Source organism: Roseitranquillus sediminis (assembly GCF_016918935.1).
GTDB lineage: Bacteria > Pseudomonadota > Alphaproteobacteria > Rhodobacterales > Rhodobacteraceae > Roseitranquillus > Roseitranquillus sediminis.
This window is the reverse complement of record NZ_JAFFOB010000005.1, coordinates 383,228-423,609: the sequence shown is the minus strand read 5'-3', so window position 1 is coordinate 423,609 and position 40,382 is coordinate 383,228. Positions and strand designations below refer to the sequence as shown.

The window sequence follows — 40,382 nt, the reverse complement described above, 5'->3', positions numbered from 1 at the left end:
GATGCGCTCGCCTCGCGAGTTCATCGCAGCTCAAACCGCAACCGCCTGAGTGTCCGGCGAAACGGGGGCAAGATCAGAGACGGGGAACGGTGCGAGACGCCAACCTCGGCGGGAGCCTGTGTGATCGTTGTCCAAAAGAGGAGGGCGCAGCGCTCTACGATGCTCGTGGCAGCAGCAGGCCGCATGGTAGTCTGGTAAGATCAAGGTAAGGAATTCCGAGCCATAGAACTCGCAGGAAGTGCGACGTGCACGCCGGCGCCGCGAACGACGACCTCGGGAGCGGCCGCAACAGAACGTTGGAGGACACCGTGAACTGGTTTGCCGAACTTCTGGACGATCTGATCGAGCAGAACGGGCGCCTGGAATCCGATACCGTCGCGGAACTGCGCCGGGCTCGGGACAGGATCACAAAGGAGGGCGGATTTCCGCCCCGGAAGGCAGAAACGGAGCGCCTGCTGAGCCAGCTCGAGGACGCGGAGACGCTCGACCAGGCGGCAAGCATCTTCGGCGACATGCCGCGCGAGTTCGGTTTCGACGAGGCAACGCTCATTGTCCTGAACGAAGGCGGCCGGTATCTTTCGCGCCGGGTCCTCTCGACCCTGCCGGACGATTGGTGGGGCGACTACAACGCGCTGCGGCTCTTCGACGGCGATCCGATCATCGAAGGCATCCTGGCCCGCGAGCACGAGCTCTTCCTCGATGAATTGATCCCGGTCCACGACGCACCAATGCGCTACCTGAAAGCGGCTCAGGCGCGTGGCATCGGCTGCAACGGCGTCATCTTCAAGATCGCTTATCCCACAGGTCTCGTCGCCGCGGTGATCCTCAACACGGTTCGCACCCCGGATTTCGCGCGAACGCAGTACCGCAAGTATCGGGATGACCTGCATGCGCTCGCCTTTGCCACCTGCGACGCCCTCAGCTACTTCAGCCAGGTCGGCGTCTCGACGATGACGCCGCTCAGCGCCGAGGAGGTGCATTTCCTCCGCCTCGTCGCGCTCAGCGAGGATCCGGCGCGCGCCCTGTCGATGCCCTGCCGCTACGGCTCCGCCCTGAACGTGCAGACCCAGATCGTCCGCAAGCTGGGGGTCAAGTCGATCTTCCAGGCGGTGCTGATCGCGGCGCGCCGCGGTCTGCTGGACGTTGCCATCTTCCATCCCGACGAGGTGGTCCCGACGCGGCCCCGCATCAGCGGCTGGGACGTCCTGCAGGCGCTGCCCCTCGCGACGCATCCGGAGGACGAGGCTGTGCACCGCCTCTCGGCCTGATCGGCCGGCCGCGATCACAAGCAGACGCTGTGCCGACCTTGACATCCACCGCTTTTCGGCGGCCGATACGTCGCAACCGCAGGTTGACCATCCCATTGGGACGAAGAGCACATGAACCAGCGTCAGGAAGAGCACATCCGGCTTGGGCAACTGGAAGACAGCGTCCTGCGGCTGGAGGCCTCTCTCGCCGAACTCCGATCCGAGGTTGAGGCGCTGGGTGACGCCTTCGTCATGACTGCCGCCAGCCTTGATGCCCAATCGCGTGGCACGTTTCTCGACACTCTGTCTCGGGCGGCGGAGGCACAGCGCGAGCTTGATAATGAGCGGACAGCACGGGCGATCGAGACACTCGTCGTGTCAGCCAGAGAAGCGACCTGAGGCCGACGACGGCCGAAATGGCCCTGTCGCCCGGAAGAAGGGTGCGGCCCCTCGCGAACCACACCCTTCCCTCCCACCAGATGCCGTAGCGCAAGCAGTTCCGACGCACTCGCAATTCCGCGTTGCTGCCGGAAACTGAGAAGCATTCGGCTAAGCGATCAATCCGCGTTTCCGCCGTAACCGCCCGCACGATCAAGAGAGATCGTAGTTCAGCCTGAACAATCCGATCAGCCGCCGGCGGCGCCCATTTCGGGAGGGCTGTCGGGCCTGAATGCGCCGAGGATGGCGGCGATCAGGAGAGCCAAGAGCGCCCTGAGGTGGGCGAGGATCTTGCGGAGGTTGTGGTCGCAGGCGCAGAGGACGGCGAAGAGCGCGTCGCCAGTGGTTCCCTTGAGCGGGCTGCGCGTCAGCCGGCCGTCGGTCTTCATGTGGCCGGTCGCCAATGAATGCGCCAATGATTCGAGCATCATTGGCGACGGCTCGATGGCGCTGCGGCGGCGCAGGAGCCTGGCCAGTGACGGCGTGATGCCCCTGCGGGTGCCGCTGATCAGCACGCGTGTGGTCTCGACGCCGTGCCCGCGGTAGCCGCGGTCGACGACAGCGAGAACGGGGCGGCGATCGGTCAGCACCTCGACCTGGTGCTGCTGCGCACCGCTATCGCCGGGGGCGGCTTCGGTCCCTCGGACGTCCCGTCAACGCGACGGCGGAACCCGTTAGCCCGACTGAACCGTTGAGGCGACGAGCGAGTCCCAGGCGGTTTCTGTTTCAACGTCCGGGGCCGTGTACGTGGGCGCAGCGACACGAGAAAGGAACTTGCAGTGGAAGGGATCTATTGCGGCCCGCCACCTGTTCCCCATGCCATTTGGGCGAGCTGGAACTTCGACCCGTATCTGCTCGGAGGCCTGCTGCTGCTCGCTGCAGTCGCAGGCCGTGACCGGACGGGCGCAGCAGCGGTTGGCGTTCTGGTCGTCGCCTTCGTCTCGCCACTCTGTGCGCTCTCGTCGGCGCTCTTTTCGGCCCGGGTCGTGCATCACCTGCTGCTGGTTGCCGTGGCGGCGCCGCTCTTCGCATGGTCGATGCCCGCGTGGCGGACGAGGAACCCGGGGCTGTCGTTCACCGTCTCGACGGCGGTCCTCTGGGTCTGGCACGTACCGTCGGCCTATGACCTGGCCCTGTCGCACATGGGTGTCTACTGGCTGATGCAGGTCTCGCTCGTTACGAGCGCGCTCTGGTATTGGCGCGACGTCTTCGCCGCCGATCGATCGCCCGTGGAGGCGCTGGCCCTCGTGGTCGCAGGGTTTACGCAGATGGGAATGCTGGGCGCGATCCTGACTTTCGCGCCCCAGCAGCTTTACGCCGCGCACGCAGTTGCGCCGCTGGCGTGGAGTTTGACGCCGCTCGCGGACCAGCAGCTCGGTGGGCTGCTCATGTGGGTGCCGGCCGGGCTGCCCTACGCGGTGGCGGCGGGCGCGGCGGCGCGGCGTGGCTGGTCGGACCTGAAGGGTCGGGGCGCGTGATCGACTGGCTCCGCGACACCATACCGATCTTCAAGGCCTTCCACATCGCGGCGCTCTGCATCTGGTGCGGCGGGTTGCTGGCGCTGCCGCTGATGCTGTCACGGCACGATCCGGCGGTGGCGCAGGACGACTATCGGCGCATCCGCCGCGCCACGCACCTGACATACACGACCTGCGTCACGCCCGCGGCGGTAGTCGCGGTGGTCGCGGGCACTTGGCTCATCTTCCTGCGCGAGGCGTTCGTGCCTTGGCTTTACGCCAAGCTCTTGTTCGTTGCGCTGCTGGTGGCCGCTCATGCCTGGATCGGTCACATCATGGTCGAGGTGGCCGAGACACCAGGGCGCGATACTCCGCCCCGGCCGCTCCTGCCCGTGGTCGCGATCCTCCTGCCGGTCCTCGCGATCCTCGTCCTGGTGCTCGGCAAGCCCGACCTCGACTGGATCGAGTTGCCCCAGTGGCTGCGCGAGCCCCACGGCGGTCACTTTCCCTTTGACGTACCGAGACGATAGTCGAAGACGAGTTTGCCGCCATGCCAGCCAGTGAACGACACCATCAGCACGCAGAGGCCCGACAGCAGGATGCCGTAGGGCAGCACCGCCGTCTCGTAGCCATAGAGCCTGTGGCCCCAGTTCGCCCCGAGCAGCGCGAGCAGCGTCACCGCGATGATGAAGTGCGTCCAGGCGGCGGCACGGGCGCGGATGCCGCTCACCAGCAGGATCTCGGCGGTGCCGGAGAAGCCGGCAAGCATGCCGAAGAGAAACCCCGTCCCTGCCGCCCAAATCCCGGCCCTCGCCCAGAAGATGTCGCCCGTCCACCAGTAGAGCAGGTCGGCGCCGAATACGCAGAAGGTCAGCGCGACCGGGAACGATACGCTCATCGCATGGATCGGGTGGCCAAGGATGGCAATCTGCGACTCGGTCTCGTCGTAGCCCGGCCGTTCCGAGATCGGGTCGATCAACTGCTCGTCCTCGCCCTGAAATCTCTCTTCGGCCATCGCCGGCGCCTCCGTTGCGGTCTAATTGCTGGAATAACGCCGCTCGTCCTTGCTGGTTGCGAGGGGGCGCTCTCCACTCTCGACCCGGCGGGGCCGGCGGCGCGGGCGATCGGCACGCTCTGGTGGGTGATGTTCGCCGGCGCGACGCTGATCTTGGCATTCGTCCTGGTGCTGTTGGCGCTGGCTTTCCGGCCCCGGTCCGTTCCCCCGGACGAGCGCGGGCAGACGCGCTTCTGGATCATCGGCCTCGGCCTCGGCTTCTCGATGACGATCCTGGCGGCACTGCTGGCCTACGGCTTGACTGTCGGCGAACGGCTGCTGCCGCGCGACTCGGCCGAGACGGTGGCCGTCCGGGCAGTCGCGGAGCGGTGGAGCTGGAGCTTCGGCTACGAGGAACTTCCCGGGCACGTCACCGAGAACGTGCTGCACATCCCGGCGGGCCGCCCCGTCGACGTGGCGATCACCAGCGTCGATGTCGTCCACAGCTTCTGGGTGCCGCGGCTTGCCGGCAAGCTCGACGCCATTCCCGGCCACGTCAACGTCCTGCGGATCGAGGCCGACGCGCCCGGCACCTACGATGGACTTACGGCCGAGTTTAACGGCGAGGGATACGAGGAGCACGAGTTTCTGGTGATCGCACACGACGAGGCGGACTGGCAGGCCTTCCTGCGTGGAGAGGCGCCGTGAGCGCGCTCCGCCGGCACCGCAGGCTGACGGCGATCTGGGCGTCCGAGCCCGGCTGGAAGGGCTGGTTCAGTACCGTCAACCATACCGACGTCGGCCGGATGTTCCTCGCCACGTCGTTCTTCTTCTTCCTCGTGGGCGGCATCCTCGCGATGCTGATCCGGGCGCAGCTCGCGACGCCGCACTCCGCCTTCGCCGGCCCCGAAGTCTACAACCAGCTCTTCACGATGCACGGGACCATCATGATGTTCCTGTTCGCGATCCCCACCTTCGAGGGGCTGGCGATCTACCTGCTGCCCAAGATGCTGGGGACGCGCGACCTCGCCTATCCGCGGCTCACAGCCTACGGCTACTGGTGCTACTTCTTCGGCGGCGGGATGCTGCTCTTCTCGCTGCTTGCCGGGATCGCTCCCGATGGCGGCTGGTTCATGTACCCGCCGTTGACCGGACCGATCTACTCGCCCGGCATCAACACCGACTTCTGGCTGATCGGGATCACCTTCGTTGAGATTTCGGCGATATGCGCCGCGGTCGAGTTCTGTGTCTCGATCCTGCGCTATCGCGCTCCCGGCATGTCGCTGGACAAGATGCCGATCTTCGCCTGGTACGCGCTCGTCACCTCGCTGATGATCCTGACGGGTTTTCCGCCGCTGATCCTCGGCTCCGTCCTGCTCGAGGTCGAACGGGCATTCGGCCTGCCGTTCTTCCAAGCCGAACTCGGCGGCGACAGTCTGCTCTGGCAGCACCTCTTCTGGCTCTTCGGCCACCCCGAGGTCTACATCATCTTCCTGCCCGCCGCGGGCGTGATATCGACCGTGATTCCGGTGATGTGCCGCACGACACTACTCGGCTACGGCTGGGTCGTCGCGGCGGCGGTGGCGCTGGCGTTCCTGAGCTTCGGGCTCTGGGTCCACCACATGTTCACCACCGGCATCCCGCACATGGGCCTGGCGTTCTTCTCCGCCGCCTCGACGCTGGTGGCGGTGCCGACGGGGGTGCAGGTCTTCGCCTGGATCGGCACGATGTGGAAGGGCCGGCCGGAGCTGCACCTGCCGATGCTGCACATCCTGGGGTTCTTCGTCACCTTCGTGATGGGCGGGCTGACCGGCGTGATGGTGGCGATCGTGCCCTTCGACTGGCAGGCGCACGACACCGCCTTCGTCACCGCGCACCTGCACTACGTACTCTTCGGCGGTTTCGTCTTCCCGATCCTCGCAGCGATCTACTACTGGCTGCCGCTCTTCACCGGGCGCACGCGGTTCTTCAAGCTGGGAGAGCTCGCATTCGGCCTGATCTTCGTGGGCTTCCACGGCACATTCCTGGCGATGCACTGGGTCGGATTGCTGGGGCAGCGGCGGCGCATCGAGACCTACGACGCCGAGGCGGGATGGACGACGATCAACCTTGTCTCCTCTGTGTCGAGCTTCGTCCTCGCCATCGGCCTCGCCATGGTCCTGCTCGACGTGCTGCTGCACTTCGTGGTCGCCGTCCGGGGTAGGCGTAATCCGTGGCACGCCGGCAGCCTCGAATGGGCAATGCCGGCGCCGCCGCCCGCCTACAACTTCGCGAGCCTGCCGGTGGTCGAGACGCGCGATCCGGTCTCGAGCGACCCCCACCTCGCCGTCCGGCTGGCGAGGGGTGAGGGCTGGCTCGCCGACCCCGCCCTCGACCGGCGCGAGACGCTGACGGTCGAGCCGAGCAGCGGAACCCCAGAGTACATGGTGATCTACCCCGGCAACACGCGCCTGCCGATCGTCTTCGCGGCAATTACAGGCCTCTTCTTCCTGTCGCTTCTCATCAAGGTCTACTGGCTGACCCCCATCGCCCTTGCCGGGATCGCGACAGTTGGCTGGCGGTGGGTCTGGAGCCTCGCGCAGCCCGTTGATCTCGGCCCGCAGGAGGCTGGCCGCGGCGAGCGGCTGCCGGTTTCGGGAGAGACGGACCGAGCTCCCGGCTGGTGGGGGTCGGCGTTCCTGCTGGCGGCCGACGCCACCTTCTTCGGCTCCCTCCTCTTCGGCTACGCCTTCCTCTGGACCGTCGCGCCGGGCTGGCCTCCGCCGGAGCTGCTGGAGCCATCGCTCCTGGAGCTGGGGGTGGGTCTGGCCGGAGCGCTCGTCGCTTCGATCGGCATGCGGATCGCCATCCGCGGCAACCGATCTCGTGGTACCGGCGTCGCGGGCCTCGCGGTCGCGCTGACCGGAACGGCGGCGGCCGCGCTGGCGGTGGCCTCGCTGATGATACGCGTCCCTGCGCCGGCGGGTCATGCCTACGACGCCACGCTCTTCGTGCTCGGCGGCTACGCGCTCTTTCACGCCGCGCTTGCGGGCCTTATGCAGACCTTCCTCATCGTGCGGGTGCGCCGCGGGTTCACCTCGCCGGCGCGCCGGGCGGAGTTCCCAATCGTCTGCCTCTGGGCGGACTACCTGGCGCTGGTCACAATCCTGGTGCTGGTCGTCGCGCACCTACCCGGCTGGCTGGCGTGACGGACGTCCTGCGCATCCTGGTAGCGCCGCTCGTCTGGCTCGCGGCGTTCAGTGGCGTCTACGGCCTGCACGGCGTCGGCTGCGCGTTCGGCTGGGCCGATGTCGAGCTCCTGTCGATCTCGCTCTTCCGGGTCGCTCTGCTCGCCGCTTGGGGCGCGGCGGTTCTCCTCCAGCTCAGCCTGATCCCGACGCTCGGTTCAAATCGCTTCGGCTCTGCCGCGCCCTTCGTCCGGCGGACCAGCGTCGCGCTGGCCTGGGTCGGGCTCGTCGCGACGCTCTGGACGTTGCTCCCCGTCGCCGTGATGTCCGCTTGCGACTGATCCGGCCCGCTTTCCCTCGCGGCTTCGTCTTCGGCGGCCGATCCGCTCACTCCTTCCTGATCTCGTGACCTCGGGAGGTCTCGGCCTGCGGCTCGCACCCGCCGCGGCCATCCGCGGCAATGAACGCGGCGCCGGAAGTTTGCGGTTGTCCTTTCTGAAGATGACCTAGAACCTCGAATGTGCCGAACAGCGAGGGACCATTCATGAAGAGCATCTTTTCAGCCGCCCTTCTGGGCGCGGCATTGGCGTTTAGCGCGGGTAGTGCCTCCGCTCAGGTCGTTGTCGGATCGAAGATCGACACCGAGGGCAACCTTCTCGGAAACATGATCAAGCTGGTGCTCGAGGATGCGGGCCTCGACGTCACCGACCGCGTCAGCCTCGGGGCGACGCCGATCGTGCGGCAGGCGATCACCAGCGGCGAGATCGACATCTATCCCGAATACACCGGCAATGCGGCCTTCTTCTTCGACGAGGCCGGCTCCGACGTCTGGCGCAACGCCGAGGAGGGGTATGCAGAGGCGAAACGGCTCGATGCCGAAGCCAACAACATCGTCTGGCTGACGCCTGCTCCGGCCAACAACACCTGGGCCATCGCGGTCCGTCAGGACGTCGCCGCGGAGCACGACCTCGACACCATGTCGGACCTCGGTGCGTACATCGCGGAGGGTGGCGAGATCAAGCTCGCGGCCTCGTCGGAGTTCGTGAACTCCGAGGCAGCCCTGCCGGCGTTTCAGGAGGCCTACGGGTTCGAGATGACGTCGGACCAGCTGCTGATTCTCTCGGGCGGGGACACGGCGGCGACGATCCGCGCCGCCGCCGAACAGACCGACGGCGCCAACGCGGCGATGGTCTACGGCACGGACGGCGCGATCTCGGAGGTCGGGCTCAAAGTGATGGAGGACGACAAGTCGGTGCAGCCGGTCTATGCGCCGACGCCCATCATCCGCGAGGAGGCGCTGGAGGCGAACCCGCAGATCGAGGAACTGTTGGCGCCGGTCTTCGAGAGCCTCGACCTTGAGACGCTGCAGCAGCTCAACGCACGGATCCAGCTCGGCGGCGAGAGCGCGCAGGCCGTCGCGCGAGACCATCTCCAGTCGCAGGGCTTCGTTCAGTAGGGTTCGGCGGATGAGCGCGGGCGCGGCGGCAGCGCCTTTCCGCGGCATCGAGGGCGCCGCCCTCGTCTTCGCCGTGCCGGCGGTGGCGGGACTGATGGCGCTGCCGTTCCTTACCGTGCGTCCGAACCGGATCGTAAGCGGTGACCCGCTCTATCTGTGGGAGGCGGCGGGCGGTTTAGCCGTGGCGGCGCTGCTCGCGGCGGCGCTGGTGCCGCTCATCAGCGGCCCGGCCTTGCGGGGCGGGCTGTCGGTCGCGGGAGTGGCGCTGGCGCTCTTCCTCGTCGGCCGCGAGGCGGACGCCAGACTTGCCGAGGCGGGCGATCTGGCACGAATTTCGCTCGGCGGCGGCTTCTGGCTGATGGTGGCGTCCTTCGCGCTCGCGGCAGCGGAGGGTCTTTCGCGGCTCGAGCCGCCGCCGCTCCTTCGGCTGGGACTGACGGCGCTCATGGCCGCCGCATTCGGAACGGCGCTCGTTAGCGGCTGGTTCGACGGGCTCTCCATCATGCAGGAGTACCGTGCGAACGCGGGCGCGTTCCGTTCCGCCTTCTGGGGGCACCTGCTGCTGGTCGGCGGCAGCCTCCTGCCCGCGCTTGCGATCGGCTTGCCGCTGGGTCGGGCCTGCTTCGCGTCGCCGCGCTGGCGGCGGGCCGCGATCCCCATCCTCAACATCCTGCAGACGACTCCCAGCATCGCGATGTTTGGGCTGCTCATGGTGCCGCTCGCGGCCCTCGTCGCGGCGGTGCCGGACCTGCGGCGGCTGGGCGTCGCCGGCGTGGGCGCGACGCCGGCGCTCATCGCGCTGACGCTCTACTCGCTGCTGCCGATCGTGACGAATACCGTTGCCGGATTCGCCGCCATCCCGGCGCAGAGCCGCGAGGCCGGGCGCGCCATGGGAATGACCCGGCGCGGCCTGCTGATTCAGGTCGAGTTGCCGCTGGCCGCGCCGATCATCCTGACCGGCGTGCGGATCGTGGTCGTGCAGAACATCGGGCTGGCGGCCATCGCGGCGCTGATCGGCGGCGGCGGGTTCGGCACGCTCATCTTCCGCGGCATGGGCCAGACGGCGATGGACCTCGTGCTGCTCGGCACGCTGCCCATCGTGGCGCTCGCCATCGTCGCGACGATCGTATTGGACGCCGTGATCGACCTGCTGAAGGGACGACGGAGATGATCGAGGTCGAGGGCCTGACGAAGCGCTTCGGCGCGACAACCGCGGTCGACGACGTGAGCTTTCGCGTGGAGGACGGAGAAGTGCTGGCGCTCGTCGGCACATCGGGCTGCGGCAAGTCCACCACGCTCAGGATGCTCAACCGGCTGATCGACCCGACGGAGGGGACGGTCCGTATTGACGGGCGCGACATCATGCAGGTTCCGCTCGAGGAGCTGCGCCTCGGGATCGGCTACGTCATCCAGGGGGTGGGGCTCTTCCCGCACTGGACGGTCGCGCGCAACATCGCCACCGTCCCCCGTCTGATGCGTTGGGACCGGGCGCGGATCGACGCGCGGGTGCGCGAGCTTCTGGAGCTCTTCCAGCTCGACCCGGCCGAGTTCGGCGACAAGTACCCCGCGCAGCTCTCCGGCGGTCAGCAGCAGAGGGTGGGTGTGGCGCGGGCGATGGCGGCCGAACCCTCGGTCCTCCTGATGGACGAGCCGTTCGGGGCGCTCGATCCGGTGACGCGGGCGCATCTGCAGGACGAGTTCGAGGCGATCCAGCGCCGACTCGGGACGACCGTGATCCTCGTCACGCACGACATGGATGAGGCGTTCAAGCTCGCCGACCGGATCGCCGTGATGGATACCGGAAGAATTCTGCAGATCGGCCGGTCCGAGCTCCTGCTCCGCGAGCCGCAGGAGGGCTTCGTGCGGCAGTTCGTGGGCCTCGACGATCGCGCGCTGCGCATCCTGTCGCTGCACGGGGTGGCGGAGATCGCGACGCCCCACAAGGTGGAAGGATGGGAGGTTCTGGACGGCGCCGTGGTGGATCAGGCGTCAGGCCGGAGGATCCTGCCGCTCGCGCCCTCGGATACGCTCCGCGAGGCGGCGTCGCGGATTATCTGGGAGGGTGCGGACAGCCTGCCGCTGGTGGAAGCGGGCATGCTCGTGGGTGCAGTGCGCGCCGAGGATGTCTGGCGCGTGGGGCGGCGCGCTTGAGGCGGGGCCGGGCGATCGGGCTGCTGATCGCCGCCGTGCTGTTCCTGGCGCTGGCGCTGCAGCCGCAGCTCTTCGCGCCGCTGCTCGCGCTTCTGAACGATCCGGGCCAGCAGATCATCTACGACCGCCAGCCGCTCGCGATGCTCGTGCTGTGGCATGTCGCGGTCGTTGCGGCGGCCGAGACCGCCGCCGTCATCACCGCCGTCGCGCTGGGCATCCTCGTGACCCGCAACCGAGGCGGCGACCTGATGACGCTGGCGCGGACGATCTCCAACCTCGGACAGACCTTCCCACCGATCGCCGTGCTCGCCGTGACGGTGCCGATCGTGGGCTTCGGGTTTGAGCCCACTTTCATCGCGCTCTACGCCTACGGCCTCCTGCCGGTCTTCGAAAATACGGTCGCCGGGCTGCGCGGCCTGCCACCCGCGACGCTGGAGGCCGCGCGCGGGATGGGTATGTCGAAGCCCGCGATCCTGCGGCAGGTCGAGCTGCCGCTCGCTGCGCCGGTCATCCTGGCGGGTATCCGCATCTCGACGATCATCAACATCGGCACGGCGACCATCGGCAGCACCGTCGGTGCCAAGGGTCTGGGCGAGGTCATCATCGCCGGCCTGCAGGCGGGCAATCAGGCGTTCATCGCGCAGGGCGCCATACTCGTGGCGCTGCTCGCCATCATCGTCGACGGGGCCTTCCGCCTTTTCGAGCGGTAGGACGCCGGCACCGGAACTCGCGCCACCCTGCGCTGTTCCCCTTCTTGGAGAACGAGGCGACGGAGGTCGCACGGCACTCGACGAGCAGATCAGGCACGACGCCCGGACCGACGGCAAGCGCGCCGTCCTCTACCGGATGGTGATGGAGGAGCATCTCTGCCCCTTCGGGCTCAAGTCGAAGGCTCTGCTCGAGCGCAAGGGCTTCACGGTCGACGACAATTGGCTCACGACGCGGGAAGAGACGGAGCGGTTCCAGAGTGAGCACGACGTGGACACGACTCCGCAGGCCTTCATCGGCGGCGAGCGAATCGGCGGCTACGAGGACCTTCGCAAGCACTTCGGCGAGGAACTCAAGGGTGAGGGCGAGACGAGCTTTCAGCCGGTCATCGCCATATTCGCGGTCTCTGCGCTCATGGCGCTCGCGGTCAGCAGGTACACCTTCGGCTCGCTGCTGACGCTCCGGGCGTTCGAGTGGTTCATCGCCTTCGCCATGACGCTGCTAGCGGTGCAGAAGCTGCAGGACGTCGAGAGCTTCTCGACGATGTTCCTGAATTACGACCTGCTTGCGCAGCGGTGGGTGCGGTACGGATACCTTTACCCGTTCGGCGAGGCGCTGGCGGGTATCCTGATGATCGCCGGGGTGCTGATCTGGATCGCCTCTCCGGTGGCGATCTTCATTGGCGCAGTCGGAGCCGTCTCTGTCTTCAAGGCCGTCTACGTCGACAAGCGCGAGTTGAAGTGTGCCTGCGTCGGCGGGTCCAGCAATGTGCGGCTGGGGTTCGTGTCGCTAACGGAGAACGTCATGATGCTCTTCATGGGCGTTTGGATGGCAGTCAAGGCCCTCGCCTAGAGGGCGCAGTGACCAAGTCACTGACGGAGCAAGAGAACTTCTCGGGACGACCTTACGCTTCGACTTGCCGCCCGAGGAAATGCTGCGCTGCAGCGAAAGAGGGTTGAAATGCTGCGACGCAGCATGCATATCAGTGTGGTCCGCCGCAAACGCACACACATGCCGGAGATGACCAGATGACCAACCCGCAAGACTTCACCGAACTCTTCGCAAAGCTGAACCCGGGCTTCGCCAACGGCCCTGCCGCCGACGTCTGGAAGACCTGGGCGACCTTCGGCGAGCGCTTCTCGAACATCGCGATCGAAGCCGCCTCGAAATCGAACGAGATTGCCAGCGCCTCGACCAACGAGACCATCGCCCGCCTGCGCGACGTGACCACGGTCCGTGACGAGCCCGCCGACTACGCCCAAGCCGTCGCCGCCTTCTCGCAGGCCCAGATCGAGCTGTCGCGCCGCACCGCCGAAGCGTTCGGCGGCGTCGTGAAGCAGGCCCAGACCGACACGGCCGAACTCTTCACCGCCACCGGCGAGCGCGTCGCGCAGAGCGTCGCCGCCAACACCGACGCGGCCGTCAGCAAGACCGCCGCGAAGGGCACGCGGGTGGCCAAGGCCGCGCGCTGATCGCACTACGCGTTCTTTGACGAGTGCAGAGAGGCGGACCTTCGGGTCCGCCTCTTTTCGTTGGACGTTCGCGCCGACACACCATCGGACTCGCAGTAGAGAAAACCACCAGCGACTGCGACCTGCTGGCGGCCAGTGATCGCGACGGCTACCGTCGGCCGATGATGATCCGCTCCGCAATCCTGGTGCTCTCGCTGCTGCCCGCGATCGCCTTGCCCGCCCTCGCACAGGAAGAGACGGCGCCGCCCCAGCCGCCCATCGCGATCGAGGACGTGCGGCCCGACGCCGCCATTGCCGCACGGCTGCGTCAGATCCTGCAGGCGCTCGACCGCGACGGGATCGCGGCGGAGGTCGAGGCCGGCGTCGTCACCCTGACGGGTGAGGTGGCGGACCCCTCCATCAGCGAGGAGGTGGGCGCCATCGCCGCGCGCCTTGAGGGCGTGGTTGCCGTCCGAAACGACCTGATCGAGACAAGCGCGCTGGCCGAGCAGCTGGATCCTGCTGTCGGCCGGTTCCAGACGCGGGTCGCGCAGGTGATCGCGCGCCTTCCCCTGCTGCTGCTCGCCGGAGCGATCTTCGCGGCCGTCGTGGCCTTGGGCTGGCTCGCGGCGCGGGCGCGGCTGTGGGACCGGCTCGCGCCCAACGCCTTCATCGCCGGCATCTACCGTCAGGCGGTGCGGATCGTCTTCGCTCTCGCGGGTCTCGTCATGGCGCTCGACCTCGCGGGAGCGACGGCGCTCCTCGGCACGATCCTGGGCGCGGCCGGCATCGTCGGCCTCGCCATCGGCTTTGCGGTGCGCGACACGGTCGAGAACTTCGTCGCCTCGGTCATGCTGAGCTTGCGCCAGCCGTTCAGGCCGAACGACCTGGTGGAGATCGAGGGCGACTCGGGGCGCGTCATCCGCCTGACCTCGCGCGCGACGATACTGCTGTCGCTCGACGGCAACCACATCCGCATCCCGAACGCGACCGTCTTCAAGAGCCGGCTCGTCAACTACACGCGGAATCCCGAGCGCCGCTTTGTCTTCGACATCGGGATCGATCCCGAGGCGGACCTGGAGGGCACACGCTTGCTGGTGCAGCGGGCGCTGGGCGAGATGCCCTTCGTGCTGGCCCGGCCCGAGGCGCTCGTATGGATCGAGAACCTCAACGAGTCAGGCGCAATCCTGCGCGTGACGGGCTGGATCGACCAGGAGGCGACCGGCTTCGCCACCGCCCGGAGCGACGCGATTCGGCTGGTCAAGGCGGCGATCGAGGCCGCCGGCGTCTCGATCCCCGACACCACGTATCGCATCCGCCTTGAAGGCGTGGGCGCGCCCATGGAGGCGCCCGCACCGGCGCCGCGCCAGCGCCCGGCCATTGAGGCGCCGCCGCAGGCCTTCCAGCAGTCCGAGGAGAAGGCGCTCATCGCGCTGGTCTCGGCCGAGCGCCGGGACGAAGAGGACCTGCTCAGACGCGACGCGCCGCAGGAATAGCGGGACGACCGCGTCAGAACGCGCCAGTCCCCAGGAAGCCGTCTTCGGGGAAGGTGTCGTAGACCCGCTTGCCGACCAGGTCCTTCAGCGTCTCGGTCGTGCCGCCACCGAGGGTGCCGTAGCGGGCGCCGCGGTAGAAGTGCGAGACGGGGTACTCGTCGGTGAAGCCATAGCCGCCATGGACCTGAAGCGCGGTATTCGTGACCCGCAGCGCCATCTCGTTGCAATGCATCTTGGCGATCGCGGCAAGGTAGGGGTCTGGAAACGGATCGGCGGTGGCACAGGCGCGGTAGAGGATCGAGCGGGCGACCTCGATCTCGCGGTACATCTCGGCCAGCATCCAGCGCATCCCCTGCTTCGTGCCGATCGGGCGCCCGAACGCTTCGCGGTCGCGGGCGTAGCGTACGGCCTCACCGAACGCCCCCTCGGCAAGCCCGAGCGAAATCGCCGGGTTCATGCAGCGCTGCGTGTTGAAGGCGCTGAGCAGCTTGCGGAACCCGTCTTCGCGGATGATCAGCTGCTCGAGCGGCATCTCGCAGTCGGTGAACTGGATCTCGGCCAGGTTCTCGCCGCCCATCGTATGATAGCGGCCCGTGACCTCGAAGCCCGGCGCGTCGCGGTTGACGAGGACGCAGCCGATCCCCTCGCGCCCCGGCTGGCCATCGATCCGGGTGAAGACCACGAACCACTCCGCCTCGTCCGCGCGGCTGATGAGCGTCTTGGTGCCGTTCATCACCAGCCGGTCGTTCATCACGCGGGTATTCGTCCTGTAGTTCGCGACGTCGGTCCCGGCATGCGGCTCGGTCATGCAGATGGCGAGGATGACGTCGCCGGTGCAGACGCCGGGCAGGATGCTCTGGCGGATCTCTTCCGGGGCGTAGCGGGCGATGATGCGGTTCTGCACGCCCATCATGCCGAGCGCGGCCATCGCGGTCACGTAGCAAACCTTGGCGATCTCCTCGAGCACGATGGCGCAGTCGAGCACCGGCAGGCCGAGGCCGCCGTACTCCTCCGGCACCGCCATTCCCAGCACGCCCAGATCGGCCAGATCCTTGACGTTCTCCCACGGGAACGTGCCGTCCTGATATCGCGGCACCCGCGCGCGGAACTTGTCGTTCGCAAGCTGGCGAACGCTCTCTGCCATGGCGCGCTGTTCGTCGGTGAGCTCGAGCTTCATGTATCTTCCCCTTCGCGGCTGGCGCCGGTGCATCCGCCGGCGTACAAGCGTATCCATAAACCCGGCGCGCGGCGAGGGCGATGCACTCCGGCTTCAGCAACGCGCATCGCGATCGCAGCGGCCGCCGGGCTGCACAAGGTTCGAGACGCGGCAATAACCGGAGGGAGACGATGGATCATCTGGGCAGGGAGGCGGCGCCGCTGCCGCTGGCTGGCGTGACGGTGATCGACCTGTCGCACATCTATAACGGTCCCTACGCCACGCTCCTGCTGGCACTGGCCGGCGCGGAGGTGATCAAGGTCGAGCCGAAGGGCGGCGAGCATCTCAGGAGCCGCGGCAACGCCGGACCCGCGGCGATGGCCTATGCGATGCTGAACTCGAACAAGGAGAGCATGACGCTGGACCTCAAGAGCACGCGGGGCAAGGCGATCCTGCTCGACCTCGTGACGCGCGCGGACGTCGTGGTCGAGAATTTCTCGCCAGGCACCACCGACCGGCTCGGCATTGGTCCCGCCGTCCTGCGGGAGATCAATCCGAGGCTGATCTACGGCTCGAGCTCGGGCTACGGCAAGGACGGGCCCTACCGGAGCTATCCGGCCATGGACCTGGTGATGCAGGCGATGACCGGCGTCATCAGCATCACCGGCCATCCCGACCAGCCGCCGGTCAAGGCGGGGCCGGCGCTCTGCGACTTCAGTGCCGGCGTCCACCTCTACGCGGCCATCGTCACGGCGCTCTACGAGCGCGAGCGGACGGGTCATGGCCGCGTGGTGGAGGTGTCGATGCAGGACGCGACCTACGCGACGATGACCTCGAACCTCGGGATGCTGATGGCGATGGGGGACGCGGCGCCGTCGCGCACCGGCAACCGCCACGGCGGCCTCGGCATCTCGCCCTACAACAGCTATCGCGCGTCGGACGGCTTCGTGGTGCTGAACGCGCCCGGCGACGCGGACTTCCGCGCGATGCTGCGCGTGATCGGTCGCGAGGATCTCGAGGACGATCCGCGCTTCGTCAGCCGAACCTCGCGGGTTGAGAACATGGCGGCGGTGGACGAGCTGCTGGAGGGCTGGACCGCAGGGCGCCCGCGGGACGAGATCGCCCGCCTGATGCTTGTCGCGGGCGTGCCCTGCGCTCCGGTGCGTGAGCTCGCCGAGGTGATCGAGGATGAGAACATGCACGCCCGCGGCAGCCTGCAGCGCGTCGACCACCCCGAGCTCGGCCGGATCGTCCTGCCGCACAGCCCGCTCCGCTTCGAGGGCAGTCCGCTGAAGCCGCTGGACCCGAGCCACCCGGTCGGCGCCGACACGGCCGCCATCCTGGGGCGGCGGCTCGGCTACAGCGAGGACGAGGTCGACGCGCTGCGGCAGGAGGGGGTGGTGTGACCGTTCCCTTCGACTTTCCCGCCCATGGATATCGCCCGCACGAGGACGAGGGCTTCCTCGGCCATGTCGGACCGATCTGGGAAAAGGTGGAGAACGGGGACCTGACGCTGGCTTTCCAGGCGGAGGGAAAGCACGCGAACCTGCTCGGAGTCGTGCAGGGTGGCATGCTCATGACCATGGCCGACCGTCTCCTCGGCTTGTTCGGCCGGATGCACAACGAGCACCGGCCCCAGGCGACAGTGCAGCTCGACGTGCACTTCCTGGGCTCGGTGAAGATGGGCGACGTGGTGATCGGCCGGCCCCGGCTGGTGCGTAACACGCGCACGCTCTTCTTCCTGGAGGGCACGCTCTATGTCGACGAGACGGAGGTGCTGTCCGCGCGCGGCGTCTGGAAGAAGCTCGGCACCTGACCACGGCGCCCCTGCCCGTGGAACCCGCTGCGCTCGGCGCGGCTTGTTCATCGGGTGCAGCGTGACGAGGGCCCGGTGCCGCACATCTCCGGCTACATCACCGTCGTGCAGGAGAGCCGCTTCCGGCTCTCGACACTGGACGGGCGGTCAATCCTCTTCCTGCTCGACCGCCGCGCGTCGATAGAGCCGCAGGACCTTCCTGCGCTACTCTCGCCTCGGCGCGTGCGGGTGGATTTCGCGGAGGCACCGAAGCGCAAGGCTCTCGCGGCGCTCGACGTCCGGGCGGAGGCGGCGGCGTGACGGCGGGGCGCACCCGCGGACGCGCCCGCCACTTCCTGCGGAACTGGTCGCTGCCGAAGCAGATGCGCGGCGCGGACCATCGCACCGACGCCGCGCGAAGCGATGTGTCGGACCGCCTGCGCCCGCGCCTCGACCAGGCCGATGACGTCGGCGTCAGCGTCTGCCCCTACTGCGCCGTCGGCTGCTCGACGCTGATGTACGCCAAGGAGGGCCGGCTGATCCACGTCGAGGGCAACCCCGAGAGCCCGATCAACGAAGGCACCCTCTGCCCCAAGGGCGCGACGCTCTTCAGCCTGCACGCGAGCCCGACGCGGCTGACCAAGGTGAAGTACCGGGCGCCATACTCCACCCAATGGCAGGAGGTGCCGCTCGACTGGGCGATGGAGCGCATCGCGCAGCGGGTGAAGCAGACGCGCGACGAGACCTTCGTCGAGGCGCTGCCGGACGGAACCAAGGTGAACCACACGCTGGGGATCGCCTCGCTCGGCGGCGCGACGCTGGACAACGAGGAGAACTACCTCATCAAGAAGGTGCTGGGCGCCGGCCTCGGCATGGTCTTCATCGAGAACCAGGCGCGGGTCTGCCACTCGAACTCCGTGCCCGGCCTCGGCGCATCGTTCGGGCGGGGGGCGGCGACGATGGCGCAGTGGGACCTCGCCAACTCGGACTGCGTGCTGATCATGGGCTCGAACATGGCCGAGGCGCATCCGATCGCCTTCCGCTTCGTGATGCAGGCCAAGGAGCGCGGCGCCAAGGTCATCCACGTCGACCCGCGCTTCACCCGCACCTCGGCGCTGGCCGACATCCATGCCTCCATCCGCACCGGCACCGATATCGCCTTCCTCGGCGGCGTGATCCGGCACCTCCTCGAGAACGACCTCTGGTGGCGCGACTGGGCGCTGCCCTACACCAACCTCGCCACCATCATCGACGAGCGGTTCCAGAGCCCGTCCGAGCGCGAGGACGGCCGGTTCTCCGGCTGGAACGACAAGAAGAACGCCTTCGACTACGACAGCTGGCAGTACGAGGGGATGGTCGTGCCCTCGGCCCTCTCCGAGCACTACCTCAACACCGCCGAGTCCTTCTCGGAGATGACGACCCGGCTGACCGACGCGCCTCCCAAGCAGGACCCGACGCTGCAGCACCCGATGTGCGTCTACCAAATCCTGCGCCGGCACTACGCGCCCTACACGCCGGAGATGGTCGAGGAGGTCACGGGCTGCCCCAAGGACCTGTTCCTGAAGATCGCCGACACCATTGCCGACGCCTCGGGACCGGAGAGGACCGGCGCCATCGCCTATGCGGTCGGCTGGAACCACCACACGGTCGGCGTGCAGATGATCCGCTCGGCGGGCCTGGTGCAGTCGCTCCTCGGCAACGTCGGCCGGCCTGGAGCCGGGATCATCGCGCTCCGCGGCCACTGCTCGATCCAGGGCTCGACCGACATCCCGACGCTCTACAACATGCTGCCCTCCTACCTGCCGCAGCCCAACGCCTTCAAGCCGCAGGCCAGGCATTACGACCAGTTCCTCGACGACGAGACGATGCCGACCGGCTGGTGGAACAACTTCCCGAAGTACATGACCAGCCTGCTGCGCGCCTATTACGGCGACGCGGTCGGCCCGCATAACGAGTGGGGCTACCAGTGGCTGCCGAAGATCGTCGGCGACCACAGCCAGCTCGCGCTCACGCTGGCGATGAACGACGGCGTCGTGAAGGGCCTGTTCCTCATGGGCCAGAACGTCGTCATGGGCGGGTCCAACAGCCAGATGATCCAGCGCGGCCTCGCCAAGCTCGACTGGCTGGTGGTGCGCGACACCGACATGGTCGAGGCGGCAAACTTCTGGGAGAAGGGCCACCCCGTCCGCAACGGCGAGATCCGTCCCGAGGAGATCGGGACGGAGGTCTTCCTGATGCCCGCCGAGCTCGCCGGCGAAAAGGGCGGCACCTTCACCAACACCCACCGCCTGGTGCAGTGGCACGACAAGGTGGTCGACGGCCCCGGCGACAGCCGCTCCGAGCTCTGGTTCACCTACCACCTCGCCCGGCGGATGAAGGCGCTCTACGAGGGCAGCGACCGCGAGCGCGACCGGCCGATCCAGGCGCTGACGCTGGACTACGACGTGGTGAACGCCCGCGGCGACATCGACGGCGAGGACGTGCTGAAGGAGATCAGCGGCTACACCTGGCCGGAGAAGCGGCAGCTCGGCGGGTTCAAGGAGCTGAAGGACGACGGCTCCACCGCCTGCGGCTCGTGGCTCTACTCGGGCTGCTATCCCGGCTTCAACAAGACCCGCGAGCGCAAGGCCGACGGGCCGGACGGCCCCGGCAGCCATCTCGGCTGGGCCTTCGCTTGGCCCGACAACCGCCGCAACCTCTACAACCGCGCCTCCGCCGACCCGGAGGGGCGGCCCTGGTCGGAGCGGAAGCGCCTCGTCTGGTGGGACGAGGCGAAGGGCGAATGGCAGGGCACCGACGCCATCGACTTCGAGCCCGAGAAGCGCCCCGACTACCGGCCGAACTGGGAGGAGGGCGCGACCGGCATGGACGCGATCAGCGGCGCCGAGCCCTTCATCATGATGCCGGACGGCCGCGCCGCGATCTACTCTCCCTCGGGCCTCAAGGACGGGCCGCTGCCGACGCACTACGAGCCGGTGGAGAGCCCGGGGCGCAACCCGCTCTACGCCCAGCGGCAGAGCCCTGTTGCCAAGATGTTCGCCCGCGACGACAACCCGCTGCACGACTCCCCGGACCCGCGCTTCCCGCACGTCCTCACCACCTACCGCCTGACCGAGCATCATTGCGGCGGCACCCCCACCCGCGGCGTCCCCCACACCGCCGAGCTGCAGCCCGAGGGCTTCGCCGAACTGCCGCCGGAGCTCGCGGCCGAGCTCGGGGTCGAGACGCTGGACTGGATCGTCATTTCGACCGCCCGCGGCGCCATCGAGACCCGCGCGATGGTGACGGAGCGGCTGCGCCCGCTGCGCTTCGACGGCCGCTGGATCTACCAGGTCGGCATGCCCTGGCACTTCGGCTGGGAGGGGGAGGCCACGGGCGACATCGCCAACGTGCTGACCGCCGCCGTCGGCGACCCCAACACCTCGATGCACGAGAACAAGTCGCTCACCTGCGCGGTCCGCGCCGGCCGCCTGCACCGGAGGATCGCCGCCGAATGAGCTTCGACCTGCCGCACGAGGCCCGCAAGACGGCCGGCACCGAGATCGAGCCCGGCCGCGCCTACGGCTTCTTCACCGACACCTCCGTCTGCATCGGCTGCAAGGCCTGCGAGGTCGCCTGCAAGGAGTGGAACCAGCTGCCGGCCGAAGAGGACGGCCTCTCCGGCCTCAGCTACGACAACACCGTCGACCTCTCCGCCACCACCTGGCGCCACGTCGCCTTCATCGAGCAGATGGACCACCGCCCCGACGGCGAGACGCCGGAGTTCCAGAGCCGCTGGCTCATGTCGTCCGACGTCTGCAAGCACTGCGACCCCGCCCCCTGCCTCGAGGCCTGCCCGACCGGCGCCATCTTCCGCACCGAGTTCGACACGGTCGTGGTGCAGCAGGACATCTGCAACGGCTGCGGCTACTGCGTCCCCGCCTGCCCCTTCGGCGTCGTCGACCTCGACGACGTGGACGGCAAGGCGCACAAGTGCACCATGTGCTACGACCGCCTGAAGGGCGGGATGGCGCCCGCCTGCTCCAAGGTCTGCCCCACCGACTCGATCCAGTTCGGCCCGCTCGACGAGCTGATCCCCCGCGCCGAGGACCGCGTGGCGGAGCTGCACGAGCGCGGCACCACCGACGCCTACCTCTACGGCGCGCCCGGCCACCCCGGCGCGACCGGCGGCATCGAGAAGCTGAACGCCTTCTTCCTCCTCCTCGACCGCCCGGAGGTCTACAACTTCCCCGCCGCGCCGACCCGCCCGGCCAACCGCATCGCCCCCGCCCTCGGCACCGGCCTCGCCGCCTTCGCCGGCCTCGCCCTCGTCGCCGCGACCCTGCTCGGACCCCGCCGATGACCGTGCCTTCCTTGCTCCCGAAATATCCCCGCCGGAGGCACGGCCCGCAGGGCCGTCTCGACCTCTCCGACGCCTGGCACGGCCAGAGCTATTATGGCCAGCCTGCGCTCAAGAACCCGCAATGGGACTGGAAGGTCAGCGGCTACATCGCGGTCGCCGGGGCGGCCGGAGCGGCGCAGGCGCTGTCGTTTCTCGGTTCCCTCCGCGACCGAGAAGTGTTTCGCGGCGCCCGCCGCAACGCCAACCTCATCGGCCTAGCCGGTGCGGCCGCGGGCTCCGCGCTGCTGATCGCCGACCTCAAGACCCCGAAGCGATTCTACAACATGCTCCGCATCCTGCGACCGACCTCGCCCATGTCGCTCGGCACCTACATCCTGGGCGCCTTCGGCGTCACGACTGCCGTCTCGGCCTTGGGTGATCTTGCCCCAATGCGCCGTCGGCCGGCGCTCCGGCGTGTGGCTGACGTGGCGCAGGCCGGCGCGGCACTCAGCGGAGCGGGGGCGGCAACCTACACCGCCGCGCTGATGTCCGCCACATCCAACCCCTACTGGGCTGCGGCGCCGCGTGGGCTCGGCGCCCAGTTCGCCACCTCCGCCGTCGCCGCCGGCGCGGCCGCCCTGGCGCTGGGCGAGCGAGCCGGTGGCCGCAGCGGGAGCGCGCGGCGCCTCGAGGACGTCGCGGCGTGTGCTGCCGCCAGCCATGTCGTGGCGAGCCTCGCAGCGTCCGCGGGCCGTCGCGCGTCCGGTGTCGGTCCGGGTCCGGGCGAAGGCGGTCAGCCATCCGGATCGACCAAGGCGGTCGTCATGGGCGCGCTGCCGCTCGCCGCCTATGCCATGGGCCGCGCCAGTCGCAGTCCCCCGCTTGCCGTGAGTGCATCGCTGGCGCTCATCGCCGGCAGTTTCCTCCTCCGGCATCACATGCTCGAGCAGGGCAAGCGGGCGGCGCGACGGCCCGCGACAGGCTTCCGCTTCGCGCAGCCTCACAATCTGCCGCGGCGGCGGCGCCTTGACCGGAGCGGCTGATGGATGCGGATCTGGCAAGCCTCGCCCGTGAGGCAGTCGCGCGGCTGGAGCACGTGCTCGCGCGTGGTTCGGACGTGACGCATCGGGATGCCCGCGCCGCGACCTTGTCGGTGATCGACGTACGCGACCGCGTCCTCTCATATCACCGCGATGGCAGAGCGACGGACGGCTGTCTCGACCGCGCCAACTCCATGCTCAGCATGGCCTACGGTGCGGAGTTCCCGCTGAGCGGACTGCACCGGCGACGCTTCGAGCAGGTGCGGGACGGGATGCGCGCCCTGATTGACGAATAGCGGTCGCTCAGTTTGTGCGGCCGAGGGGGTTTACGGGGCCGCCGCCCTCGTCCTCATCGGCGCCGCTGCCGAAGCGCCCGTCCTCGGAATAGACATCCTCGCCCGCGGGAATCGATCGAGCGCTCTCGCTGATGTTCGCGTTGTCGCGCCGATCGTCCATCTGCACGTCGAGCGGGACATCCGTCAGCTCCAGCAGCCACGCCTCGACCTGGTCGCCGGCGTCGGCGCGCGAGGTGTCGGAGATCCGTGCCACATAGTCGGTGAACCGCCCACGATCGCCATCGATCTCGATCAGGTCCGCCTCGTCCGCATCCGGCCAGCGATCCTCGATCGCCGGAAAGAACGAGGGCCAGTTCCGCGCAAGCGCTTGCCACTCCATGCTGTCCTCCAGGTGGTGTTCGGGGGACCAATGCCGGCTGCGCGCGCAGGTTCCTTGTCGTGACCCGCCGGCAGATCAGCCGGCCGTGAGGACGAGGTCCGCCGACGTACGCGAGCGGAGCACGAGCCGAGCGTTGCGCATGTCGTTTTCTTCGGCCCGGCGTCGCGCGGCGTCTGGCGCCAGCCCGTGATCGAGCCACCGCTGCACCAGGCGCTGGAGCAGGACGGCCTCGGACACGTCGAGGAATATCGACAGGTCCCACACCTCCGACAGCGTCCGCCAAGGCTCGGCATCGAAGCAAAGGTAGTTGCCCTCGAAGACCACCACCTCGTGCCGCGGCTCGACGACCACGCGACCCGCCACGGCGATATCGCGCGCCCGGTCGAAGGCGGGCAGCACGACCTCCGCCTCGGTACGGATGCGCCGGACCGACGCGGCGAAACCGTCCGCGTCGAAGGTCTCGGGTGCGCCCTTGCGCGCGAGGAGGCCGCGGCGCTCGAGCACGATATTGTCGAGGTGAAAGCCATCCATCGGCACGAGGATGGCGCGCTCGCCCAGCCGATCCACCAGTCGTTCGGCCAGAGTCGACTTGCCTGACGCCGGTGGCCCGGCAACGGCGACGAGCGTGCGGCCCGCTGTCCGGTCGAGTGCACCGATGCGGCGTACGATCTCGTCCAGATGATCCATGGCGGGCTGGGGCTCAGGCCGCACGGATCGAGGTTCCGGCGACAGCCGTCTCGGGCGATCTGAAAAACCTGCGGCGCATCGCGACTCCAGCGTCCCTGCCTCGCTGCATCGGCGTCACCATAATCGACACGCGGACGAATCGCGAGGCGTCAGCGCTCGGCGGCGCCCTCAGTCTGCTCGGCAGAACGCGCCCAGAGGTTGATCGCCTCCTCGTCCGCGTAACGGTCGATTTCCGCCAGCTCCGTGTCCGTGAACTCCAGGTTCCGGATCGCGCCGACACAATCGACGATCTGCTCCGGACGCGAGGCGCCGATCAAGGCGCTGGTCATGCCGCCGTCGCGCAGCACCCAGGCAATCGCCATCTGCGCCAGCGTCTGGCCCCGCGCCTGCGCAACTTCATTCAGCTTGCGGATGTTGGCGATGGCGCGCTCGCTCAGCATCTCCTGCCGGAGCGAGCCGCGTGTCCTGGCCCGGCTATCTTCCGGCACGCCGTCGAGGTATTTCGAGGTCAGCATCCCCTGCGCCAGCGGCGTGAAGGCGATCGAGCCGACGCCGAGTTCGGCCAGCGTCTGCTTCAGCCCGTCCCGCTCCAACCAGCGGTTCAGCATGTTGTAGCTCGGCTGGTGGATCAGGCAGGGCGTGCCGAGGTCGCGCAGGATCGCCACGGCCTCGCGCGTGCGCGCGGAATTGTAGCTGCTGATCCCCGCATAAAGCGCACGTCCCGAGCGCACGATGTGGTCGAGCGCGCCCATCGTCTCCTCGAGCGGGGTCTCGGGGTCGAAGCGGTGCGAGTAGAAGATATCGACATAGTCGAGGCCGAGCCGCTTCAGCGACTGATCACACGAAGCGATCAGGTACTTGCGGCTGCCCCATTCGCCATAAGGCCCCGGCCACATGTCGTAGCCGGCCTTCGACGAGACGATCAGCTCGTCGCGATAACCCGCGAGGTCGGTCCTCAGGATCTCGCCGAATGCCTCCTCTGCGCTGCCGCGCGGGGGGCCGTAGTTGTTGGCGAGGTCGAAGTGGGTGATGCCGTGATCAAAGGCGGTGCGGACGATCGCCTGCTTGCGCTCGTGCGCCGTGTCAGCGCCGAAATTGTACCACAGGCCGAGCGAGATCGCCGGGAGCTTCAGCCCCGAATTGCCGCAACGGCGGTAGACCATCCGCTTGTAGCGATCGGGATCGGGTTCGTAGCGCATCTGTCCTCTCTCGCCTGGGCGGCCGCCTCAGCGCGTCGAGACGCTTAGGCGGTCCGAAGCGCTGCGCCCGGCGCGACGGCAAAGATGGACCTCGGGCTCGGGCGTCTCGAGAATGTCGAAGCCCGCGCTGCGCAGCATCGCCTGCGTACACGCCGCATTGGGAACCCACCAGTTCGTCGGGTCGCCTGCATAGCGGTGTTCCACGAAATGCATCTTGGGATAATCCGGCGCGTCGAAGTGGCCGACTTTGTCGAAGTCATAGTCCTCCGCGACCGGCGCGACGCTATCGGGGCCGCGCTGCATCGTCTGGAACAGCATCAGGTCGTCCGCGACGTGGTCGTGGATCAGGTCCAGCGCAAGCAACGGGTGGCGGAGGTGGTAGAGCACGCCCATGAAGATCACGAGGTCGAAACGCTCCCCGAGCTGGCCCACGTCGTAGACGGTCATCTGCCGGAACTCAATCTCGGTCCCGGTCCGTTCGGCGACGAATCGCGCCTGCCGCAGGTAGTGCGGGTCGGGCTCAAGCGCGACGACGCGGCCGGCCCCGCGCCGCTTCATCTCTAGCGAGTAGAAGCCGGCGTTGCAGCCGATGTCGAGCACGCTCGCCCCGTTGAGGTCGTCAGGCAGGACATGGCGGAACCCCTCCCACTTGAAGGCGGGATAGTCGCCGAGAAAGTGGTCGGGCGCGGTCGCGACGCCGCCGATGTCGAGGTTGTGGAACCACGGCCCCAGCTCGCGGATCTGCTCCTTGAGTCGAGGGTCCGCCATCACTTGCCCGCCGTGGCGGCCATGCGCTGCTCGGGCGCAGGATCATGCGGGTGCGAAGCGACCTCGGTTGACCGGAACCACTCGATCGTCTCGCGCAGACCGTCCCGCAGCGAAACCGTGGGCTCCCATCCCAGCAGCTCGCGCGCGAGCGAGATGTCAGGGCAACGGCGGCGGGGGTCGTCGGTCGGCAGGGCCTCGTGGCGCACCGCATTTCGTGCTCCGACGAGGTCGGCCACAATTCGGGCGAACTCCAGGACGCGGTGCTCGTCCGGGTTGCCGAGGTTCACCGGCCCCTCGTGCGGCAGCCGCGCCTCCATCAGCGCCATCAGGCCGCGCACGAGGTCGGAGACGTAGCAGAATGAGCGCGTCTGTTCGCCAGTGCCGTAGATCGTCATCGGCTTCCCAGAGAGCGCCTGCACGATGAAGTTCGACACGATGCGGCCGTCGTCCGGCTGCATCCGCGGCCCGTAGGTGTTGAAGATGCGCGCGACGCGCACGTCTACGCGTCCGAGCCGCAGGAAGTCGAAGCAGAGCGCCTCGGCCGCGCGCTTGCCCTCGTCGTAGCAGGCGCGCGGGCCGGTGCAATTGACATGACCGGAATAGCTCTCGGACTGCGGATGCTGTTCCGGGTCGCCGTAGACCTCGCTGGTCGAGGCCTGCAGGTAGCGCGCCCCGCGCGCTTCGGCGAGGCGCAGGAGGTTGAGGCTGCCGACGACGCTGGTCGTCATCGTGTGGATCGGATCCGCCTGGTAGCGCGGCGGCGAGGCGGCGCAGGCCAGGTTGTAGACCCGGTCGACGCGACCGCGGAGGCCCAGCGGCTCGCAGACATCCGCCTCGAAGAGCCGGAAGTCCGGCGATGATTCGAGGCTACGGATGTTGCGCCGCGAGCTGCTGACGAAGCTGTCGACGCAGATGACCTGATGTCCCGACGCGATCAGCGCCTCGCAGAGGTGCGAGCCGAGAAAGCCCGCGCCTCCGGCCACGACCGAAACGTACGGCGCACCGTTGCCGTTCGAGATGACCGTGCCATTCTGCATCCTAGCCATTCATCTTCCTTCCGCTCGTCTGCCGCCGGGGACGGCTTCTGCCGCGTGCCGGTGTTCCGTGTTCGTCGCGCCGACCTTCAGGAGGTCGAGCAACTCGCGCGCGCGGGCGTGGCCGGTGTGATGCTCCAGCACGCGCTCTCGCGCTGCCTGGGACATCGCGTGCCGCGCCGCCTCCGGGGTCCGGGTCAGCGCCGCGACCACGTCTTCGGGCCCATGTGCGAGGGCGAGCGCCTCGCCGTCGGGCAGGAGCGAGTCGAGCCCCTCCCACCAGTCGCTGACGATCGGTGTGCCGCAGGCCGCTGCCTCGAAGAGCCGCACGCTCGGCGACCATCCGGCGGCGATCATGTCCGCGCGCGTCACGTTGAGCGTGAAGCGCTGCCGGCAATAGAAGGCGGCATGCTCCTCGGGCGGCACGTGATCCAGCCGCTCCACGTTTTCCGGCCAGTCGATGTCGCCCGGATATTGCGGCCCCGCCACGACGAAGCTGAGGTCGGGCAGGCGACGTGCCGGCTCGATCAGGAGCCGCTCCAGCGTCGGCTGCCGGTCGGGGCTGTAGGTGCCGAGGTAGCCAAGATCCCAGCGCATCTCGCCGCCTGTCGGGCGGTATCGCGTCTCGTCGACCGAGCAGTAGAGTGCGGCGGCGCGGCGCGCGCCGAACGCGCGCTCGAGCCGGTCGAGAATCGGTCCGCCGGTGAAGGAGAGGTAGACGTCGAAGCCCGGGATCTGCCGCCGTGCCAGATACTCCTCGTCGCCCCTCCCGAGCTTCGCCAGCGTGACCGGCGTGTCGATGTCGTAGAATGCGCTGCGCCGGGCCAGGCGCTGGACGAGGTCGATCACCGCCGGACCATCCGGCACATAGGAGCCAACGATGACGGCATCGGCGGCCGCAATGTCGCTACCGTGGTCGCGCTCGAGTTCCTCAAGGTCGCCGTAGTAGGCGAGGCGACAGAACTCGGGCGCCGCAAGATCGCGGTGCGCCGCGTACCACGGCACGTCGCGCTCCAGGAAAAGCACCTCGACCCCGAGGCGATCGAGCCCGCGCAGGAGGGCGCGGTAGGTGGTCGCGTGGCCGTTGCCCCACGACGAGGACAGCGACAGGCCGAGGATGACGAGCCGGGTCATACCATCGCCTCCCGTCGGGCGCGGAGGTCGCGGAAGACGGCCGCCGCCTGCTCGGCGCGGCGGGCGTAGGTGTGGTCGCGCAGCACGCGCTGGCGCGCCCGCTCGCCGATCCCGGCCGCGCGCTCGCGCGTGAGACCTCTCATGATCTCCACCACGTCGTCGCCGTCACGTGCGACAAGCACCTCTTCCCCCTCGTCGAGGAACTGCCCGAGCCCGGTCCAGGCGTCGGTGATGAGGCAGGCGGCCGCGCCCGCCGCCTCGAAGATACGGGTGGGAGGGGAGAAGCCGGTCTCGGCCATGCTGGCACGGTTGACATTCAGCACCGCCTTGGCGCTGGAATTGAACGCGTTGTGGCTGATGGTTGGAACGTGGCCGATATAGCTGACGTTGCCCGGCATGGGCTTGTCCTGCCAGCCCGACCCGCCGAGCAGGAAATGCGCGCCGGGCAGCCGCAAGGCCGGTTCGAAAAAGAAGCGCTCGACCCGCTCTTCGCGGTCCGGCAGGCGGTTGCCGAGGAAGTTGAGATCGGCGGCGAACTCCGGCTCGGGCGGCACCGGGTGGTGCGTCGCGGGGTCGAGCGCGTTGTAGATCGGCACGCAGGCACGCGCGCCGAGGGCAATGTAGGCGTCCACCACAGGCGCGCCGCCCCCGTAGGTCATCACCGCGTCGAGGTCCGGCAGCGCCCGTCGCAGCGGGTGCGCCGCGTCGCCCCGCATCTCCGCCAGGGTCGCGGGCGCGTCGACATCCCAGAAGATGCGCGTGGCGCCGGGGCGCGCCGCCGCCATCACCGCATCAAGCAGCGCCTCATCCTCGAAGCCCACGCCGCTCGTCTTTACGACGATGTCGGCATCGGCGGCGCGTGCGGCCGCGGCGTGCAGCGCGGCCATCGTGCCGTCGTAGACGACGACCTCGCACCAGTCGGGCGGCTCGATGTCGCGGTTCTTCTGCCGGTCGTAGACGTCGGGTTCGTAGAAGGTGATCCGGTGCCCTTGTTCGGCCAGCGCCTGCAGCAGACCGCGGTAATAGGTCGCCGCACCGTTCCAGTAGGAGGAGAGAAGGCTGGAGCCGTAGAACGCGATTCTCATGCCGTCGCCTCCGCGATGGCCAGCGCCTCGCGCACATGCGCGGTCCCGTGCCGCGCGAGGATCTCCAGCAACTCATCGACACGGTGGCGGCAGGTGTGCCGCGCGCGGATCGTCTCGAGACCTGATGCCGCCAGCGCGGCGGCGAGATCTCGATCCTGCAGCACGTCCCGGAGGCGGCGCGTCATCTCCTCGCCGTCCCGTGCCACGAGATAGTCGCGCCCCTCGCGGAACAGACCCTCGCTGTCGCTCCACGGTGCCGAGATCAGCGGGATGCCGCAGGCCATCGCCTCGAAGGGCCGGATCGTGGGGATGCCCGGCAGAGAGCGCACATAGGGCCGCCGCGGGATGTGCACAGTGACGCGGTGGCGGGCAAAGGCGGCGGGAACGTCGGCATTGGCGATCCAGCCGCCGTAGGCGAGCCGTGTTCCGGCCAGCGCGTCGAGCGCCTCGGGCGGGTATCTCACACCGCGCACGGCGCCGGTGAGGTCGAGCTTTCGGGCGGGATCGATCAGGAACGCACCGATCTCGCCGCTGCGCTCGCCGTCGCCCCAGTTGCCGATCCAGATGAGGTCGCCCGTGCGCTCCGCCTTGGGATCGGGCCGGAATAACCGGTCGTCTGCAGCCTCGTGCCAGGTGAAGACGCGTTCGCCCCAGCCCGAGGCGAGGTAGCGCTGCCGCAGCGTCTCGCCGAAGGCCAGAATCCCGTCGTAGTCCTGCAGCATCAGGTCTGCGATCGAACGCTCGGCCGACACAGCCCGGTGATGGGTGTCGTGGAAGAGTAGGGTGAAGCGGCTGCCGCTCCGCCGCGCCCGGCCCAGCCGCTCGACCAGCCCAGGGTCGGTCCATTCGTGCACGACGACGACGTCCGACTCGCTCGCTGCCGCCTCATGGTCGAAGGCGTCGTCGTAGGTCTCCGACCGCAGCCCGGGAAAGTTGTGTCGGAAGCGAGACAGCGCAGCATCGCCCTGGTCGGCGACGAGGTTGCGGCGGCTCCATCCGTCCTCCGGCTCAAGCGCGCGCGCCTCATGGCCGCGCGCGATGAGGTCGCGCATCACGCCGCGCAGGAAGTGCGCGTTGCCGTGGTTCCAGTCGGAGACGAGGGAATGGGTGTAGAAGAGGAACTTCATGTGGCTCACATGCTGACCGCAAGAGGGTGTATGGCGCCGGCCGCGGCATAGGCGTCCAGCACCTGCGCCACCTGCAGGTCCGGTCGGAACCGCGCGGCGCGTTCGAGGGCGCGGCGGGACAGGTCCGCGCGCAGAGCGCCGTCGGTCGCCACGCGCGAGACCGCGGCGGCGAAGGCTTGGGCGTCGCGAGGCGGCGCGAGGACCGCGGCCTCCGACCAGAGTTCGCGGTAGGTCGGTATGTCGGAGAGGATCAGGGCCGCCCCGCGGCTCGCCGCTTCCAGCGCGACCAGGCCGAATGGCTCGTAGAGCGACGGCGAGACCAGTATCGCCGCCTCCGCCAGAAGCCGCGTCGCCTCCGCGTGCGGCACCTCGCCGAGCGTCTCGACGTGCGGCATTCGGACCCGCTGGCCCTGGCCCTCTTCGATCGCTCCCGCCGCGACGACAGGCCACTCGACCCGCCGAGCCACCTCGTTGAGCAGGGCCGCGTTCTTGCCCTCGTCCCACCACCGCGCGGCGGCCATGACGAAAGGCCGCTTTTCGGCCGGCGCCGCGGGTGACGTAGCGTTGTGAACGACGCGGAGCCGGCCGATCCGTCCGTAAATGCGCGTGAGCGCCTCGCCGTGGCTCCGGCTCGGAACGAGCACGGCATCGGCGGCAGCGAGGCCCCTGCGCTCGCGCTCTCGGTGCCATTGCCACGCTTCCGGAAGGGAGGTGCCCTTCACGGCCTCCCACCAGGTGGCGAGGCAGGAATGGGAGGCCACCACCAATCCCGTCCCTTCGGGCAAAAGGGGACGCAGTTGCGCCGCATGGGACGGCAGGTTCAGGTGGACAAGGTCGACCTGCCGCTCACGCGCCAGCCGGGCGAGCGCCTCGGGCACCGCCGCAAGCGCCTGCTCATCCTCCGCCATCCAGTCGAGCGGCTGGTCCAGCCAAACCAGCGTCGTCCGTTGGATCGCCGCCACCTCGGCCCGCTGCGCGTCGGACGGCGCCGGGCCCAGCCCCGCCAGCACGACCTCGCTTCCGTGTGCCGAGAGTGCCCGAGCGAGGTCTACGGCATGGCGCCAGACTCCGCCGACGGCGTCGAGCGTCATCAGCATCCGGCGCGGCGCCGTCATGCCAGTGACCTCGCATCCTCCCGCGTGATGCGGCGCCGCGGCTCCAGCCATTTCGCGAGGTCGCGTATGCCGTCGCGCCAGGCGACCTGCGGTGACCAGCCGGTGGCTTCCCTCAGCCGCCGCGTGTCGGCGACGAAGTAGAGCTGATCCCCGGCGCGCCAGTCGCCGTGGGCAACATGGGGCTCATGCCCGAGGATGCGACCAATCTCGCGCAGCACCATCTGCAGGCTGACCGCGTTGTGCGTCCCGCCGCCGAGATTGAAGGCGCGCCCATTCACTGACCCGATCTTGTCGAGCACCGCGCGGTAGGCGGCCACCGCGTCACGCACGTGCAGCACGTCGCGCACCTGCTTCCCGTTGCCGAAGACGTCGATCCGCCGTCCGTGCATCGCGCTGATGAGGAAGTGGGCGACCCAGCCTTGATCCTCGGTTCCGAACTGCCGTGGGCCGTAGACGCAACTCATGCGGAGCACAGCCGCCGGGACGCGGTAGGACTTGGCGTAATCCAGCACATACTGGTCGGCGACGCCCTTCGAGCAGCCGTAGGGTGTGCAGAAGTCCAGCGGCCGGCGTTCATCGACTCCGTGCGCGCGCAGCGCCTTGTCCTCGGGGATGTAGCGGTCGTCCATCTCGATCATGGCGAGATCATCCAGCGCGCCGTAGACCTTGTTCGTGCTCGACAGGATCACCGGAACCCGCCGGTTGAGGGCACGCACGACCTCCAGCACGTTGAGCGTGCCGCGGGCGTTGGTTTCGAAGTCGTCCACCGGGTCGGCAAGGCTGGTCGTCACCGCTGTCTGCGCCGCTAGGTGGAATACGGCGCTGGCGTCCGACAGGGCAGGGGCCAGCGCGTGCCGGTCGCGTATGTCGACCAGCGCGGGATGCACCCGTGTTCCGTGCCGCTCGATCAGCCATTCGAGGTTTTCCTCGACGCCTGGCCGCCGCAGCGCGTCCGCCACGACAACCTCGTGCCCGTCCGACAGGAGGGCATCGGCAAGATTTGAACCAATGAAGCCTGCGCCGCCGGTGATCGCGACGGGATGGGTCCGCTGTCCCAGCGCCGGCGCGGCGACGGTGGCAAGCCCGCGGAGCTTGGCGATGCCACCGTCCGCGAGGAGGCGCCCCAGCAGCTTTGGCCGGCCAGAGGACTCTACCGCTCCGAGGTGATAGTGCCTCGGGTCGAACCAGAAACCTTCCTGAACCGCCACGTCATGGGGCACGTCGCGCCAGCTATACCAGTAGAGGCGGTCCGCAGGCGCATCGAGCGCCGCGAGGAAGTGGCGCACCTGCTCCACCTCGTCGTTGCGCCAGGTGGAATAGCCCGCCTCGGTGATCCAGATCTCCGTCTCGGGCTTGTAGCGATCGAGGATCTCGCGCATCTCCGCGATATGGGGACCCCAGCCGCTCCACGAGCCCTCGTCGCTCTCCCACGTGCCGGGAAAGCCGTGCAGCCCCACCGCGTCCATGACGTCGAGTAGCCCGCGCTCGCCCATCAGGTTGAGCCAGTAGGGGTCGAACGGGCTCGGCCCGCCCAGGACGGTGCGCCAGCCGCGTTCGCGCGCCCAGTGCGCCGCCGCGCCCACCATCTCGCAGAAGGCGTAGTATTCAGTGTCCGCCCGCCAGTCCCAGTCGAGCAGGTTGTTCGGCTCGTTCCAGAGCTCGACCTCGCGAAAATGCTCGCCGTAGCGCGTCAGCACGATGTCGATGAAGTCGGCGTAGTCCTGGAGGCGTCGCGGCGCGCCGCTGGTGCGGCCGTTCCGCGACAGCGAGGGCGGCGTGTAATGCACGCATGGCAGAAGCTGCAGGTCCCGCCCGACCTTGGGCAGCAGCCAGTCGTACCAGTCCTGACCTCCGGCGGCATGGAACTCGGCCCACGACAGGTGGGTGCGCAGGTAGGTCGTCCCGGAGGCGACGAGGCCCTCCAGAACCTGCTCGGTGCGCTCGTACTCGCCCGGACGGAACCAGTCGACGAAACCGAATGCGGGCTCCTTGGCGGGAGCGCTTTTCATGAAACGAGGCCCCGCGCCTCGAGGTGGCGCCGCATGTCGGCGCTACGGTCGGTCGCGCCCTCGCCGGCGACCCAGTCGGCCAGCTCGCCCAGCGTGTCCTGCAGTCGGAAGCGCGGCTCGAAATAAAGCAGATCTCGCGCCTTGCCGATGTCTGCGTAGCAGTTGCGGATGTCGCCGGCGCGGGCCTTGTTCATGATCTCGGGCTCGATCCCCAGGTCCATCGCCGCGGCCAGCAGACGGGCCACCTCGGCGATGCTGTAGGCGTTGCCGCTTCCCACGTTGATGACCTCGCCGGCCGCGCGTGGCCGCTCGAGCGCGAGGCGAAAGGCAAGGGCGACATCGCGGACATGCACGAAGTCCCGACGCTGCGCACCATCCTCGAAAATCAGCGGCGGCTGTCCGTTAGCGAGGCGCGAGGCGAAATTCGCGAGGACGCCGGTATAGGGGTTGGAGAGCGCCTGACCTGGCCCGAAGACGTTAAAGAGGCGCAGCGCAGCGGCGTTCATCCCATAGGCCTCGCCCACCAGCAGGCACGCTCGCTCCTGTGCGAACTTGTTGAGCGCGTAGATGGAGGCGAGGTCGACCGGCTTGGTCTCATCCGTCGGAACAGGCGTCAGGCGCGCATCTTCCGGACCGACCGGGTCCCAGAGCCCGAGCTTGACCTGCGCCGCCTTGCGCCGGGCATTGCCGACGCGGGTGCCGTCCGCCGTCTCGTAGAGGCCCTCGCCATAGACGCTCATGGACGAGGCGACGACGAGCGTCTCGACCGGATTGTCGATCAGCGCCTGCAGCAGGTTGGCGGTGCCAAGCTCATTGACGCCGACATATCGCTCGATCTCGTACATGCTCTGGCCGACACCGACCTCGGCCGCCAGATGGATGACGGCGTCGACGCCACGCACCGCCTTTGCGACGGCATCGGCATCGCGAATGTCAGCATGGATGAAGTCGACCTCGCCGCCGTCCTTGCGCGCGCCTGGCCCGTGGACCTGTTCGATCAGGGCGTCGAGAACGCGGACGTCATAGCCGTTTTCCCGAAGTTCCCTGATGACATAGCGGCCGATGAACCCATAGCCGCCCGTCACGAGCACCGTCTTCATCCCCACCCCTCTCGCACACAATTATCGCTTCCGCATCCGAGCGTTGCGGTTGGAGCAACAACGATGATGCTCCTGAATGGTTCCTGCTCCAGCCATTTCCCCCGGGCGCGGCCCGGAACGGCGACACGTCCAGCGCGTTCGAGTGAAAATCGCGATCAGGAGGAAACGATGTCCGAAGCAGTGACCACGACCGACCATGACCAGATCCGCAAATGGACGGAGGCGCGCGGCGGCTATCCGGCCCACGTCAAGGGCACCGGGGAGGGCGGGATCCTCAGGATCGAGTTTGACGAGTCCGACGAGGACCTGGAGAAGATCGAGTGGGACCGCTTCTTCGATCTGTTCGAGGAGAACAAGCTCGCCTTCCTCTATCAGGAGGAGACGAAGGGCGGCGGCACCAGCCGGTTCAACAAGTTCGTTTCCCGCGACTGACCGCGTCCGCATAGATCGCGTCGATGGCGTGGGCCACGTCGATCAGGCGCTCCGCCTCCGCGTCGTGGCCCTCGCCTGCTGCCAGCCGCCGCGCCCAGTCGGCGGCCGCACGCCCGCCCCAATCGTCCGGCGGCGTGCAAAGCGTCTCGACTGCGGTGCCGCGGTAGCGCGCCGTCTTGAAATCGTAGAACGACCCGCCGACGTTGCCGAGGCGGACGCCACCCGCAGTGCCGTGGAAGGCTGCCGATATCTCGGCATCGCGGCCGATGGGCAGGTTCCACGAGCAGGCGAGCCGCACGACGCACCCGCCACGAAGGCGGAGCGTGGCGACCGCATAGTCCTCGACCTGTGCCGCCGGATCAGCCAGCGGCGCGCCCTGCGCCATCAGGTCCGACTGCACGTCCTCGACGGCCGGAAAGTCGAGCAGCCAGAGCGCGAGGTCGACGAGGTGGATTCCGAGGTCCATGACGCAACCGCCGCCGGAAAGGCGCGGGTCTCGGAACCACGGCTTGTCCGGCCCATAGGCGTTGTGGAAGACGAGATCGGCAGCATAGACGCGCCCGATCTCGCCGCCGCGGACGATCTCGGCGATCCGGCGCATGCCGTCCGTGAAACGGTAGGAGAAATCGACGCCCAGCAGGCGGTCCCGGTGGCGCGCCAGGTCGACCGCGGCGCGCGTCTCGTCCTCCGTCCGGCCGAGCGGCTTTTGACAGAATACGGCGGCGCCGGAGTGCAGCGCCTGCAGCGTCTGGTCCGCATGCAGGGCGCTCGGCGTCGCGATGACCACGCCGTCGACGCCGAGGTCCAGCACCTCGTCGAGTGACGCCAGCACGTGTGCGTCGGGCGCGAGCGCCTGCGCCGCGCTCGCCGCCTCCGGGTCCGCATCCACGATCGCGACGGCCTCGACGGCGCCCGTGGCGAGCATCGCTTCCATCCGGTGCCGGCCGATCCAGCCGACGCCGACGAAGCCCAGCCGCGGACGCGTGCTCACAGCGCCACCCAGGCCTTGAGAAAGCCGTCGGGCCGGTCGCGCGTATCGTTCAGCGCATCGCCCAGCCTCTCCAGCGGATAGCGCCGCATCGGCAGCGCGCTCAGGTCGAGCCGGCCGGCCCTGACCGCCTCCACCGCCCGCCGCACGCCATCGACATAGATCGCCGGGTCCCGCTCGTGCGCGTTCACCACGTCGAGCCCGCGCCAGTTCCAGAGCTGCATGTTCACCTGCCGCGTTTCCTGGTGATAGCCGGCGATGACGAGGCGCCCGCGCTCGCGTGTGATCTCGCCGGCGAGATCGAGCGGCCACTGCAGGCCGGTCGCCTCGATGACCCGGTCGCAGAAGTCGCCGCCTGTCAGATCGCGCACCCGCTCGATGATCTGCCAGTGATCGTCGAGCGCGAGCGTCTCGACCGCGCCCATCTCGCCAGCGATCCGCAGCGCCGAGGGCCGGCGCGTGATCGCGATGACCCGCGCACCGGCCTCGGCGGCGAGCCGGGTGAGCAGGGCGCCGAGAAAGCCCACTCCGACGACCGCCACCGTCTGGCCCGCGCGGATGTCGCTCCGCGCGAAGACGTTCATCGCGCAGCCGAGTGGCTCGCCGGGGAACGGCATGGTGCCGAGTTCGTCGGTCAGCGGCACCACGGCACCGGCGGCGGCGATGTCGTATTCGGCGTAGGCATTGTAGCTGAGCGCCGCCACGGGCTCGCCGACAGCAAGCCCGCTTACGCCCTCGCCGAGCGCGTCGATGACGCCCCATCCCTCGTGTCCCAGCGCGCCGGGGGCGGTGGGAAACTCCATCCAGTCCGGCCCCGCCCAAGGCCCGAGGTTCGAGGCGCAGACGCCACAGCCATTCAGACGCACCCGCACCTGGCCGGGGTTCGGCTGCGGGACCGGCACCGTCCGAACCTCCACCTCGCCCGGACCCGTCACCACGGCGGCCCGCATTGTGGCGCTGGCGTCGCTCATCGTCCCTCCGCTCCTCCTTTATCCGCGGCGGATGTGACGCATGGCGCGCCGAATGGCCAGACCCGCTTGCCGTGTCGGTGGACATTCGATGCCGGGGCGGTCTCAAATGCGCTGCGGACCCGCCGGGGAGGGCACATGGCCAGCAGCAGGACCGACGTGATCAGGGATCTCTACGAAGGGCATTCGGAGCGCAGCCACCGGTTCCGCTACGCGCTGATCGCCTTCGACGTCCTGACGATCGTGTTCGTCGTCGCCACGTCCTTTACGCCAAGAGGGCCGGTCCTCCTGGTCCTCGACATCCTGTTCGGTCTCGTGATCCTTGCCGACCTCGTCGCGCGCTTCGCCATCGACAGGCGAAAAGGGCGATTCCTGCTGCATCCGGTGACGCTTGCCGACCTTGCGGCCACGGTGTCGTTCCTCGCCCCGATGCTGGGCGAGGGGGTGGGCTTCCTGCGTGTCCTCCGCACGCTGAGGCTGCTGCACAGCTACGCATTGCTGTCGCGCCTCAGGCGTGACTTCGGATTCTTCCGCCGCATGGAGGAGGTGTTTCTGGCAACGGTCAACCTCCTCGTCTTCCTCTTCGTGATGACCGGAATGATCTATGCGACGCAGCACCAGACAAACCCGGACATCGCGAACTATGCCGACGCGCTCTACTTCACGGTCACGACGCTGACCACGACCGGGTTCGGCGACATCACCTTGGACGGAACTGGCGGGCGTCTCCTGTCGGTCGCGGTGATGATCTTTGGCGTCACGCTCTTCCTGCGGCTGGCGCAGGTTCTTTTTCGCCCGAGCAAGGTGCGGCACGAATGCCCCCGCTGCGGTCTGATGGTGCATGACATCGACGCCGTTCACTGCAAGCATTGCGGCGTGACGCTGCACATCGAGACGGATGGCGTCTTCTAGGCGCGGCGGGTGAAACCTTGCGGCGCCGACGCGGGTTCCTGCGCCACGCCGGCATGCGGAACGGGCGCAACGGGACTGAGGGGAGCATCGGGTGAGCACAGGACTTCTTGCGCTGCTGGACGACGTGGCGGGCCTGGCCAAGGTGGCCGCTGCCTCGGTGGACGACGTTGCCGGACAGGCGGCCAGGGCGGGCGTGAAGTCGGCGGGCGTGCTGATCGACGACGCGGCCGTTGCGCCGCGCTACGTCGTGGGCTTCGCCGCCGCCCGCGAACTGCCCATTGTTCGCAAGATCGCGGTCGGCTCGCTCAAGAACAAGATCTTTTTCCTGCTGCCCGCGGCGCTGGCGCTGAGCGTGCTTGCGCCCTGGGCGATCACGCCGCTGCTCATGCTGGGGGGCGCGTACCTCAGCTATGAGGGTACCGAGAAGATCTATGAGGCACTCTTCCCGCACGAGGCGCACGAGCATGAGGCCAAGGTCGTGCCGAAGCCGGCCGACCCTTCGGTGCTGGAGGACCGGAAGGTCGCGGGCGCCATCAAGACCGACTTCATCCTTTCGGCCGAGATCATGGCGATCACGCTCTCCGCGATTCCGGAGGGCGGATTCTGGAGCCGTGCGGCCGTCCTGGCGATTGTCGGCGTCGGGGTCACCTTCGTCGTCTACGGCGCGGTCGCGCTGATCGTGAAGGCCGACGACATCGGCGTCGCGATGGCCGCCAGCCGCGCAAAAAATCTGCTGGGCCGGATCTCCCGCGGGATCGGACGCGGCCTCGTCGTGGGCATGCCCCACTTCCTCAAGCTGTTGGCCGCGGTCGGAACGGCAGCGATGGTCTGGGTCGGCGGCGGCATCGTCGTCCACGGTCTGGAGGAGTTCGGAGTGGACGGCATCGAGCACGTCCTGCACGATGCATCGGAATGGGTGGCGCACCGCGCGCCGGTGGTCCCCGGTTTCGTCGGCTGGCTGGTGACGGCGGCAGGCTCGGGCGTGGTGGGGCTGATCCTCGGCGCGTTGCTGATCCCGGTCGTCGGGCGCATCGTCGCGCCGCTCTGGAACCGCCTGTCGCCGGCGAGGGCGTCGGGCGGCGCGCACTGAGTTCGCGTCAGCTCGGGCTCATCCCGCGCAGGCGCTCGGACCGGCGGCGCAGCACCTCGACTGTGGCGAGCAAGAGGATCGACACCGCCACGAGGATCGTCGCGACGGCTAGGATCGTCGGACTGATCTGCTCGCGCAGGCCGATGAACATCTGCCAGGGCAGCGTCTTCTGCCCCGCCGAGCCGACGAAGAGCACGATCACCACCTCGTCGAACGAGGTGATGAAGGCGAAGAGGCCGCCCGAGATCACGCCCGGCAGGATCAGCGGCATCTGCACCTTGAAGAAGGTCCGCACCGGGTCCGCCCCCAGCGACGCCGCCGCGCGTGTCAGCGAGCGGTCGAACCCGACCAGTGTCGCCGTCACCGTGATGATGACGAAGGGGATGCCCAGCGCCGCATGCGCCAGCACCACGCCGAGGTAGGTGCCCTGCAGGCCGACCCGGCTGTAGAAGAAGTACATTCCCGCTGCCGAGATGATGAGCGGCACGATCATCGGCGAGATCAGGATCGCCATGATCGCCCGCCGCCCTGGCACGTGCGGCTGGCTGAGCCCAATGGCGGCGAGGGTGCCGAAGGTCACCGCGAGGAGCGTCGCCGCCGGCGCGATCAGTACCGAGTTTCTGAGCGCCTGCTGCCAGTCGGAGTTGGTGAAGAAGTCGCGGTAGTGCTCGAGCGAATAGCCTTCGGGGTCGAGGCGCAGCATCTCGGGCGTGAAGGTGAAGAAGTCCTGTTCGTTGAAGCTGAGCGGAATGATGACGAGGATCGGCGCGATCAGGAAGAAGAAGATCAGTCCGCAGATAACGCGGAAGGCGTAGTGCCAGATCCGTTGGCCGGTCGAGGCGTATGGCGGCAGCGCGCTCATCCGCCGAGCTTCACGTTGTCGATGCCGACCATGCGGTCGTAGGCCCAGTAGAGGATCAGCACCGCGAAGAGCAGGATCGACCCCAGCGCGGCCGCCAGCCCCCAGTTCAGCGACGACGAGATGTGATAGGCGATCCGGTTCGAGATGAACACGCCAGACGTGCCGCCCACCAGCTCCGGCGTGATGTAGTAGCCGATGGCGAGGATGAAGACGAGGATCGAGCCTGCGCCGATGCCGGGCACCGACTGGGGAAAGTAGACGCGCCAGAAGGCGGTCCAGTCGGTGGCGCCCAGCGACTTTGCCGCGCGCAGGTACGATGG

The 40,382-nt window shown here is 68.4% G+C and carries 40 protein-coding genes and 2 pseudogenes (1 of these 42 cut by a window edge); 24 read left to right on the top strand and 18 right to left on the bottom strand.

Translation table 11 applies throughout. From position 1 onward, the window contains the following. Nucleotides 1–308 precede the first annotated feature (308 nt). Together JM664_RS02655 and JM664_RS02650 are read left to right on the top strand one after the other, a co-directional pair. A complete protein-coding gene (locus JM664_RS02655) occupies nt 309–1,268 on the top strand; it encodes an autoinducer binding domain-containing protein (RefSeq protein ID WP_227418338.1) in 960 nt (319 codons plus the stop codon). 111 nt (nt 1,269–1,379) lie between these two features. Then, nucleotides 1,380–1,646 carry a hypothetical protein gene (locus tag JM664_RS02650; RefSeq protein ID WP_227418337.1) on the top strand — a complete coding sequence of 89 codons (267 nt, stop codon included), beginning with the start codon at nt 1,380–1,382 and terminating at the stop codon, nt 1,644–1,646. 227 nt (nt 1,647–1,873) lie between these two features. On the opposite strand, the pseudogene JM664_RS02645 reads toward JM664_RS02650, so the two are convergent. Continuing rightward, nucleotides 1,874–2,284 (bottom strand): annotated as a pseudogene (locus JM664_RS02645) (IS5/IS1182 family transposase); the annotation flags it as partial. Nucleotides 2,285–2,464: 180 nt separating this feature from the next. Between JM664_RS02645 and JM664_RS02640 the strand changes: the two are divergent. Both JM664_RS02640 and JM664_RS02635 read left to right on the top strand, forming a co-directional pair. Then, nucleotides 2,465–3,163, top strand: coding sequence for a cytochrome c oxidase assembly protein (locus JM664_RS02640; protein WP_227418336.1), 699 nt, complete (start codon nt 2,465–2,467; stop codon nt 3,161–3,163). Continuing rightward, nucleotides 3,160–3,672, top strand: coding sequence for a CopD family protein (locus tag JM664_RS02635; RefSeq protein ID WP_227418335.1), 513 nt, complete (start codon nt 3,160–3,162; stop codon nt 3,670–3,672). Before JM664_RS02640 ends, JM664_RS02635 begins: the two co-directional genes overlap by 4 nt. On the opposite strand, the gene JM664_RS02630 is transcribed toward JM664_RS02635, so the two are convergent. Next, a complete protein-coding gene (locus tag JM664_RS02630; RefSeq protein WP_227418334.1) occupies nt 3,642–4,157 on the bottom strand; it encodes a DUF2231 domain-containing protein in 516 nt (171 codons plus the stop codon). The two genes, JM664_RS02635 and JM664_RS02630, sit on opposite strands and share 31 nt — an antisense overlap. 129 nt (nt 4,158–4,286) lie before the next feature. Here JM664_RS02630 and JM664_RS02625 point away from each other — a divergent pair, with 129 nt between their 5' ends. From JM664_RS02625 to JM664_RS02580, 10 genes are all read left to right on the top strand, one after another. After that, nucleotides 4,287–4,844 carry a cytochrome c oxidase subunit II gene (locus JM664_RS02625; RefSeq protein WP_227418333.1) on the top strand — a complete coding sequence of 186 codons (558 nt, stop codon included), beginning with the start codon at nt 4,287–4,289 and terminating at the stop codon, nt 4,842–4,844. Further along, the gene (ctaD, locus tag JM664_RS02620; RefSeq protein WP_227418332.1) at nt 4,841–7,324 is read left to right on the top strand and encodes a cytochrome c oxidase subunit I; all 2,484 of its coding nucleotides are present in this window, start codon (nt 4,841–4,843) and stop codon (nt 7,322–7,324) included. Before JM664_RS02625 ends, ctaD begins: the two co-directional genes overlap by 4 nt. Continuing rightward, nucleotides 7,321–7,644 (top strand): hypothetical protein, encoded by a 324-nt coding sequence (locus JM664_RS02615; protein ID WP_227418331.1) that lies wholly within the window; start codon nt 7,321–7,323, stop codon nt 7,642–7,644. The genes ctaD and JM664_RS02615 overlap by 4 nt, the downstream gene beginning before the upstream one ends. 203 nt (nt 7,645–7,847) lie before the next feature. Further along, nucleotides 7,848–8,759 (top strand): glycine betaine ABC transporter substrate-binding protein OsmF, encoded by a 912-nt coding sequence (gene osmF, locus JM664_RS02610; protein ID WP_227418330.1) that lies wholly within the window; start codon nt 7,848–7,850, stop codon nt 8,757–8,759. 10 nt (nt 8,760–8,769) lie between these two features. Beyond that, nucleotides 8,770–9,930, top strand: a complete 1,161-nt coding sequence (locus JM664_RS02605; protein WP_227418329.1) for an ABC transporter permease — start codon at nt 8,770–8,772, stop codon at nt 9,928–9,930. Continuing rightward, nucleotides 9,927–10,910, top strand: coding sequence for an ABC transporter ATP-binding protein (locus JM664_RS02600; protein ID WP_227418328.1), 984 nt, complete (start codon nt 9,927–9,929; stop codon nt 10,908–10,910). Before JM664_RS02605 ends, JM664_RS02600 begins: the two co-directional genes overlap by 4 nt. Beyond that, the gene (locus JM664_RS02595; RefSeq protein WP_227418327.1) at nt 10,907–11,620 is read left to right on the top strand and encodes an ABC transporter permease; all 714 of its coding nucleotides are present in this window, start codon (nt 10,907–10,909) and stop codon (nt 11,618–11,620) included. The genes JM664_RS02600 and JM664_RS02595 overlap by 4 nt, the downstream gene beginning before the upstream one ends. 142 nt (nt 11,621–11,762) lie before the next feature. Beyond that, the gene (locus JM664_RS02590; RefSeq protein WP_227418326.1) at nt 11,763–12,470 is read left to right on the top strand and encodes a glutaredoxin; all 708 of its coding nucleotides are present in this window, start codon (nt 11,763–11,765) and stop codon (nt 12,468–12,470) included. A 176-nt stretch (nt 12,471–12,646) separates the two neighbouring features. Then, nucleotides 12,647–13,090: a hypothetical protein gene (locus tag JM664_RS02585; protein ID WP_227418325.1), complete on the top strand. Its 444-nt coding sequence runs from the start codon at nt 12,647–12,649 to the stop codon at nt 13,088–13,090. A 161-nt stretch (nt 13,091–13,251) separates the two neighbouring features. Then, nucleotides 13,252–14,565: a mechanosensitive ion channel family protein gene (locus JM664_RS02580; RefSeq protein ID WP_319637511.1), complete on the top strand. Its 1,314-nt coding sequence runs from the start codon at nt 13,252–13,254 to the stop codon at nt 14,563–14,565. Between the two features lie 13 nt (nt 14,566–14,578). On the opposite strand, the gene JM664_RS02575 is transcribed toward JM664_RS02580, so the two are convergent. Further along, entirely contained in the window at nt 14,579–15,742 is a 1,164-nt protein-coding gene (locus JM664_RS02575; RefSeq protein ID WP_227418324.1) for an acyl-CoA dehydrogenase family protein, read from the bottom strand. 170 nt (nt 15,743–15,912) lie between these two features. Between JM664_RS02575 and JM664_RS02570 the strand changes: the two genes are divergently transcribed. The 7 genes from JM664_RS02570 to JM664_RS02540 are packed head-to-tail and all read left to right on the top strand — an operon-like array spanning nt 15,913 to nt 23,173. After that, complete coding sequence (locus JM664_RS02570) at nt 15,913–17,127, top strand: CaiB/BaiF CoA transferase family protein (RefSeq protein WP_227418323.1); 1,215 nt, start codon at nt 15,913–15,915, stop codon at nt 17,125–17,127. Then, entirely contained in the window at nt 17,124–17,537 is a 414-nt protein-coding gene (locus JM664_RS02565) for a PaaI family thioesterase (RefSeq protein WP_227418322.1), read from the top strand. Before JM664_RS02570 ends, JM664_RS02565 begins: the two co-directional genes overlap by 4 nt. 54 nt (nt 17,538–17,591) lie before the next feature. Beyond that, the gene (locus JM664_RS02560; protein ID WP_227418321.1) at nt 17,592–17,837 is read left to right on the top strand and encodes a hypothetical protein; all 246 of its coding nucleotides are present in this window, start codon (nt 17,592–17,594) and stop codon (nt 17,835–17,837) included. After that, nucleotides 17,834–21,013: a formate dehydrogenase gene (gene fdh / locus JM664_RS02555; RefSeq protein WP_227418320.1), complete on the top strand. Its 3,180-nt coding sequence runs from the start codon at nt 17,834–17,836 to the stop codon at nt 21,011–21,013. Before JM664_RS02560 ends, fdh begins: the two co-directional genes overlap by 4 nt. Then, on the top strand, nt 21,010–21,858 hold the full coding sequence (locus JM664_RS02550; protein WP_227418319.1) for a 4Fe-4S dicluster domain-containing protein: 849 nt from the start codon (nt 21,010–21,012) through the stop codon (nt 21,856–21,858). Before fdh ends, JM664_RS02550 begins: the two co-directional genes overlap by 4 nt. Continuing rightward, complete coding sequence (gene nrfD / locus JM664_RS02545) at nt 21,855–22,880, top strand: NrfD/PsrC family molybdoenzyme membrane anchor subunit (RefSeq protein ID WP_227418318.1); 1,026 nt, start codon at nt 21,855–21,857, stop codon at nt 22,878–22,880. Before JM664_RS02550 ends, nrfD begins: the two co-directional genes overlap by 4 nt. Beyond that, complete coding sequence (locus tag JM664_RS02540; RefSeq protein WP_227418317.1) at nt 22,880–23,173, top strand: hypothetical protein; 294 nt, start codon at nt 22,880–22,882, stop codon at nt 23,171–23,173. The genes nrfD and JM664_RS02540 overlap by 1 nt, the downstream gene beginning before the upstream one ends. 7 nt (nt 23,174–23,180) lie before the next feature. On the opposite strand, the gene JM664_RS02535 is transcribed toward JM664_RS02540, so the two are convergent. The 11 genes from JM664_RS02535 to JM664_RS02485 all read right to left on the bottom strand — a co-directional run bounded on the left by JM664_RS02535 (nt 23,181) and on the right by JM664_RS02485 (nt 34,810). Beyond that, nucleotides 23,181–23,552, bottom strand: coding sequence for a hypothetical protein (locus JM664_RS02535; RefSeq protein ID WP_227418316.1), 372 nt, complete (start codon nt 23,550–23,552; stop codon nt 23,181–23,183). Between the two features lie 75 nt (nt 23,553–23,627). Continuing rightward, nucleotides 23,628–24,239 carry a nucleoside/nucleotide kinase family protein gene (locus tag JM664_RS02530; protein WP_227418315.1) on the bottom strand — a complete coding sequence of 204 codons (612 nt, stop codon included), beginning with the start codon at nt 24,237–24,239 and terminating at the stop codon, nt 23,628–23,630. 149 nt (nt 24,240–24,388) lie between these two features. After that, nucleotides 24,389–25,438, bottom strand: a complete 1,050-nt coding sequence (gene mgrA, locus JM664_RS02525; protein WP_227418314.1) for an L-glyceraldehyde 3-phosphate reductase — start codon at nt 25,436–25,438, stop codon at nt 24,389–24,391. A 27-nt stretch (nt 25,439–25,465) separates the two neighbouring features. Beyond that, the gene (locus JM664_RS02520; RefSeq protein WP_227418313.1) at nt 25,466–26,206 is read right to left on the bottom strand and encodes a TIGR04290 family methyltransferase; all 741 of its coding nucleotides are present in this window, start codon (nt 26,204–26,206) and stop codon (nt 25,466–25,468) included. Next, the gene (locus tag JM664_RS02515) at nt 26,206–27,252 is read right to left on the bottom strand and encodes a UDP-glucuronic acid decarboxylase family protein (protein WP_227418312.1); all 1,047 of its coding nucleotides are present in this window, start codon (nt 27,250–27,252) and stop codon (nt 26,206–26,208) included. Before JM664_RS02515 ends, JM664_RS02520 begins: the two co-directional genes overlap by 1 nt. Then, a complete protein-coding gene (locus tag JM664_RS02510) occupies nt 27,253–28,374 on the bottom strand; it encodes a CgeB family protein (protein WP_227418311.1) in 1,122 nt (373 codons plus the stop codon). It lies immediately after the preceding gene. After that, nucleotides 28,371–29,459: a CgeB family protein gene (locus JM664_RS02505; protein ID WP_227418310.1), complete on the bottom strand. Its 1,089-nt coding sequence runs from the start codon at nt 29,457–29,459 to the stop codon at nt 28,371–28,373. Before JM664_RS02505 ends, JM664_RS02510 begins: the two co-directional genes overlap by 4 nt. Then, the gene (locus JM664_RS02500; RefSeq protein ID WP_227418309.1) at nt 29,456–30,586 is read right to left on the bottom strand and encodes a CgeB family protein; all 1,131 of its coding nucleotides are present in this window, start codon (nt 30,584–30,586) and stop codon (nt 29,456–29,458) included. Before JM664_RS02500 ends, JM664_RS02505 begins: the two co-directional genes overlap by 4 nt. Nucleotides 30,587–30,591: 5 nt before the next feature. Next, nucleotides 30,592–31,701, bottom strand: a complete 1,110-nt coding sequence (locus tag JM664_RS02495; protein WP_227418308.1) for a glycosyltransferase family 4 protein — start codon at nt 31,699–31,701, stop codon at nt 30,592–30,594. Continuing rightward, nucleotides 31,698–33,710 carry an NAD-dependent epimerase/dehydratase family protein gene (locus JM664_RS02490; RefSeq protein WP_227418307.1) on the bottom strand — a complete coding sequence of 671 codons (2,013 nt, stop codon included), beginning with the start codon at nt 33,708–33,710 and terminating at the stop codon, nt 31,698–31,700. Before JM664_RS02490 ends, JM664_RS02495 begins: the two co-directional genes overlap by 4 nt. Next, a complete protein-coding gene (locus JM664_RS02485) occupies nt 33,707–34,810 on the bottom strand; it encodes an NAD-dependent epimerase/dehydratase family protein (RefSeq protein ID WP_227418306.1) in 1,104 nt (367 codons plus the stop codon). The genes JM664_RS02490 and JM664_RS02485 overlap by 4 nt, the downstream gene beginning before the upstream one ends. Nucleotides 34,811–34,978: 168 nt before the next feature. Between JM664_RS02485 and JM664_RS02480 the strand changes: the two genes are divergently transcribed. Then, nucleotides 34,979–35,242, top strand: a complete 264-nt coding sequence (locus JM664_RS02480) for a hypothetical protein (protein WP_227418305.1) — start codon at nt 34,979–34,981, stop codon at nt 35,240–35,242. Here the strand turns inward: JM664_RS02480 and JM664_RS02475 are convergent. Further along, nucleotides 35,217–36,233, bottom strand: a complete 1,017-nt coding sequence (locus JM664_RS02475) for a Gfo/Idh/MocA family protein (RefSeq protein ID WP_227418304.1) — start codon at nt 36,231–36,233, stop codon at nt 35,217–35,219. The genes JM664_RS02480 and JM664_RS02475 overlap by 26 nt on opposite strands. After that, complete coding sequence (locus JM664_RS02470; RefSeq protein WP_227418303.1) at nt 36,230–37,201, bottom strand: MDR/zinc-dependent alcohol dehydrogenase-like family protein; 972 nt, start codon at nt 37,199–37,201, stop codon at nt 36,230–36,232. The genes JM664_RS02475 and JM664_RS02470 overlap by 4 nt, the downstream gene beginning before the upstream one ends. 135 nt (nt 37,202–37,336) lie before the next feature. Between JM664_RS02470 and JM664_RS02465 the strand changes: the two genes are divergently transcribed. Both JM664_RS02465 and JM664_RS02460 read left to right on the top strand, forming a co-directional pair. Then, nucleotides 37,337–38,110 carry a potassium channel family protein gene (locus JM664_RS02465; RefSeq protein WP_227418302.1) on the top strand — a complete coding sequence of 258 codons (774 nt, stop codon included), beginning with the start codon at nt 37,337–37,339 and terminating at the stop codon, nt 38,108–38,110. A gap of 91 nt (nt 38,111–38,201) precedes the next feature. Continuing rightward, nucleotides 38,202–39,200, top strand: coding sequence for a DUF808 domain-containing protein (locus JM664_RS02460; protein ID WP_227418301.1), 999 nt, complete (start codon nt 38,202–38,204; stop codon nt 39,198–39,200). Between the two features lie 7 nt (nt 39,201–39,207). Here the strand turns inward: JM664_RS02460 and JM664_RS02455 are convergent. Both JM664_RS02455 and JM664_RS02450 read right to left on the bottom strand, forming a co-directional pair. Next, nucleotides 39,208–40,053, bottom strand: a pseudogene (locus JM664_RS02455) (ABC transporter permease); the annotation flags it as partial. A 5-nt stretch (nt 40,054–40,058) separates the two neighbouring features. Beyond that, nucleotides 40,059–40,382, bottom strand: the final stretch of a protein-coding gene (locus JM664_RS02450; protein WP_227418299.1) for an ABC transporter permease. 1,374 nt of this gene lie beyond the right edge of the window; the window shows 324 of its 1,698 coding nt (coding positions 1,375–1,698); the start codon falls outside the window, past its right edge; it ends in the stop codon at nt 40,059–40,061.

Bases quoted from the DNA above. Each gene is read 5' to 3' on its own strand.
- JM664_RS02540 (WP_227418317.1), top strand. From the start codon at position 22,880: ATGGATGCGGATCTGGCAAGCCTCGCCCGTGAGGCAGTCGCGCGGCTG.
- JM664_RS02480 (WP_227418305.1), top strand. From the start codon at position 34,979: ATGTCCGAAGCAGTGACCACGACCGACCATGACCAGATCCGCAAATGG.
- mgrA (WP_227418314.1), bottom strand. From the start codon at position 25,438: ATGCGCTACGAACCCGATCCCGATCGCTACAAGCGGATGGTCTACCGC.
- JM664_RS02650 (WP_227418337.1), top strand. From the start codon at position 1,380: ATGAACCAGCGTCAGGAAGAGCACATCCGGCTTGGGCAACTGGAAGAC.
- JM664_RS02630 (WP_227418334.1), bottom strand. From the start codon at position 4,157: ATGGCCGAAGAGAGATTTCAGGGCGAGGACGAGCAGTTGATCGACCCG.
- JM664_RS02490 (WP_227418307.1), bottom strand. From the start codon at position 33,710: ATGAAAAGCGCTCCCGCCAAGGAGCCCGCATTCGGTTTCGTCGACTGG.
- JM664_RS02470 (WP_227418303.1), bottom strand. From the start codon at position 37,201: ATGAGCGACGCCAGCGCCACAATGCGGGCCGCCGTGGTGACGGGTCCG.
- JM664_RS02535 (WP_227418316.1), bottom strand. From the start codon at position 23,552: ATGGAGTGGCAAGCGCTTGCGCGGAACTGGCCCTCGTTCTTTCCGGCG.
- JM664_RS02505 (WP_227418310.1), bottom strand. From the start codon at position 29,459: ATGAGAATCGCGTTCTACGGCTCCAGCCTTCTCTCCTCCTACTGGAAC.
- JM664_RS02520 (WP_227418313.1), bottom strand. From the start codon at position 26,206: ATGGCGGACCCTCGACTCAAGGAGCAGATCCGCGAGCTGGGGCCGTGG.
- JM664_RS02510 (WP_227418311.1), bottom strand. From the start codon at position 28,374: ATGACCCGGCTCGTCATCCTCGGCCTGTCGCTGTCCTCGTCGTGGGGC.
- JM664_RS02580 (WP_319637511.1), top strand. From the start codon at position 13,252: ATGATGATCCGCTCCGCAATCCTGGTGCTCTCGCTGCTGCCCGCGATC.
- JM664_RS02590 (WP_227418326.1), top strand. From the start codon at position 11,763: ATGGAGGAGCATCTCTGCCCCTTCGGGCTCAAGTCGAAGGCTCTGCTC.
- JM664_RS02600 (WP_227418328.1), top strand. From the start codon at position 9,927: ATGATCGAGGTCGAGGGCCTGACGAAGCGCTTCGGCGCGACAACCGCG.
- JM664_RS02495 (WP_227418308.1), bottom strand. From the start codon at position 31,701: ATGACGGCGCCGCGCCGGATGCTGATGACGCTCGACGCCGTCGGCGGA.
- JM664_RS02625 (WP_227418333.1), top strand. From the start codon at position 4,287: ATGTTCGCCGGCGCGACGCTGATCTTGGCATTCGTCCTGGTGCTGTTG.
- JM664_RS02530 (WP_227418315.1), bottom strand. From the start codon at position 24,239: ATGGATCATCTGGACGAGATCGTACGCCGCATCGGTGCACTCGACCGG.
- JM664_RS02515 (WP_227418312.1), bottom strand. From the start codon at position 27,252: ATGGCTAGGATGCAGAATGGCACGGTCATCTCGAACGGCAACGGTGCG.
- JM664_RS02500 (WP_227418309.1), bottom strand. From the start codon at position 30,586: ATGAAGTTCCTCTTCTACACCCATTCCCTCGTCTCCGACTGGAACCAC.
- nrfD (WP_227418318.1), top strand. From the start codon at position 21,855: ATGACCGTGCCTTCCTTGCTCCCGAAATATCCCCGCCGGAGGCACGGC.
- JM664_RS02605 (WP_227418329.1), top strand. From the start codon at position 8,770: ATGAGCGCGGGCGCGGCGGCAGCGCCTTTCCGCGGCATCGAGGGCGCC.
- JM664_RS02465 (WP_227418302.1), top strand. From the start codon at position 37,337: ATGGCCAGCAGCAGGACCGACGTGATCAGGGATCTCTACGAAGGGCAT.
- osmF (WP_227418330.1), top strand. From the start codon at position 7,848: ATGAAGAGCATCTTTTCAGCCGCCCTTCTGGGCGCGGCATTGGCGTTT.
- JM664_RS02575 (WP_227418324.1), bottom strand. From the start codon at position 15,742: ATGAAGCTCGAGCTCACCGACGAACAGCGCGCCATGGCAGAGAGCGTT.
- JM664_RS02485 (WP_227418306.1), bottom strand. From the start codon at position 34,810: ATGAAGACGGTGCTCGTGACGGGCGGCTATGGGTTCATCGGCCGCTAT.
- JM664_RS02550 (WP_227418319.1), top strand. From the start codon at position 21,010: ATGAGCTTCGACCTGCCGCACGAGGCCCGCAAGACGGCCGGCACCGAG.
- JM664_RS02585 (WP_227418325.1), top strand. From the start codon at position 12,647: ATGACCAACCCGCAAGACTTCACCGAACTCTTCGCAAAGCTGAACCCG.
- JM664_RS02570 (WP_227418323.1), top strand. From the start codon at position 15,913: ATGGATCATCTGGGCAGGGAGGCGGCGCCGCTGCCGCTGGCTGGCGTG.